This window comes from Exiguobacterium sp. UBA3491 (genome assembly GCF_002377745.1).
Classification (GTDB): Bacteria; Bacillota; Bacilli; order Exiguobacteriales; family Exiguobacteriaceae; genus Exiguobacterium_A.
The window spans coordinates 1-49899 of record NZ_DFQK01000021.1 but is presented as its reverse complement, the minus strand read 5'-3'; the positions used below and the strand labels follow the sequence as shown (position 1 = coordinate 49899).

69 protein-coding genes, 2 tRNA genes and 1 pseudogene are annotated in these 49899 nt (G+C 51.3%); 11 read left to right on the top strand and 61 right to left on the bottom strand.

Annotated elements, in window-relative coordinates; translation table 11 throughout:
• Together B4F99_RS07190 and B4F99_RS07185 are read right to left on the bottom strand one after the other, a co-directional pair.
• Positions 1-915, bottom strand: a 915-nt coding sequence (locus B4F99_RS07190) for a cation:dicarboxylate symporter family transporter (RefSeq protein ID WP_290756300.1), incomplete at its 3' end; no start/stop codon positions are given.
• A 180-nt stretch (positions 916-1095) separates the two neighbouring features.
• Positions 1096-2154, bottom strand: a complete 1059-nt coding sequence (locus B4F99_RS07185) for an NAD(P)/FAD-dependent oxidoreductase (RefSeq protein ID WP_023469593.1) — start codon at positions 2152-2154, stop codon at positions 1096-1098.
• A gap of 183 nt (positions 2155-2337) precedes the next feature.
• Here B4F99_RS07185 and B4F99_RS07180 point away from each other — a divergent pair, with 183 nt between their 5' ends.
• The 6 genes and pseudogenes from B4F99_RS07180 (at position 2338) to B4F99_RS07155 (ending at position 6885) form a co-directional block, all read left to right on the top strand.
• The gene (locus B4F99_RS07180; RefSeq protein WP_214852023.1) at positions 2338-3129 is read left to right on the top strand and encodes an ABC transporter ATP-binding protein; all 792 of its coding nucleotides are present in this window, start codon (positions 2338-2340) and stop codon (positions 3127-3129) included.
• Between the two features lie 3 nt (positions 3130-3132).
• A complete protein-coding gene (locus B4F99_RS07175; protein ID WP_035410799.1) occupies positions 3133-4044 on the top strand; it encodes an iron-hydroxamate ABC transporter substrate-binding protein in 912 nt (303 codons plus the stop codon).
• Positions 4045-4122: 78 nt separating this feature from the next.
• Positions 4123-5124, top strand: coding sequence for a FecCD family ABC transporter permease (locus B4F99_RS07170; RefSeq protein WP_290756297.1), 1002 nt, complete (start codon positions 4123-4125; stop codon positions 5122-5124).
• A complete protein-coding gene (locus B4F99_RS07165; protein ID WP_290756854.1) occupies positions 5124-6128 on the top strand; it encodes a FecCD family ABC transporter permease in 1005 nt (334 codons plus the stop codon). Before B4F99_RS07170 ends, B4F99_RS07165 begins: the two co-directional genes overlap by 1 nt.
• Before the next feature lie 79 nt (positions 6129-6207).
• Positions 6208-6318 (top strand): annotated as a pseudogene (locus B4F99_RS15470) (hypothetical protein); the annotation flags it as partial.
• Positions 6319-6564: 246 nt separating this feature from the next.
• Positions 6565-6885 carry a helix-turn-helix domain-containing protein gene (locus B4F99_RS07155; RefSeq protein WP_251137774.1) on the top strand — a complete coding sequence of 107 codons (321 nt, stop codon included), beginning with the start codon at positions 6565-6567 and terminating at the stop codon, positions 6883-6885.
• Positions 6886-7203: 318 nt separating this feature from the next.
• Here the strand turns inward: B4F99_RS07155 and B4F99_RS07150 are convergent, their stop codons facing one another.
• The 9 genes from B4F99_RS07150 to B4F99_RS07110 all read right to left on the bottom strand — a co-directional run bounded on the left by B4F99_RS07150 (position 7204) and on the right by B4F99_RS07110 (position 14812).
• A complete protein-coding gene (locus B4F99_RS07150; RefSeq protein ID WP_214852021.1) occupies positions 7204-7671 on the bottom strand; it encodes a hypothetical protein in 468 nt (155 codons plus the stop codon).
• Positions 7638-8147, bottom strand: a complete 510-nt coding sequence (locus B4F99_RS07145) for a hypothetical protein (protein ID WP_214852020.1) — start codon at positions 8145-8147, stop codon at positions 7638-7640. The genes B4F99_RS07150 and B4F99_RS07145 overlap by 34 nt, the downstream gene beginning before the upstream one ends.
• Positions 8148-8160: 13 nt before the next feature.
• Positions 8161-8613: a hypothetical protein gene (locus tag B4F99_RS07140; RefSeq protein WP_214852019.1), complete on the bottom strand. Its 453-nt coding sequence runs from the start codon at positions 8611-8613 to the stop codon at positions 8161-8163.
• 120 nt (positions 8614-8733) lie between these two features.
• Complete coding sequence (locus B4F99_RS07135; protein ID WP_034801002.1) at positions 8734-8892, bottom strand: hypothetical protein; 159 nt, start codon at positions 8890-8892, stop codon at positions 8734-8736.
• Between the two features lie 127 nt (positions 8893-9019).
• A complete protein-coding gene (locus B4F99_RS07130) occupies positions 9020-12766 on the bottom strand; it encodes a S8 family serine peptidase (protein ID WP_290756294.1) in 3747 nt (1248 codons plus the stop codon).
• Positions 12767-12988: 222 nt separating this feature from the next.
• Positions 12989-13064 (bottom strand) — tRNA-Ala (locus B4F99_RS07125).
• A gap of 104 nt (positions 13065-13168) precedes the next feature.
• Positions 13169-13948: a twin-arginine translocase subunit TatC gene (gene tatC, locus B4F99_RS07120; protein ID WP_035410816.1), complete on the bottom strand. Its 780-nt coding sequence runs from the start codon at positions 13946-13948 to the stop codon at positions 13169-13171.
• 7 nt (positions 13949-13955) lie between these two features.
• Entirely contained in the window at positions 13956-14153 is a 198-nt protein-coding gene (locus tag B4F99_RS07115) for a twin-arginine translocase TatA/TatE family subunit (protein WP_029342825.1), read from the bottom strand.
• Positions 14153-14812, bottom strand: a complete 660-nt coding sequence (locus B4F99_RS07110) for a redox-sensing transcriptional repressor Rex (RefSeq protein WP_290756292.1) — start codon at positions 14810-14812, stop codon at positions 14153-14155. Before B4F99_RS07110 ends, B4F99_RS07115 begins: the two co-directional genes overlap by 1 nt.
• A gap of 167 nt (positions 14813-14979) precedes the next feature.
• Between B4F99_RS07110 and B4F99_RS07105 the strand changes: the two genes are divergently transcribed.
• Both B4F99_RS07105 and B4F99_RS07100 read left to right on the top strand, forming a co-directional pair.
• Positions 14980-16881, top strand: coding sequence for an ATP-binding cassette domain-containing protein (locus tag B4F99_RS07105; protein ID WP_035410903.1), 1902 nt, complete (start codon positions 14980-14982; stop codon positions 16879-16881).
• Positions 16881-17303: a hypothetical protein gene (locus tag B4F99_RS07100; protein WP_214852012.1), complete on the top strand. Its 423-nt coding sequence runs from the start codon at positions 16881-16883 to the stop codon at positions 17301-17303. Before B4F99_RS07105 ends, B4F99_RS07100 begins: the two co-directional genes overlap by 1 nt.
• Positions 17304-17448: 145 nt before the next feature.
• Here the strand turns inward: B4F99_RS07100 and B4F99_RS07095 are convergent, their stop codons facing one another.
• Entirely contained in the window at positions 17449-18042 is a 594-nt protein-coding gene (locus B4F99_RS07095) for a flavin reductase family protein (RefSeq protein ID WP_035410823.1), read from the bottom strand.
• A 19-nt stretch (positions 18043-18061) separates the two neighbouring features.
• Positions 18062-18460, bottom strand: a complete 399-nt coding sequence (locus B4F99_RS07090; RefSeq protein WP_035410825.1) for a DoxX family protein — start codon at positions 18458-18460, stop codon at positions 18062-18064.
• A gap of 352 nt (positions 18461-18812) precedes the next feature.
• On the opposite strand from B4F99_RS07090, the gene B4F99_RS07085 reads away from it, so the two are divergent.
• Complete coding sequence (locus B4F99_RS07085; protein ID WP_290756289.1) at positions 18813-19019, top strand: hypothetical protein; 207 nt, start codon at positions 18813-18815, stop codon at positions 19017-19019.
• A 54-nt stretch (positions 19020-19073) separates the two neighbouring features.
• Here B4F99_RS07085 and B4F99_RS07080 read toward each other — a convergent pair whose 3' ends face one another.
• From B4F99_RS07080 to B4F99_RS06925, 32 genes are all read right to left on the bottom strand, one after another.
• Positions 19074-19334, bottom strand: a complete 261-nt coding sequence (locus B4F99_RS07080; protein WP_290756287.1) for a holin — start codon at positions 19332-19334, stop codon at positions 19074-19076.
• Positions 19331-20023, bottom strand: coding sequence for a peptidoglycan recognition protein family protein (locus tag B4F99_RS07075; protein ID WP_290756285.1), 693 nt, complete (start codon positions 20021-20023; stop codon positions 19331-19333). The genes B4F99_RS07080 and B4F99_RS07075 overlap by 4 nt, the downstream gene beginning before the upstream one ends.
• A gap of 12 nt (positions 20024-20035) precedes the next feature.
• Positions 20036-20452 carry a hypothetical protein gene (locus B4F99_RS07070; protein WP_290756283.1) on the bottom strand — a complete coding sequence of 139 codons (417 nt, stop codon included), beginning with the start codon at positions 20450-20452 and terminating at the stop codon, positions 20036-20038.
• A gap of 116 nt (positions 20453-20568) precedes the next feature.
• Positions 20569-22323, bottom strand: coding sequence for an SGNH/GDSL hydrolase family protein (locus tag B4F99_RS07065; protein ID WP_290756281.1), 1755 nt, complete (start codon positions 22321-22323; stop codon positions 20569-20571).
• On the bottom strand, positions 22323-22457 hold the full coding sequence (locus B4F99_RS07060; protein WP_290756279.1) for a CD1375 family protein: 135 nt from the start codon (positions 22455-22457) through the stop codon (positions 22323-22325). The genes B4F99_RS07065 and B4F99_RS07060 overlap by 1 nt, the downstream gene beginning before the upstream one ends.
• Entirely contained in the window at positions 22458-22820 is a 363-nt protein-coding gene (locus B4F99_RS07055) for a hypothetical protein (RefSeq protein WP_290756277.1), read from the bottom strand.
• A 16-nt stretch (positions 22821-22836) separates the two neighbouring features.
• Positions 22837-24585 (bottom strand): hypothetical protein, encoded by a 1749-nt coding sequence (locus tag B4F99_RS07050; protein ID WP_290756275.1) that lies wholly within the window; start codon positions 24583-24585, stop codon positions 22837-22839.
• The gene (locus B4F99_RS07045) at positions 24582-25268 is read right to left on the bottom strand and encodes a putative phage tail protein (protein WP_290756273.1); all 687 of its coding nucleotides are present in this window, start codon (positions 25266-25268) and stop codon (positions 24582-24584) included. Before B4F99_RS07045 ends, B4F99_RS07050 begins: the two co-directional genes overlap by 4 nt.
• A complete protein-coding gene (locus B4F99_RS07040; RefSeq protein WP_290756271.1) occupies positions 25268-26392 on the bottom strand; it encodes a baseplate J/gp47 family protein in 1125 nt (374 codons plus the stop codon). The genes B4F99_RS07045 and B4F99_RS07040 overlap by 1 nt, the downstream gene beginning before the upstream one ends.
• Positions 26376-26870 carry a hypothetical protein gene (locus tag B4F99_RS07035; protein ID WP_290756269.1) on the bottom strand — a complete coding sequence of 165 codons (495 nt, stop codon included), beginning with the start codon at positions 26868-26870 and terminating at the stop codon, positions 26376-26378. Before B4F99_RS07035 ends, B4F99_RS07040 begins: the two co-directional genes overlap by 17 nt.
• An 11-nt stretch (positions 26871-26881) precedes the next feature.
• On the bottom strand, positions 26882-28888 hold the full coding sequence (locus tag B4F99_RS07030) for an XkdQ/YqbQ family protein (protein ID WP_290756267.1): 2007 nt from the start codon (positions 28886-28888) through the stop codon (positions 26882-26884).
• Positions 28885-29130 (bottom strand): hypothetical protein, encoded by a 246-nt coding sequence (locus B4F99_RS07025; protein ID WP_290756265.1) that lies wholly within the window; start codon positions 29128-29130, stop codon positions 28885-28887. Before B4F99_RS07025 ends, B4F99_RS07030 begins: the two co-directional genes overlap by 4 nt.
• A 10-nt stretch (positions 29131-29140) precedes the next feature.
• Positions 29141-29680, bottom strand: a complete 540-nt coding sequence (locus B4F99_RS07020) for a hypothetical protein (RefSeq protein WP_290756263.1) — start codon at positions 29678-29680, stop codon at positions 29141-29143.
• Positions 29677-31560, bottom strand: coding sequence for a hypothetical protein (locus tag B4F99_RS07015; RefSeq protein WP_290756261.1), 1884 nt, complete (start codon positions 31558-31560; stop codon positions 29677-29679). The genes B4F99_RS07020 and B4F99_RS07015 overlap by 4 nt, the downstream gene beginning before the upstream one ends.
• Positions 31561-31776, bottom strand: a complete 216-nt coding sequence (locus tag B4F99_RS07010) for a hypothetical protein (RefSeq protein ID WP_290756259.1) — start codon at positions 31774-31776, stop codon at positions 31561-31563. It abuts the gene before it with no gap.
• The gene (locus B4F99_RS07005) at positions 31776-32213 is read right to left on the bottom strand and encodes a hypothetical protein (RefSeq protein ID WP_290756258.1); all 438 of its coding nucleotides are present in this window, start codon (positions 32211-32213) and stop codon (positions 31776-31778) included. The genes B4F99_RS07010 and B4F99_RS07005 overlap by 1 nt, the downstream gene beginning before the upstream one ends.
• Positions 32214-32268: 55 nt before the next feature.
• A complete protein-coding gene (locus B4F99_RS07000; RefSeq protein WP_290756256.1) occupies positions 32269-32706 on the bottom strand; it encodes a phage tail tube protein in 438 nt (145 codons plus the stop codon).
• Between the two features lie 2 nt (positions 32707-32708).
• Complete coding sequence (locus B4F99_RS06995) at positions 32709-33839, bottom strand: phage tail sheath subtilisin-like domain-containing protein (protein ID WP_290756254.1); 1131 nt, start codon at positions 33837-33839, stop codon at positions 32709-32711.
• A 15-nt stretch (positions 33840-33854) separates the two neighbouring features.
• The gene (locus B4F99_RS06990) at positions 33855-34307 is read right to left on the bottom strand and encodes a hypothetical protein (protein ID WP_290756252.1); all 453 of its coding nucleotides are present in this window, start codon (positions 34305-34307) and stop codon (positions 33855-33857) included.
• Between the two features lie 2 nt (positions 34308-34309).
• Positions 34310-34714 carry an HK97 gp10 family phage protein gene (locus B4F99_RS06985; RefSeq protein WP_290756250.1) on the bottom strand — a complete coding sequence of 135 codons (405 nt, stop codon included), beginning with the start codon at positions 34712-34714 and terminating at the stop codon, positions 34310-34312.
• Positions 34711-35055 carry a DUF3599 family protein gene (locus B4F99_RS06980; protein ID WP_290756248.1) on the bottom strand — a complete coding sequence of 115 codons (345 nt, stop codon included), beginning with the start codon at positions 35053-35055 and terminating at the stop codon, positions 34711-34713. The genes B4F99_RS06985 and B4F99_RS06980 overlap by 4 nt, the downstream gene beginning before the upstream one ends.
• A complete protein-coding gene (locus B4F99_RS06975) occupies positions 35052-35438 on the bottom strand; it encodes a protein YqbG (protein WP_290756246.1) in 387 nt (128 codons plus the stop codon). The genes B4F99_RS06980 and B4F99_RS06975 overlap by 4 nt, the downstream gene beginning before the upstream one ends.
• Complete coding sequence (locus tag B4F99_RS06970) at positions 35438-35554, bottom strand: Rho termination factor N-terminal domain-containing protein (RefSeq protein WP_290756244.1); 117 nt, start codon at positions 35552-35554, stop codon at positions 35438-35440. The genes B4F99_RS06975 and B4F99_RS06970 overlap by 1 nt, the downstream gene beginning before the upstream one ends.
• 61 nt (positions 35555-35615) lie before the next feature.
• Positions 35616-36539, bottom strand: a complete 924-nt coding sequence (locus tag B4F99_RS06965; RefSeq protein WP_290756242.1) for a phage major capsid protein — start codon at positions 36537-36539, stop codon at positions 35616-35618.
• A 17-nt stretch (positions 36540-36556) separates the two neighbouring features.
• Entirely contained in the window at positions 36557-37606 is a 1050-nt protein-coding gene (locus B4F99_RS06960; protein WP_290756240.1) for an XkdF-like putative serine protease domain-containing protein, read from the bottom strand.
• 10 nt (positions 37607-37616) lie between these two features.
• Positions 37617-38492 carry a phage minor head protein gene (locus B4F99_RS06955; protein ID WP_290756238.1) on the bottom strand — a complete coding sequence of 292 codons (876 nt, stop codon included), beginning with the start codon at positions 38490-38492 and terminating at the stop codon, positions 37617-37619.
• A complete protein-coding gene (locus B4F99_RS06950; RefSeq protein WP_290756236.1) occupies positions 38485-39975 on the bottom strand; it encodes a phage portal protein in 1491 nt (496 codons plus the stop codon). The genes B4F99_RS06955 and B4F99_RS06950 overlap by 8 nt, the downstream gene beginning before the upstream one ends.
• An 11-nt stretch (positions 39976-39986) precedes the next feature.
• On the bottom strand, positions 39987-41249 hold the full coding sequence (locus B4F99_RS06945; RefSeq protein WP_290756234.1) for a PBSX family phage terminase large subunit: 1263 nt from the start codon (positions 41247-41249) through the stop codon (positions 39987-39989).
• On the bottom strand, positions 41242-41670 hold the full coding sequence (locus B4F99_RS06940; RefSeq protein WP_290756232.1) for a terminase small subunit: 429 nt from the start codon (positions 41668-41670) through the stop codon (positions 41242-41244). Before B4F99_RS06940 ends, B4F99_RS06945 begins: the two co-directional genes overlap by 8 nt.
• A 78-nt stretch (positions 41671-41748) precedes the next feature.
• A complete protein-coding gene (locus B4F99_RS06935) occupies positions 41749-41937 on the bottom strand; it encodes a hypothetical protein (protein ID WP_058713203.1) in 189 nt (62 codons plus the stop codon).
• 296 nt (positions 41938-42233) lie between these two features.
• Complete coding sequence (locus B4F99_RS06930; RefSeq protein ID WP_290756229.1) at positions 42234-42443, bottom strand: hypothetical protein; 210 nt, start codon at positions 42441-42443, stop codon at positions 42234-42236.
• A 40-nt stretch (positions 42444-42483) separates the two neighbouring features.
• A tRNA-Pro gene (locus B4F99_RS06925) sits at positions 42484-42557 on the bottom strand.
• Positions 42558-42787: 230 nt separating this feature from the next.
• On the opposite strand from B4F99_RS06925, the gene B4F99_RS06920 reads away from it, so the two are divergent.
• Positions 42788-42910 carry a hypothetical protein gene (locus B4F99_RS06920; RefSeq protein ID WP_290756227.1) on the top strand — a complete coding sequence of 41 codons (123 nt, stop codon included), beginning with the start codon at positions 42788-42790 and terminating at the stop codon, positions 42908-42910.
• A 58-nt stretch (positions 42911-42968) separates the two neighbouring features.
• Here the strand turns inward: B4F99_RS06920 and B4F99_RS06915 are convergent, their stop codons facing one another.
• From B4F99_RS06915 to B4F99_RS06880, 8 genes are all read right to left on the bottom strand, one after another.
• The gene (locus B4F99_RS06915; protein ID WP_290756225.1) at positions 42969-43241 is read right to left on the bottom strand and encodes a hypothetical protein; all 273 of its coding nucleotides are present in this window, start codon (positions 43239-43241) and stop codon (positions 42969-42971) included.
• Positions 43238-43435, bottom strand: a complete 198-nt coding sequence (locus B4F99_RS06910) for a hypothetical protein (RefSeq protein WP_290756223.1) — start codon at positions 43433-43435, stop codon at positions 43238-43240. The genes B4F99_RS06915 and B4F99_RS06910 overlap by 4 nt, the downstream gene beginning before the upstream one ends.
• Complete coding sequence (locus B4F99_RS06905; protein WP_290756221.1) at positions 43432-43794, bottom strand: hypothetical protein; 363 nt, start codon at positions 43792-43794, stop codon at positions 43432-43434. The genes B4F99_RS06910 and B4F99_RS06905 overlap by 4 nt, the downstream gene beginning before the upstream one ends.
• Positions 43791-44801: a hypothetical protein gene (locus tag B4F99_RS06900; protein ID WP_290756219.1), complete on the bottom strand. Its 1011-nt coding sequence runs from the start codon at positions 44799-44801 to the stop codon at positions 43791-43793. Before B4F99_RS06900 ends, B4F99_RS06905 begins: the two co-directional genes overlap by 4 nt.
• Positions 44802-44813: 12 nt before the next feature.
• Positions 44814-45104: a hypothetical protein gene (locus B4F99_RS06895; protein ID WP_290756217.1), complete on the bottom strand. Its 291-nt coding sequence runs from the start codon at positions 45102-45104 to the stop codon at positions 44814-44816.
• The gene (locus B4F99_RS06890; RefSeq protein WP_290756215.1) at positions 45104-45340 is read right to left on the bottom strand and encodes a hypothetical protein; all 237 of its coding nucleotides are present in this window, start codon (positions 45338-45340) and stop codon (positions 45104-45106) included. Before B4F99_RS06890 ends, B4F99_RS06895 begins: the two co-directional genes overlap by 1 nt.
• Before the next feature lie 88 nt (positions 45341-45428).
• Complete coding sequence (locus B4F99_RS06885; protein ID WP_290756213.1) at positions 45429-45872, bottom strand: hypothetical protein; 444 nt, start codon at positions 45870-45872, stop codon at positions 45429-45431.
• Positions 45872-46408, bottom strand: a complete 537-nt coding sequence (locus B4F99_RS06880) for a dUTP diphosphatase (protein WP_290756211.1) — start codon at positions 46406-46408, stop codon at positions 45872-45874. The genes B4F99_RS06885 and B4F99_RS06880 overlap by 1 nt, the downstream gene beginning before the upstream one ends.
• A 21-nt stretch (positions 46409-46429) precedes the next feature.
• Here B4F99_RS06880 and B4F99_RS06875 point away from each other — a divergent pair, with 21 nt between their 5' ends.
• Positions 46430-46720 carry a hypothetical protein gene (locus B4F99_RS06875; protein WP_290756209.1) on the top strand — a complete coding sequence of 97 codons (291 nt, stop codon included), beginning with the start codon at positions 46430-46432 and terminating at the stop codon, positions 46718-46720.
• Between the two features lie 119 nt (positions 46721-46839).
• Here B4F99_RS06875 and B4F99_RS06870 read toward each other — a convergent pair whose 3' ends face one another.
• The 8 genes from B4F99_RS06870 to B4F99_RS06835 all read right to left on the bottom strand — a co-directional run bounded on the left by B4F99_RS06870 (position 46840) and on the right by B4F99_RS06835 (position 49862).
• A complete protein-coding gene (locus B4F99_RS06870; protein ID WP_290756207.1) occupies positions 46840-47067 on the bottom strand; it encodes a hypothetical protein in 228 nt (75 codons plus the stop codon).
• 1 nt (position 47068) lies between these two features.
• Complete coding sequence (locus B4F99_RS06865) at positions 47069-47284, bottom strand: hypothetical protein (RefSeq protein WP_290756205.1); 216 nt, start codon at positions 47282-47284, stop codon at positions 47069-47071.
• A 19-nt stretch (positions 47285-47303) separates the two neighbouring features.
• Entirely contained in the window at positions 47304-47816 is a 513-nt protein-coding gene (locus B4F99_RS06860; protein WP_290756203.1) for a Holliday junction resolvase RecU, read from the bottom strand.
• Positions 47771-47977 carry a hypothetical protein gene (locus B4F99_RS06855; protein ID WP_290756201.1) on the bottom strand — a complete coding sequence of 69 codons (207 nt, stop codon included), beginning with the start codon at positions 47975-47977 and terminating at the stop codon, positions 47771-47773. The genes B4F99_RS06860 and B4F99_RS06855 overlap by 46 nt, the downstream gene beginning before the upstream one ends.
• Positions 47953-48249: a hypothetical protein gene (locus B4F99_RS06850; RefSeq protein ID WP_290756198.1), complete on the bottom strand. Its 297-nt coding sequence runs from the start codon at positions 48247-48249 to the stop codon at positions 47953-47955. Before B4F99_RS06850 ends, B4F99_RS06855 begins: the two co-directional genes overlap by 25 nt.
• A 172-nt stretch (positions 48250-48421) precedes the next feature.
• Complete coding sequence (locus B4F99_RS06845; RefSeq protein ID WP_290756197.1) at positions 48422-48745, bottom strand: hypothetical protein; 324 nt, start codon at positions 48743-48745, stop codon at positions 48422-48424.
• Positions 48742-49422: a hypothetical protein gene (locus B4F99_RS06840; RefSeq protein WP_290756195.1), complete on the bottom strand. Its 681-nt coding sequence runs from the start codon at positions 49420-49422 to the stop codon at positions 48742-48744. The genes B4F99_RS06845 and B4F99_RS06840 overlap by 4 nt, the downstream gene beginning before the upstream one ends.
• A complete protein-coding gene (locus B4F99_RS06835; protein WP_290756193.1) occupies positions 49419-49862 on the bottom strand; it encodes a YopX family protein in 444 nt (147 codons plus the stop codon). The genes B4F99_RS06840 and B4F99_RS06835 overlap by 4 nt, the downstream gene beginning before the upstream one ends.
• Between the last annotated feature and the right edge of the window lie 37 nt (positions 49863-49899).

Here is a 49899-nt window from a genome sequence, read left to right as displayed (position 1 = left end):
CGAATAACCCGTCGGTACGACGAAGCTAACAATTGATTTCGGAACACCCATCTTCTCGAGTTTTTCCATGATCCGTGGCAGTACCGTTTCAGACGATGCCGTCGAATACGTCAGCAATAACTCGTCTTTGAAGATACGTGTGAAATCAGAAACGCGAATCCCGACCCATTTCATGATCGCACCGAAGACGATCACCATGAAGAGAAGCGCTGTGACGTATAACGTCGCAATCAGTTTAAACAATGAACCGAGCGATTCAATCCCGAACGTCGAGACCGTGACACCGATCAAGGCGAAGACACCGATCGGCGCGAATTTCATGACGATGTTAACGAGATTGAACATCGCTGCTGCGACGCCTTCAAAGAAACGAACGACCGGTTGACCCTTCTCTCCTGCAAAACCGACACCGAGTCCGAATAAGACCGAGAAGAAAATGATGGCAAGCATATCACCGCGGACCATCGCGTCCAAGATGTTCGTCGGGACGATGTTGACGATTTTGTCGACGAGTCCTGCATCTTGTGTCGTCTCTTCCGTTTCGACATACGTCGAGATGTCCGTTTTATCAAGTGTCGACATGTTAATACCAGCACCCGGTTCAACGAGATTGGCTGCGAACAGCCCCGTGAAAATCGCGATCATCGTTACGATCGTGAAGTAACCGAGTGTCTTGACGCCGAGACGTCCGAGACTTTTCGGACTACCGACCGATGAGACACCGAGAACGATCGTCGTAAAGACGATCGGAACGACGATCATTTTCATCATCCGGATAAAGATATCACCGATTGGCTTAAGCCACTCCGCGACATGGGGATTCCCATAAAATACACCACCGACTGTGATCCCGAGAATCAAGCCGATTAAAATTTGCCAGGCAAGGCCAATTGGCTTACGTTTCGTAGTTGTCATACCCTTCCTCCTTATTACATCCGTCTTACTTGTATCCTACATGTAGTGGAACATAAGTAGAATTTTGTCCTAAATACAGTACGTTGTCAAATCGTTCTGTTATAGCACAAAAATGAAATTCATACAAAAAAACGTCCAAAATCCGCTTGTTTCCAAGCATTTTGGACGTTTAAACATTATTCAAGATTGTTGATTGACGCGTTCCTCAATCAACGCACGATTGCGTTTTTTAAAGACTTCGTTATGTGACGAGACCATCGCCACTTTTGGCGCTTCCGGCTCAATGAAGCGTTTTGCCCGGTTGACGGCATTCGCCGCATCTTGAAAGGCACCTGAGATCAAATGGACCTTCCCGTCGTGTGAAAGAATATCTCCGGCAGCATATAGTCCCGGTACACTCGACTCGCTCGCCGCGTTCCCCGCGATATAGAAGTCATCGACCCGTGCGATATCGAGATCACAGGCGTCAAGCAGTGCCGCGTCCTGCTCGTAGCCGTGATTGATGATGACTTCATCAATTGGAATCTCAACGATTTCCTCTGTTTGACAGTCGATCAATTCGACCGATGCGATCCGTTGATGATCAGGACTTGCGATCAGCTTGTGAATCGTCGTATTAAGGAGACAGACAGCAGAACTTTTGACGAGCTGGTCGACTTGCGCCTCGTGCCCCGAGAAACAATCCCGGCGATACGTGACGTAGACTTTTTTTGCGACCGGTTCGAGCTCGTTCGCCCAGTCGATCGCCGAGTTTCCACCACCTGAGACGATGACGGTCTTTCCTTTAAAGCGTTCAATCGATTTGACCGTATAGTTCAAGTTCGACACTTCAAAGCGTTCTGCACCTTCGACTTTTAATTTTTGTGGATTGAGGATGCCGCCGCCTACCGCGACGATGACCGTCTTCGAATAATGGATCCGACCCGATTCTGCTTCTAAGACGAAGTTGCCGAAGACGTCTTTTGCGATCGAGATGATCTTTTCATTCAATTGAACGGTCGGTTGAAATGTCAGTCCTTGTTCGACGAGTTGAGCCATGAGTTTTTCACCAGTGATCGGTGGCTGTCCGCCGACGTCCCAGATCATCTTTTCCGGATAAACGTGCAATTTTCCTCCGAGTTCTGCTTGATACTCGATCAATTTCGTCTTCATGCCCCGAAGACCACTATAGAACGTCGAATATAACCCTGCAGGTCCTCCGCCGATGATCGTTACGTCGAACAACTCCTGTTCCCTCATCTCACTCACTCCTCGTCTTTGATTACGATTGATTATCATTCTCACTCCCTCATGATAACGTGAACATCTCTTGAACACAAGAAAAAATGTTGACAGCGTTTTTATAGGACTGGTATGGTTAATGAGACGATAGTGATAATCATTATCATTGAAACGGAGAGAACAACGAAGGAGTCGTCGCGTATGGTACGTCTAGCAACAGAAGAAATCAATATCGGCTACGGTGATCGTCCCATCGTCAAAGATTTGTCCGTCCAAATTCCCGATCGTCAAATCACAACGATCATTGGGGCGAACGGATGCGGCAAATCAACTTTGCTGAAAGCGATGACACGGATCATTCCCCATCAATCGGGACGTGCGTTGCTCGATGGTCTTGATATCGCGAAGGAAAGCACGAAGCTGCTTGCTCGGAAGATGGCTATCCTGCCACAAACTCCGGAAAGTGCAAGTGGTCTGACGGTCGCAGAGCTCGTCTCATACGGTCGTTTTCCTTATCAAAAAGGATTCGGACGCTTGACGAAACACGACTATGAAATCATCGATTGGGCACTCGAAGCAACGGACACGATGGCGTTCAAACATCGTCCAGTCGATGCGCTGTCCGGTGGTCAACGTCAACGGGTCTGGATTGCGATGGCACTCGCTCAAGAGACAGATATCATCTTTCTCGATGAACCGACGACTTATCTTGATCTCGCCCACCAACTCGAGGTGCTCGAACTGCTCGAATATCTCAACCGGACCGAAGGACGGACGATCGTCATGGTCCTGCATGACTTGAATCAAGCGGCACGCTTCGCCGACTATATCATCGCCATGAAAAACGGCGAAGTCGTCAAAGCCGGAACGTGTGAGGAAGTCATCGCAAAAGATGTCTTACAAGAAGTATTCCATATCGATGCTGAAATCGGACGCGATCCGCGGACGAACAAGCCGATGTGTATCACCTACAACTTAATCAAGGGAGATTAAATCATGAAGAAACTACTTGTACCGGTTCTACTCATTCTCACGCTCGTCATCGCAGCGTGTGGCAATACAGAGAAAAAAGACGACGCAGCATCTGGTTCGAAAAACGAAACGATCACATATAAATCAGAAAATGGAAACATTAAAGTTCCAGCTCATCCAAAACGAGTCGTGGTCCTCGCTGGTTTTGCCGGCAACGTCATGGCACTCGGCGTTCCTGTCGTTGGTGTTGATTCGTGGTCAAAAGCGAATCCGAAGTTCGATAAACTAAAAGATGTCACGGAAGTTTCGGAAGAGAACGTTGAAAAAATCATCGAACTCGATCCTGACTTGATCATCGGCTACTCGACAACGAAAAACCTCGACAAAATCAAAAAAATCGCTCCGACGGTCACGTACACATACGGAAAAGTCGACTACTTGACGCAACATATCGAAATCGGTAAATTGCTCAACAAAGAACAGGAAGCACGCGATTGGGTCAAAGACTTCAAAACACGTGCCGCTGCTGCCGGTAAAGACATCAAAGCAAAAATCGGTGAAGATGCTACTGTTTCTGTCATCGAAAGTTTCGATAAACAACTCTACGTCTTCGGCAACAACTGGGGTCGTGGAACAGAGATTCTCTATCAAGAAATGAAATTAAAAATGCCGGATAAAGTCACGAAGATGGCATTAAAAGATGGTTACTATGCGTTGTCACCAGAAGTCCTCCCTGAATATGCAGGCGACTACCTCGTCTTCAGCAAGAGCGCAGAAGCGGACAACTCATTCACGAAAACGGATACGTTTAAAAACATTCCAGCCGTCAAAAACGATCATGTCTTCGAAGTCGATTCGAAGGAATTCTACTTCAATGATCCTCTCACACTCGAACGTCAACTCGAGTTCTTCAAGAAAAGTTTCCTTGGTGCATAATAAATAAGGGAGGGAACCTGCGGGATCCCTTCCTTTTTTTGCGGCTCACTCCCTGAATCAGAAATGGAGGCGACATTCATGTCAGCTGGTCGAATTCCGTTCGGCATAAAAATCACACTCGGTCTTGTCCTCTTTTTCGGGATGTTCTGGATCGCGATGACGTTCGGCGCTGCCGATACGACGATCCGCGAAGTCTGGAACGCCTTGACGTTCGGACCGTTGAATGAAAAAGCAAAAATTGTCCAGGAAATCCGCCTGCCACGGGAATTAGCAGCAATCCTCGTCGGAGCGGCACTCGGTGTCTCTGGTGCCATCATGCAGGCGATGACACGCAATCCCCTCGCCGATCCTGGTCTACTTGGTCTGACGGCGGGTGCGAACGCAGCACTTGCACTCGTCATCGTCCTGTTTCCGAAAATTGAGTACTTCGGTATCATGATTGCGTGTTTCGTCGGTGCAGCACTTGGGGCAGCACTTGTCTTTGGAATCGGTGCTTCGAAAAAAGGTGGTTTTTCGCCACTCCGGATTGTCCTTGCCGGTTCCGCGATCTCAGCCTTTCTGTATGCGATTGCGGAAGGCATCGGCATCTACTTCAAGATCGCTCAAGATGTCTCACAATGGACGTCCGGTGGACTCGTCGGGTCGACATGGGGACAACTGCAAGTCATCACTCCGGTCATCGTGATCGGGATTGTGATTGCCTTCATCTTCTCACGACAATTGACGATTCTCAGTCTATCGGAAGAAGTCGCGCTCGGACTCGGGCAAAACATCCAGCGGATCAAAGCAGTACTTTATGTTGTCGTCATTCTGCTTGCAGGTGCTGCTGTTGCACTCGTCGGTAACATGGCGTTCATCGGGCTGATGATTCCACATATCGTCCGCGCGATCGTCGGAACGGACTATCGGTTCATTCTGCCGATGACCGCGATCTTTGGTGCGACGTTCATGTTACTTGCCGATACGATCGGTCGGACACTATACGCACCGTATGAGACGCCGGTCATCGCGATCGTCTCAATGCTCGGGCTACCATTCTTCCTCTTGATCGTTCGGAAAGGAGGGCGTGCTTTCTCATGATGGAATCTCGTTTACGTCGCCGCCAGCAACTGACGTTTTGGACGTTACTGGCACTATTGATCGCAACACTCGTCGTCAGCATCGGTCTCGGACCTGCTTCCCTATCCTATGATCGTTTGTTGCCGACGTTACTTGGAAACGGCTCATTCAAAGAGGAGTTCGTCCTCTATTCGCTCCGCTTACCACGACTGCTCATCACCGTCATGGCAGGAATGGCACTCGCTTTATCCGGTTCGATCCTCCAAGGGATCACGCGCAATGAACTCGCTGATCCTGGTATCATCGGCATCAATACCGGAGCTGGTGTCGCCGTCGCCTTGTTTTTCCTGTATTTCCCGGTCGATGTCGGATCGTTCATTTACTTGTTACCGATTGCCGCCTTCCTCGGTGCGCTCGTGACCGCGACGGCGATTTATCTATTCTCATACGACCGTGTGCAAGGACTGCAACCGATTCGCTTGATTTTGACTGGTGTTGGCTTCTCGATGGCGCTCTCCGGAATCATGGTCATCCTGATTTCGTCGACGCGTCGTGAAAAGGTCGACTTCATCGCTAAGTGGCTCGCTGGTAACATCTGGGGGACGGACTGGATCTTCGTCTACTCACTCTTACCGTGGTTACTCGTCTTGATTCCACTGACGTTCTATAAGGCGAATAAGCTCAATCTGCTTGCCTTGAATGAACCGGTCGCAATCGGCGTCGGTGTCGCGATTGAAAAAGAACGGATCCAACTCTTGTTGACAGCCGTCGCACTCGCCGCTGCTGCCGTCTCCGTCACGGGTGGGATTTCCTTCATCGGTCTGATGGCGCCACATATCGCCCGCGCGCTCGTTGGACCACGGCATCAGTTCTTCTTGCCGATTGCCCTCTTGCTCGGCGGATGGTTGCTTGCGTTCGCTGATACGATCGGACGCAACATTGCGGGACCGGACGGCGTGCCAGCTGGGATCGTCGTCGCCTTGATCGGAGCACCTTATTTTATCTATCTCTTGTTGAAGAAATAATCAAAAATCTGATATGCTCCCCAAAAAGTAGACAGTTGAAATAACAAAAACTGTCTACTTTTTGAAGGGAGCTTTTTCTATGACTAAATCTAAGTTTTCGTCAGATGAAAAACTACGAATTATTAAGATGTGTGAAGACCGAATCGACTCGATCAAATCGATTGCCTCGCTCTTCGAGCTTTCAGTCACCACCTTAAATAGATGGAGGACAAAATATCGTACGGGCGGCTCCATGGCACTTCGTAATCGAACAGAGTGGACGCGTTATCCGGAAGAACTGAAGATGAAGGCTATACGTGCAGTACTCGACCAAAAGGAATCGCTTATTAGCGCTACGGCACGGTTTGATATCTCGGATAGAAGCCTACTTGCGAAGTGGATAGAGGGGTATACTAGTCATAGTACTCAAGGGAAACCATTGAAGGAGCGATCCACTATGACTAAAGGTAGAACCACTACATTCGAAGAGCGTGTCCAGGCAGTCATGGACTGTATACAGAACAGAAAAGACTATCAAAGCATCATGAAGACCCATCGGGTCTCGTACCAACAAATTTATAGCTGGGTAAGAAAGTTCGAGAAGGACGGAATCGACGCACTGATGGACCGTCGCGGACGTCAGAAGCCAGTAGAAGAATTGACGGATACAGACCGTTTGGCGTTGGATCTGAAACGACTCGAGAAAGAAAATGAGCGTCTACGCATGGAGAACGATTTCTTAAAAAAGTTAGAGGAGATCGAGAGGAGGTCACGTTAAGTCAAATTCGTCTTCAAGATAAATATGAAGCCATTCAATCATCGGTAGAGCAATTTGGTTACCCGATCATCGCCCTGTGTCACCTCGCTGGAGGCTCGCGCGCTGCCTACTACAAGTGGTTACGCCGGATTGGTATACCACAGACTCGTGAGACGGAGAACATGAAAATCATCGAAGAGATGAACGAGATCAACAACGATTAAACGGCTTGGCTCCATTAGAATACAGAGCGCAAGCCGTTTAAAGGATTTTTATTATTTGTCCTGTCTACTTGACAGGGAGCAGTTCACTTTCGCTGATTGATGCGGATTTTTTGCTTTACCGTTTCCACCACGCACGTTCGATTTCCCCCATCGAGACGTAGGCTGGATCGATTTGTTTGGCTAACCGATTCAGTCGAGTGATACCAAGACTAAACCCACCAATCCAAAAGAGGAAGACGACGAATAAATAACCAGGAGCACTTGGAATCGACAGCATGACGACGGCGATCAGCCATGCCACGACATACCCGATGATTGTCAGACGAGCGACCTTTTGAACGGTTTGTTGATACATAGTTGGTGTTAAATATGACTTCATGAGCCGTAGACGGACAATTTCTCGAGAGACTGCTGTCGCGCAAAGACAAAAGAGCATGATCTGAAGAAAGACGGATGTAATTGTCGGCATAAACCAAGCAGGTACCGCAAAAATCAATCCAGGGACCAAAAAGAAATAGGCGACGGAACGCACAGGACGTACCAATAGGTTCAGACGTGCTTGTCGCTCGAATAGGTGTTCCATTGTGATGTTCCTTTCTGTCTGACGAAGCGGGCAACTTCAACGTCACTGATATAATCTGGATCACGCTTTCCATCACGTCGGATGATCCATTCACTGATGAAATAGAGTGGTGTTAAAATCGCAAATATCGCAACAAACATCTGCCAAAATGGTCTATCGATCGTCTGAATGATGACGATCGTCAATACGGCATACAGCAGGACGTGACTGCCGGTACGAAGTAAAAATTGCCGACGAACCTGTGCGTTTGAGAGATAGCCGTCTAAAATTTTTCGTTTTTTTAGTTGGTAGCGAAAATCGGATCCGAGAAAAACGGCTGGAATCGTCAAAATCAAAATCGGGAGATCCGTCCACTCAATCAAAACACCGACTGTTATGAATAGAAACACGTTCCAATACCAGCGTGTGCCGAGCCATTCGACATCCCGATACGCGAGGGCAAGTTTTTGTAGGCGTTCTTCACGAGCCGTTTGCATAGTACCTTCTCCTTTAGCGAGCTTGATGAATTTCTTTTTCCGTCACATATGTTGGATCGATCTTTCGTGAGACGAACTCTAACGTTTTTCGGCAGATCCAGTAGAACGGAATGACGACGATGACGAGACCGATCAAGAAAGATGTATTCGGGCGATCGACTGCCCAAACGATCAGACCAGCGAGTGCTCCGTATTGTAAGATCCCGATCAACACATGCACGTGATAAAGCCGTCTTGCAGAAGTCTCTGATGTATATTCCGCAACAAGCGCGAACCGCTTGCGTTGTACGAACATGTCGTAGCCAAAATACAATAACGGGACGATCATCGCGTAGATTGGTTTCTCGAGTGTGTTACTGAGCGCTAAGAATGCCGCAAGCATGACCCACATGCCGGTCTGTGTCTTTTGGTGCATCTCTTCGTATAACGTCGCTAATGCTTTCGTTTGTGTATGTACGTGTTCCATGATCTCCCACCTCTTTATACTGTCATATACTTACATTTTACTGCATCGGTTTCATATCTAGTATGATTTTTTGAAAAAAAGATGTCTTGTCGCTTCGGACAAGACATCTTTCATTAGAGACTATGCACTGACCTGGATGATCAGATAGATGACACTATAGGCAACGATCGCGAGCGGTATCAATGCGACACCGATCAGCCAGCCGTTTTTGTCACGGATACCGAGATATAAGACGAGACACCCCACGATGAAGGCGATTAATGTCGTAAACGGATTCATGGTTGTTCCCCCTCTAATTGTTTCTGCTCTTAAATTTCCCGCTCTACTCGTCTCATAAACCCTTCATGGCGCTTCGATACACAACGAAAAGCCAGACGGATTTCCGCCTGGCTTGTTCATTGTTACCTTATTTTTTCGTGATGACGACTGTTTTCGTAACGACGTGTCCACCCAGATCCTTCAGTTTCAAGTTGTACGTGTTTTTTCCTTTTTTGAGCGTCACTTTTTTCGTGATCGTCTTTTTGAAGGCTTTCATGACGTACGGTTCTTTGAACGTCCGGCGGTATTCCGCGCTACCATTGAAGTCGAAGCGTAATTCGCTGTAGTTATCGCGAAGTACGATCTTCATCTCAGCTGTTTTTGTTTTACTTGAGACGGTTTTTGGTGCTGTGACACGAATCGTTGGTAATTCTGTGTCGATGATGACTTGACGGTTGAACGCCACACGATTCCCTTTTCCATCGTACGCTTCGACCTTGAATGACTTGACGCCATCCGTCGTGTACGTCACGTCATGGCTGAACGCATAGTTTTGTTGGGCTGCATCGAAACGCAGTTTAACAGTTTTTCCGTTGATCTTGAACGATTTGATACCTGACTCATCAGAGACATGACCCGCGATGTTGATGACTTTTGATGTTGCAAGACCAAGAGCGACCGGTGTATCGATTTGAACATTTGGTACGGCTTTATCAACGCCTGTCGTGTTGACGTCTTTTTTCACACTGTTTCCAGCATAGTCTTTGACGACGAAGGCAATCTTCGCGCGCTCCGGCAGATCCGTCAACGTGTACGCTTTTTCTGTTGCGGCAAGTGGTTGCTTTAAGACACTCTTGCCATTGACGAGGATATCGTATGACGCAACTCCTGTTCCTTGGTCGCCTGCTGTCCATGAAAGCGTTGATTTCGCAGTATTCCATTTCACAGTCGCTGCTGGTTTTTTCGTATCGACATAGACTGGGAAGAGATTCGTCTGCCATTTTGCGTTCGGATAATCGATCACCGATTTGACTTTGTAGTAGTAAAGACCATCTTTGACCGGTTTCCCGTTGATCGTTCCGTCCCAAGCAGCGCTTGTGACTGGTGTGTAGCCGTCCTCTGAACCGCTGTCATAGTAGTTCTTGACGACGTCCGTTTGCATATCGAGCTTCTGAAGTGTTGTTTTATTCCGGTCAAGAATCGAATACTCGACTTTTTTCGCATTTCGAAGGAATGAGATGATCGGGAAAGCTTCATCTGCGCTACCGTCGTTGTTCGGTGAGAACGAGACTTTGTTCGCGACAACTTTTCCAGCGGCATTCGTACCAAGGAATTCGAAATCGTCCTTCACTTCAGTCGCTAGACCTGTCAATCCGTAGAACGTGTTGTTTTTATCGTACAATGGTGCATCTAAAATCGGAGCTTGATCCCATTTTCCTTTGAATCCAACATAAGGAACTGTCAGTTCTGGATTTTTGCTCTTCGTATCGATCAGACGGACGAATCCTTCGACGAAGTAGCCGTTTTTAAAGACTTGTTCAAGCGGAAGCTCGTTCGCCCAGTCAGTCGTGTTCTTCAAATCGACTGACACGCTGACTTTCGTTGAGCTCTTCGGATTAATCGAGACTGAACTCGCTTTCTTCGAGCCGACTGCAAATGAGATCGGGTATGTGCCTATGTTGGCATCTACCGTACCAATCGTTCCTTTTTTGAAGATTCCATTTGCTTCAAGGAAGTTCGATCCTTGTGCACCGAGATCTGATTGAACCGTTCCCGCTAGCTTATACGTTACTTTTTCATTGCTGTAGTTTTTTAAATCAAGCGTGAATGTGAACTTCTCGCCGACTTCCTTCAAGGATGCCTTGCCTTCACCTGACTTTGTCTCTGTGATGACGACTGGTGTCTTCATCGCAGCACGAAGATCCATCAGTCCAGCTCCCTCACGACGTGGGGAGTAGAAGTTGCCTGTTTTCAGTTCTGCGTTGTATTTTCCTTGATCGAGTTGCGGACGCGATGTATTCATCAAGATGTTTTTGGCGAGTTTAACGCGTGTTGCACCAGTGACTTTGAAGTCCTTCGCAATCCGTTGCATGACGAGTGCTGTTCCACCAGCGACGTGTGATGCTGCCATCGATGTACCGCTCATGACGCCATACTCGTTATCATTAAGCGTCGAATAGATTTTCCCACCTGGTGCCGTGATTTCTGGCTTGAAGTCAAGGCTTGGCGTGACACCCCATGACGTGAAGTCAGACATTTGTCCTGCGACCGGGTTATCGGTTGAGACCGCTTTTCCGTCAAATGTCACTGCGATTGCCTTGCCTTCTTTTGCTTTTGCTTCGAGATCATTCCCGTCCGCGATGCTAAGCGTGACGAGTGGAATCGTCGGATTGTTGAGCGCCATGCTGACGTAATCCCCGTGATCGACTCGACCGCGGACGATGACACCTGCTGCCCCTTGCTTCTCAGCTTCTGCTTGGATCATACCGTAGTTGAAACCACCGTTACGCACGACGAAGACGACTTTCCCTTTGACGTCTTTACCTTCATAGTTCGAAGCTTGACCGTCACCGACATACACGACATCCTTCTTCTCTTTATCGAAGACGGCAATCGGATTCGGCGAATCTTGTTTTTGGTATGCCAAATAACCGGCATCCTGACCGTCGATCGTCAGCGCCATGCCTTCAAGCGTCAATTTCGTATTTTCGAGTGACGCGACTTGGAGCGCCTGGCTCGTCAATCCTGGTGCACCAACGACACCGATATCCGGGTTTGCTGTATATGGATTACCCGCACCATGACCTGCAAACGCCGAGTTACCAGCAGAGATCGCACACAAGATACCGTTGTTCATCGCGTTGACGATTGCGCGTTGTTCTGGAGCATCTGAATTGACGAACGATGCCGTCGAACCGAGACTCATGTTGATGACATCGGCTCCGAGTGCAATCGCATCATCGATCGCTTTAATGTAGATATCGCTGAATGTCGATGGCATTCCTGGATCGTTTCCGAAGACTTTCATCGCGAGGAGCTGTGTTTCCGGCGCGACCCCTTTGATACCACCGTTTGCTTCATCGCCGTTTGCTCCGACCGTACCTGCGACGTGCATCCCGTGCATCGATGCCCCCGCACCTAAGTCACGGATTTCGCTGTCGTGATCGGCATAGTTATAGCCGTACGGTACTTTTTCCGTGAAATACTTTCCTTTTAAACCTTTTGTTTCTTTCGCACTATCGACCTTCGAAGAGGTTAAATCCACCTTTGTCTCTGGACTCAAGACCATGTCTTTGTGCGATGGATCAATCCCCGTATCGATGACCGCGACGACGGTTCCTTCCCCTTTAAAGCCATAGTCCTGCCACGTTTCCTTCGCATTGACCATGTCCTTGCTGTACAGCATGTCTGGCTTGGCACCTTTATCGACGGTTGGGCGCGCATATTCGTGCGCGATATGTACACTTTTGACTCCTTCGAGTTGTTTGATATCTTCGATGTCACCGAACTTCACTTCACCACTGAATCCATTGATGACGGTTGTGAAGCTTTCTTTATATGTAACAGGAATCGCCTTTTTAGCGATAGCTGACTTGACTGATTTTTGGACGCTGACGAGTCGATCCTTGATCGATTCCTTTTCGGCATTGCTCAATGTGCTATACCGCTTGTTTTGAGATTGGGCGATTTGAATCGCCGGTTTTTGTTCCATCTCGATGACGACTCGGACTTTATCCGATTGTTTGTAGTTCTTTTCTTGTCCCGATTTCTTCAGTGAGAGCGCCTGCGGTTTTTGACCCGTCGCTTTGTCTTGCGAGGACAGTGCACCTTGCGCACTGACTAGATTGGAAGACGTCATTAAGACGGCTGCCATAAGTGCAATCTTCTTCTTCATGCGTTCGTTTCCCCTTTTCTGTAAAACCATAGTAGTAATACTAATAAAACAGTTTAACGAAAATTCTGTATTTTTAGTTTAATGAAGTTAATGGAAATAAACAATTTATATTTGTCTATTTTTTTAATTTTTTTCTTTTTGGTGACATTTTATATTTGGAAGGAATTTAACTGGGAACATAAAAAAACTCCTCGAGCACTCGAGGAGTTGAACGTATGAACTTGGTGGAGACTATCGGGATCGAACCGACGACCTTTTGGCTGCCAGCCAAACGCTCTCCCAGCTGAGCTAAGCCCCCATGAATTATCTTTAGTATACGCATCGCTAACTGCTTTATCAATATAAACATAACGCTTTCATAAAAAAGAATTCCTCCCGAAATGGCTGGAAGGAATTCACGATTCATTTATTCAATTCACGCATCAAATCCGCCTGTCGTTCAAGCTCTGCCTGTTGCTCGAGGATCAAGACCTTTTTATACGTCCGCGCGGAAATCAAGATACTGATTTCATAGAGAACGAACAACGGCACTGAGATCATCAAGTGTGACGTCACGTCCGGCGGTGCGATCAATGCCGCAACGACGAACAGCGCGAAATACGCATATTTTCGATTCTTTCGCATGAAATATGGCGTCACAAGACCAAGGCGTGTCAGGAACATCGTCACGACCGGCAATTGGAAGAGAAGACCAAACGGCATCGTCAACCGGATCAAGAAACTGAAGTAGTTTTCGACCCCGATGACTTGCTCGATCCCCAATTCTTTCCCGAGATCCGTTGAGACTTCGAGCAAGAAGGGAAGCAACCAGAAATACGAGAAGGCTACACCAGCCAAAAATAGAAAGAAGATGACTGGAATATACGTCAGTGTTGCTTTTTGTTCCTTTTCATAAAGCCCTGGTCGGACGAATGCCCACAGTTGATACATCCAGAACGGTGACGCTAAAATCAGCGCGATGATGAACGCAAGATTCAAATACAACATTAAAGGATCGGCGACGTTGAAGGCATTTAATCCGATACCGAGCTCTTTTAAGTCCGCTTGCAGAAAACGGACGAGCGGTCGAACGAGCGGAAATGCGACAGCGAACAGGACGACGACGATGAGGAGCGACCAGACAATCCGCTTACGCAGTTCGTCTAGGTGCGACGTCATGCTTTGTTCTTGATCAACCGTCATGATTCAATCACTTCTCTTTCGGTTCGTCCTTTTTATCGTCGTCCATGATGCCGTTCGTGGCATTCTTGAACTCTTTCAATGTTTGACCGGCAGCACGACCGAATTCCGGCAACTTCTTCGGTCCGAAGATGATCAACGCGACGACAGCAATTAATCCGATACTCGCAGGTCCGATACCTAACGTGAGCGGGATAAGGTTTTCCATTATGATTTCACTCCTTCAGCTGATTGCGAATAATGCTTCATGAAATAAACTAACGACTGCAACTCGATCGATAAATCGATGTGATGAACCCGAACGCTCGCTGGCACGTTCAACCGTGCAGGCGTAAAGTTCAGAATGCCTGTCACACCATACTCGACTAACTCATCCGCTACTGACTGTGCGAACTGGGATGGAACCGTCAAGATGGCGACATCGACCTGATTCGCTTCGATTTGTTCTTTCATGTCCGAAACATGATAGATTGGAACGTCATGCGTCGTTGTTCCGACCTTCTCTTCGTCCGCATCAAACGCAACGACTATCCGAGTACTATTATTCTTTAAAAAGTTATAATTTGCAAACGCTGTTCCGAGATGACCGACCCCAATCAAGGCAACATTCGTCACCTCATCTTGATTCAAGGTTTTCCGGAAAAACGTTAAGAGATGTTGAACGTTATATCCATACCCCTTCTTCCCTAGTGCCCCAAAGTAGGAAAAATCGCGACGAATCGTTGCTGAATCAACCTTCACCGCCTCGCTTAACTCAGCAGAAGAGACGCGGAGCTTGCCTGAATTGTATAAACTTTGGATGAAGCGATAATATAGCGGCAACCGTTTTGCTGTCGCTTGTGGAATTTTTGTGTCTGATCCATTCATCCTGCAGTTCCCCCTTCGGCCACATCCATCGTGGCACCCAAATCTTTGCAAAAAGCTTTCTACTCTCCTTGATTGTAAACCACTTCACATAGAGTCACAAATAATATATTCCGCAGGACCTCGCGCTTTTGTTCGTGATAGACTAAAGGGTGGAAGGATGGATGGAAATGATACTCTTACAAGTCAACCAACTCTCGAAATCATTCGGCGTCGAGCCGATTTTAGAAAATATCAAATTGGAAGTACAAGAGCGCGACCGAATTGCGCTCGTCGGTCGAAATGGTGCCGGTAAATCAACCTTGCTCAAAATCATCGCTGGTGAACTCAGTCATGACTCGGGCGATATCATGAAAGGTAAAGATGTCAAAATCGGCTATCTCGCGCAAGACAGTGGTCTCGAATCGAATGAGACGATCTGGAACGAGATGCTGACCGTCTTTGAACATCTGCAAGAACAAGAACGGACACTGCGCCGGATGGAAATCGAGATGGGCATGGAGCACATCTTGAACGACCCGGTCGCTTACGATCGACTTCTGAAGACGTACGATCAAGCACAACATGACTTCTCAGAAGCAGGTGGTTATCAGTTCGAAGCGAATATTCGCTCCGTCCTGCACGGCATGCGCTTTTATCCAGACGATTACTCACGCCGGATCCAGACATTGTCCGGAGGTCAACGGACACGGCTCGCCTTAGCGAAGATGCTCCTGCAAGCACCAGAGCTTCTCATTCTCGATGAACCGACGAACCATCTGGATATCGATACGCTCGCTTGGCTTGAAAGTTACCTCGGTGGTTATCGTGGTGCCGTTCTGATCGTCTCGCACGATCGGTACTTCCTCGATCAAGTCGTCAATGTCGTCTATGAGCTCTCTCGTAATGTCTGTCGTAAGTTCACTGGGAACTATACGAAGTACCTCGAGCAAAAAGCGGCATTGTACGATCAAGAAATGAAACAGTTCGAACAGCAGCAAGAAGAAATCGCGAAGATGCAGGATTTCATTCAACGAAACATCGCTCGGGCGACAACGACAAAGCGTGCTCAAAGCGTTCGAAAACGGCTCGAGAAGGTCGACCGGCTCGACCGACCAGATGGAGATGAACGCAGTACGGTCCTCTCCTTCCCAATCGAAAAACAGAGCGGGAATGACGTTCTTCAAGTCAATCAATTGGCAATCGGTTACGAAGAAGCTGTCTCAAAAGACATCACGTTCCGCTTGCAACGCGGCGAATCACTGGCACTCGTCGGACCGAACGGAATCGGGAAGTCGACGCTCTTAAAAGTCCTCGTCGGTCGTTTACGTCCTCTCTTCGGTGATTTCCGTTTTGGCACCGGCGTCTCGATCGGGTATTACGATCAAGAGCAAGCAGAACTCAATGACCGGAATCGTGTCATCGATGAGATTTGGAACGAATGGCCACTGATGCGCGAACAAGAAGTCCGTTCTGTGCTCGGACAATTCCTGTTCAGCGGCGACGATGTCTTCAAGATTGTCCATGAATTGTCCGGTGGCGAACGCGGACGTCTCGCGCTCGCAAAACTGAAACTCCGGAAGACTAACGTCCTCATCCTTGACGAGCCAACGAACCACTTGGATCTGGATTCGAAGATGGTCCTTGAGAACGCTCTCGTCGACTATGAAGGTACGCTACTCTTCGTTTCCCATGACCGGTACTTCATCGATCGGATCGCGACACGCGTCATCGAGATGAGTGAAGCTGGTGTGACAGAATACCTCGGCGATTATTCGTACTACACAGAGAAGAAGGCTGAACAAGAAGAAATCGCTCGCCTTGAAGCCGAAGAGGCAAAAGCGGCAAAAGTCACGGCATCGAAGACGATCGACAAAGAAGCACAGAAAGAAGAAAAAAAACGCCGTCAGCAAATCGAACAACTCGAACAAGATATTGAACGGCTCGAACAGCGTTCAGCGGAAATCGAACAGTTGCTTTGCGAACCGGAAGTTTTTAATGATATTCCAAAAGCGACAGCGTTATCTGCGGAACGAGACCAGATCGATGTCGATCTACTTGAATTGATGGAACGATGGGAGAACCAACACTGATGCGAACGAAAAGCTTTTTCATCAACCTGATTCAAGGACTGTTATCCGGTATTCTTTATTTCGTTCCGATGTATGCGGACTACGTGTCCGCCTTCATCCGCCCGGATGCCTTTAATGCTGCTCTTCCTTTGTTCCTTCTGATTTCTTGCATGATCGGACTTGTCATCCAGACATGGAGCGGTCTTCTCGTCAGTCTACTCTCTGGACTATGTTGTACGCTTCTAACGACACAACTGTTCGTCGAACTCAATGATCCATTGATCATATCCTATTATGGTAGCGTCACTCCCTTGACTGCCTTTTTGATCAGTTGTGTCGGGGTTTGGGCGCTGGCAATCATTTTTTATTTGCTCGATGGTTATCAGTATAGTAAACGTCACGGACTCGAAGGTTCTTCAAACGAAATCGATCCACAACCTTGAAGTCCGATCGATGAACTAGATACGCGATATGAAAAAAGGAGTGGAGATTCCGGTAGCTAGACCGGTCTCACCACTCCTTTTTATTTAAATCGAAACGTTCGTCGTCAACATGGATCGTACACTGAATCAAGCATTCACACTTCTATCATTTTGTCGGTCGAGCAATCGTAAACGTCTTCCCGATCGTCGCATAATCATTTCCTGCTAAGCGAGCGACAGCCTTCAATCCTGCCGCATCGATCCGGAACGACTCGACGAGTTCATCCGCGACGTGATAGCGCAGTACTTCCCCGATCAAAAGATCGGCACCTTCTAGCTCGACATGTTGTGTTAAGCGCATCTCGAACCGGATTTTCGCTTCCGCGATTCCGGGCACGTCGATTGCATCGCTATCGACGAGCGTTAAATCCGTCCGTTCGAGTTCACTTTCACCGTAAGCGAGTGGCGCAGCCGTCTCATTGACAGCGTCGACGATTTCTTCGCTGACGATATGGATGACATAGCTTTGTTTTGCTAGGATATTACGTGCCGTATCCTTTTGTCCCTGATCCGTCCGTTGTACGGCAATCACCAGTTGTGGCGGACTACTTGATGCGACCGTAAAGAAGGAAAAGGGGGCGGCGTTGACCGTCCCGTCTTCCCCTAGCGTCGTCACGAAGGCAATCGGACGCGGAATGATGCTTCCGATCAGTAATTTATAATTGTCTTTTGCGCTAAGCGTTGATGCCTCGAACTTCATGAATGACCCACCTTTTTCCTCACCCGATGAGTGCAGCGAGTGAATAGTCTCCAGCACCGATCATCGCCACTCCAAGGGCGATAACGATCAATGCCATGTTGTATTCGTACCCGTTCTGCGTCACCCAGTAACCATTCGCACCGTGTACTTTAACGATCGCGACAAGCATCGAACCGATGATGAGGATTGCAGCGATCCAGAGGAATACCCCGCCTGCAAACAATAATCCACCGATTAATTCAGCAAGACCCGCTGTAATCGCGAGTGCTTTTCCTGGCTTCATGCCAATTGATTCGAACCAACCGCCTGTTCCAGCGATGCCGTGTCCACCAAACCAACCAAATAATTTTTGTGTACCGTGTGCAGCAAATGTTAAACCGATGATTAAACGAATGATTAAAAGTCCTGTATCCATCATTTCTCTCTTCTCCTTTTACCTAATGTTTTTAAGTTACTTTAAGTAACTTGATAAACAGACTATATCTTAACACTTACTAAAAGTAAATAGATTTGTTTTAGTTCTTTTTGTTACATTAAGAAATACAGCGGGTGGTTTCCCTACTGGTATGCACTTGAAAAGACGTCCTTCCAATGCCCGTTCACGGCATGGAATCGACCCCGTTTCAAAACAAACTGTGCAGATGTCTGTGCAGATCGCAAAACCTGCACACCTTCTATAGAAGAAACTGCACGCGGATTCGTTTGCTTCATACCCACGCGGGGTATAAATAAGCATTGACCGCCGGACTGTTTCACACAAGGAGGAGCACATGAAAGTTTTGCTCGTGAACAAGACGCAGATCGCGCTGGCTGGAGAGGCACCTGAGATCCTCGCCGCGATCGAACGCCTGACGCAAGGCTTGCAGGTCGACATCGTCCGCCAGACGGAGACGTTGATGGAACTCGACGTCAGCGAGAGCCAGGCGAAGCGGGAACGCGTCACGGAACAACTGAAGATGCGACTGGGAGTGTCCTAACGGGCGCTCTTTTTGCGCATGAAAAAAAGCCCACCCGTGAGGGTAGGCGTTGGATTATGCTTTAGTTGTGCCGTCACGTTTGCTTGTCAGCTCGTATAAGCCGGACGCGGACAAGCCGGACAGTGCGCCTGCCCAGAGACGGAGATAGAGATCGATGTCGCTGATTGGCGCAGCAAGAAAGCCGATGGCGAGACCGACGACGATGCCAAGTAAGGGCAAGAAGTTCTTCTTCAGGTTGAATGCCTGCTTGAAGACTTCGATGACGCCCATCGTGACCGGTGCGATCACGGTTGCGAGAATCAATACGTTCATCATACGCGTTCCACCTCGATTTTCTTTTTGTCACCCTTGAGTGCCTTCTCGACTTGCTCGAGGACGTTCTTGTCTGACGCATACGCCCCGACTTGTTTCCCGTCGATCTTCACGCGGTACATGTCGTCCGCTTTCGGCTTCTCTGGTGCAGGCTTCGGCTTCGGTGTAGCTTCTGCCTTTGCTGGCTCCTTGTCGCCCTTCTTGAGCTCGTTGTAGCGCTTCTTGATTGCCGCCTTGAACGCGTCCCCGCGCTTCTCGTCCAAGATACGGTGCGGGCAGTTCTTGCCGGACCATTCCTTGTGGAACCGGACGTCATTTTCGCCGAGTCCGAGCTGAATCAACGCTTGTGCCGTATACTCGATGGCGTTCGCCTCCGCTGCCTTGTAACGTGCCCCGCCACTCTTCGAGTAGCAGATTTCGATGCCGATGGACGCGCGGTTGCCTTGCCCTTGTCCGTCGCCTGCGTGCCAGGCGTTCCGGTTGAACGGGATTGCTTCGACGACTTCCTTGTCATCAATCGCGACATGGAATGAAACAGGATTGTTGTTCGACTTCATGTAATTTACTTCGTTCTCTGCCGCCGCATCGTTCCACGTGTTGTGGATCGTGATGTATTTCGGCTTCAGGGCGTATGGTGCCTTGAGGGAATACTTCGATGCGGGTAACCAGCTCTGTACGATTTTATAAGCCATAGTGTAGCCTCCTTATTTATAGAAGATGCCGAGTATCGTTGCGATACCGCCGAGTGTCGGGACGATGATGAGTGACCATTTGCCGAACGCTGCCCAAACCCGCTCACTGCGCTTGTCCTTCACCTCGACGGTCAATTTTTGTTGGTCGTGTTGCCGATTCCGTTCATTCTCGAACGCGGTGGCGAACTGGGCGATTGCCGTTTCCTGCGATTTAAAAAGCCCACGCGTCATTTCCTGCGAATCTCGGATGACCGAGCGTGTCTCGCGGGAGACGTCGTGGAGCGTGGATTTGATTTCAAGCTGTGATCGTTCGACGGCACTGAGCTTGTCGTTGATCGATGTAATGTCGATGCGCATCTTTTCGTCCGATTGTTCGAGCAACGCAATACGTTCCCCGTGGTTCTGCACGGTCTGGATGATGGAATCCATGTTGTCGGCTCCTTCCAAGCGATGACCCCCTACTGTGTTTAATCTGTGTCTGGATGTCGGTTCATGATGAAGGGAGCGATACCGCTCCCGCGGGCAAAAGAAAAACGCCAGAGGCGTTATAAATGTTTTGTAATATCGAAGTCCTCTCCATAAACAGTTGAAACAGTATCGAAAATGGTTAGTCGTTGCTTCGCTCCAGTGGGCGCAATTGCGCTTGGATTCGTTGATCCTGTCAACACGATTTTCACTTTGTGTTTCCCGTAAGCTAGTCCATATTTGCGTAACTGATAAATGTTGTCGTCGAGTGTCGTGTACAAGTCAATCGTGTTCGTCTTTAATCCATCCACGTACAAATCGATGATGCCAGCGGCGTTGGAGTTGAAGATGTCTACACTAAAACCATTCCCCTCGATTTCGAACTCCATTGAATCATTCGCCGTGTTCGTGTAATGACTGAATACGTTGTAATACGTCGCTGTGCTCCATGTCCCCGTCTTCACTAGTGTCTTTTGTTGTTTATGCCCGACGGAATAAAACACCATGCCGACGATGTAAGCCGTTCCTGATGTACACTTGACACGCACCGTCCGGTTTTGAAAGTCGTCAGCTCCCATTGTAGATAGATTGACATGTCGATATTCTGCACGGTTTGACCCTGCGCTGATGTTAATGGTTTCAAAAACAGCCGTTCCGTCTTGCGATGAAAGTTCCACCGTTGCGTTTGTCGCATTGTAAAAAATCAAACCGGCGCCCCGGAATTGCGTACTCGTATAATCGGCATATTGTCCGACATCAAGTTTTGTCATCTTTGTCGTTACGTCATCATACCGCCCGTTGATCGGGGACTTGATATTGTTCGTTTGGTTGGCGTTCGCCCCCGTACCCGTCGTATTCGTCGGAATAAACTGTACGAATGGTGCTGATGGGAACACGATGCCACTTACCTCACCTGTGATGGTCGGTGTCTTAACCCGACGATCGGAGATAAAACTAGAAGGATATTTTCCTTTTTCGTAATGGTCTTTATTAATTTCCAACGTGTCTGAAATCGCTTTTGCATAGAGCTTGTGACCTTCTGCCGCCGAGTGGACAGTATCAGCTAATAACGTTGTGATTGAGACACCAGAAGCGACTGCCGCTTTGAAATAGGCTTGTGTGTCGGCGACGGCACTCGAATACGATTTTGCTAGTTTTTTGTAGTTGTCCCCGAATCCGAAGTTCGGGTTATCCGACCGTGGATTAGAAGTTAGTAACATGATTTCTGTTCCAGCAAGACGCAACTGGCGAATCAAGATTTCTAGGAAAGCGTCGGAATGTTCGCCACCGTTCGTACCGTATGAAATGATCATTAAATCATATTTTCGTTGAATGATGGGCGGTAGGTATAGAGCGTCACCATCGATGTTTTGGTTGTTATATAAGCCAGAGCGAAGCACTTTCTTTTCTGGTGCAATGTATGCCATCCCATAATGCGATGTCTGACCACCGACTGCATAGTTATCAATTTCTGCAATCGTGGGCGTATTTGCATCCCCGAAGACATCTCCAAGATAAAATCCTTGCGCTCGATAAGTGCTATCAAACAAGAGATGCGTCCAAGCGATTCCTGTTCCTGCTGGTTCCGCCAAACTATCACCCATGATGCCGATTTTCGGTTTTTTTAAGGTATTCATAAATTTACTGATCGTTTTCGGCAAGGTGTAATCCTGAGTCGTTTTAATGTTTAAAACAGTTGTGTTCAACAGTTGTTGAGCAACATCAAAAGTCTTTAATACGTCATCTACCGATTGAGATAAAGCATTAAAATCACGTGGTACTTTTGCACTCGTCGTTCCTGTGATTAACGGTAAATTATAATTACTCGTCCCCATCACGCCGCCTCCAATCGTTCCGCTACATACGGACGTAGTTTTTCCGGTACGCTCTCAAGCGTCCGCATGTTGGCGTGAATCAGCTTCACATACGCATCAATCAATTTCACTTCGAAGGCGTTCAACTCTTCCATTCACACCACTCCGTTCATTTCGTATAGCGTTACGAGCATGTCGAGCAGCATCAGGTTCTCATCCTTAAGCGCCTTGATTTGCTCGTCGCGTAATTCCTTCGCCGTCTTCGGCTTCGGTTTGTTCTCTTCTGCGAGCCCGTAGGCGAACAGCTCGTCGAAGTTCTCTTGCACGTACCCGAGCAGATTGTCGCGGTCGACGAGACGGATCTCGACCTCGTCCCACTCGTAATACGTCCATTCAAGATGTTCCTCGTCATCCGCCTTCAGGCAGACGTTCTGGCGGAGACGCACGAACGCCTCGCCCGTATCGCTAATGAACCGAATCCAAACCGGTTCCGGTGCTGTCATGGCTCTGACTTTCATCTACACACTTCCTTTCTTAGTAGGCGAGACGCGCGCTGACCCGTGGGTATTTCCCGACGCTGTACCAAGTCGTCGCCGTGTTCATACGGAAGATGCCTGCCGCGTAGTCTTCCGAGCTATCGCCGCCCGTATGGACGTTCGAACTACCGGCATAGGTCGCCCAGTCGTATAGTCCGGAATTGGATGTCCCTTCGAGTGTCTTCGGTAAGAATCCGGCGGATCCGTCCGCAAAGATGTCCGAGATCTGTCCCGTGACGTCACTGCCGTCGAACGTCGTCTGAATCGTCGTCGTGTAGCCTTGCCCGGTGTTGTTGAACGCGCGATTGCCGATGAGGTAGGCGTTGCCTGTCGTGATGAAGATGCCGTCGACATAGCGGCTCATGGCGCCGAATACGTCCTCGATGCCGCGATAACTGACGACCGTATCCGCCCGGACATTGCGGTCTGCCACCGTCTTCCCGTACGTGTTATTGCCGTAGATGGCCGTCGCACCGACCGTCAAGATATTACTTTCGCTGTAGGAGTTCCGGGTATCCCCGACGCCGATCGCCGACTGTGAGTTGAAGTTCGCGAACTCGACCAGGTACAGCAACTGAATCGCGCTGACGAGGTGGAAGTCTTCGATGCCCCATCCTGGACCATGGGATTGCGCCATCTCCCGGAACGTCCCGATGTCGGTGTAGTTCGCCGCGACTACATTGGAATAACTGAACAGCTTACTTCCGACCGTCGAGCCGAGGAACGCGCCGACGTATCGTTTTTCGACTTCCTCTGCTTTCCCTGTGCCCCGATCGCGGTAAAAGGCGGGGTGAATCGTGAATCCGGCTGCCGGACCGTTCGCGATCCAGAACTCATAACCGTCCGCCGTTTGCGTTTTCTTGAACCAGAATTTTGGAATCTCGACCATGACGTTCCCTTTCGTCCCGTCGTGGGCGAACGTCGGATCGCCTTGATAAGACGTCACCGTGCCGTTCGTCGCGAGGTTACAGCGGCGCATGCCAGCCCATGGGAAGACGCTTGAAAAGTCACTCGTCTTGATCCCCTCGTTCGTCGAGACGTTGCGCCCCATGGCATCGCCTAAGCGTGTCACTTGCCCGGTCGTCTTGTTCCACGAGAGACCGAACGAGAGGACGGCTTGCGGGGTCGCCTTGACACGGTTCGCCGTATTGTCGTTCGTGTTGCCGGACGTATCCATCGGGAACACTTGATAGAAGTACTCGGCACCGTTCGTCAACCCGTTATCGAGGTACCCGTTCGACTTATACTGGTTCTTGACCGTCGAGGTGACGATCGTCGTCCCATCATTCGGACTCGTCGGGTAGCTGTAGAGCTTGCGGACGACACGTGTCGCATACCAGTCACCATCCGTTGGGTCCGTCCATTTAAGGGTGACGGCACCGCTCGAAGTATCAGCAGCGAGTCCCGTAACGTTGCCGGGTGGTGTCCGGTCAATGCTCGATTGGACGTTACGCCACTTCTCGATTAAGGCGTCGTACTTCAGCGTGTCGTTGTCTTGCAGATTCGAAATCAGGACTTCCTTATCCCCGATCTTGTAGGCAGGGAGTTGGGCGGGTAAGACTTTTCCTTTGTCATCCAAGCCTGCATAACCCAGCGCTTTGTTCTTGTTCGTCTTCTGCTCCGTCTTCCCGAGTTGCTCCGTCAGGATGACGTCCATTTCCTCTGCCAGTCGGTTATGGTCACCCGCGACGTCGGCGGGCATCGTGTCGTCGAGCTTCGTGAATTTATAGTTGGACGTTTGGCTCATGTCTTGTCCTCCTTACGCGTGAGTTGTTCGTAGGTCAGCCCAGTTGCTTCTAGGGCGTCATACGTCGTGTAGCGTGCCTCTGCTTCGTCGTACGTGTCGTAGTCGAGCTTACGGACGAGCAGTTGCTTATAGGTGAGATGCGTGTTTTTGAGTTCCGCGTAATCGTCGAAGTAGTTCTTGACGATGTGGTACGTCGTGAACTTGAACTTGTAGACGATGGCGTAGTAGGCCGGGATATCACGAGCGAGTGCTTGTTGGACGTCCTCGATCCGTTCCGGAATCCCGTAGGTGTCGCGGAACTCGACCGTATAGACGAACGCGTCGTAATCGATCGTGATGTCGACGAGACCGCCTGTGAACACGCTCGCTTGCTTCTCGAGGTCTTCGATGGTCAATGCCTTCCCGCCGCGCATCTTCGCCCGCAAGCGCGACCGTCGTGCGTCTAAGGAACGAGCAATGCCATCTCGTAGTCCATAGAAGTCTTCCTTGAGCGACAAGCCCCAGTCCGTCGCCGTCTCGATCAACAGCTCCGAATAGAGGTAGCGGTCAATCGTTTCCTGCTGCTGACTGAGGGCGTAGGCGCCTGCGAGAAAGATGCTGTTCATGTCGAGGTGTTCGCGCCAGTAGTCGGCGCTCATGTCGAGGAACTCCTGTTGCATCTCCCGAGCCAGTGGTGTGATCATCATGTCAGCTCCACCGTCCCGAGTGTCGCGATCTCCTTGACGCCTGGCGTGATGTTCGCCGTTCCGCCATTGACGAGCAGGTTCTCGACGTCGACCATGCCCGGTTGGTCAATCAACAGGTTGAACAGTTGCGCATAGCGGATGACCTCCCCGCTGAACGCGAGGGCGGCTAAGTAGTCTTGCAGTGCCTGTTCGAACGCGACCACGACGTCATTGAAGACAGCGCCCGTCTCAAGCGTGATGTCGGCACTGATCGAGATCGGGAGCGGGTTCGGCGCAAGGACAATGTTATTCGCGATGAGGGCGCCCTTCGCGCTGACCTTTGCCTGCGCTTCTGCGACCTGCTCAAACGTCGGCATGCCTTCTTTCGAGGCGACGAGTACCGTGACGCTACCTGGTGATGGATCTGCCCGGAAAACCTTCGCCCGTGTGATCCCGACCGCTTCAAGCGCCCAGGCTTCGTAATCGTCGAGATTGCCAGCACCCGATAAGTTCCGCGCGACGAGACGCATGCGGACTTTCAAGTCATCGTCGGACTCTTGGTCCACGCCTTGCGTCGATGCTTCTTCGTTCGTCACCGTGACGATGTCGCGGAAGTCGCCGTCGACCGTATTGATCGCTCCGCGCACCGGGTTATACAAAATCCCGACCTCACTCGCCGTTGCTGTCGTCATGACTTCGCCGGGAATCAAGTAGTCGGGATCGGGTTGTTCTTCCGGCGGGACGATTACCGCATCCGCATCGAGTACGTACTGGAGTCCGCTTTCCGTATATAAAAACGTCCCTTGTGGCACCGCCACCGCATAGTTCGCAGTCAGCCTCACGGGGACGATTGCTTTGACACCAGGCTTACGCCCTTCGGTCAAGACATCCTTCGCATGTTCATCGAGATACGCGCCGTAGGACAGTTGCGGAATGGCGGCGCGGATGCCATAGCCGATGTCGTTCGAAAGTGCCGCTGCTGTCGTTGCCGCAGGACGGGTCGCATCCCAAATCGGTTCCCCGACCTCAACGCTTGCTTGGGCGTCGTTCTCTTTGACGACCTGTAGCATCTCATCGTGGATGTCGTCGGCTGCCCGCATCGGGGTGACGAGCGATAAATCAATATCAAATTCCGTAGCCATCTATACTCACCTCTTCCGTCGTTCCGTTATTCGGCGTGATGTAAAAGCTGAACGATACTTTGTCGCCGTCGAGGGTGACGTTGCCGACCGTGATCGATTCGACGTCCGGTAGTTCCGCGACCGCGATCTCACAATACGCTTGAATCTCGTTCTCGATGTCCTCGACGGACGGGAACGCCTTGTTGACGAGCGTGTAGAGATACGAGCCGTAGAAGTCGGTCTCGATGTCGTCGAGCGTCGTGATCTTCGGATAGACCTCGACCTGTCCGCGCGCCGTCACCATGTATTTCGCTGTGCGGTGGACCGTCGCCATGTCACCGTCGACTTTGCCCCCGAAGCGTCCCGTCCGCCAATCCATCGCCCATGTCGCGGTACGGATCTCACTGCCGATTTCCTGATTCGCGACGACGTTGTTCTCGTTGTCCTCGTCATCGATGCCGAGTAAGAGTTCGTCGAATACATCATAGGTTTCTGCCATGTCACACCTCCTTAGAAATCAAAGAATTTTTCAGGGTCTAGCTTGTTCGTCAAGCCTTGTACCCAGACGGGGTCGCACACTTCGAAATGCAAGTGCGGAGCCGTCGACCATCCGGTCGTACCAACAACGCCGATTTGCTCCCCGACCTTCACATATGACCCTGCTTTATGCGGGGACATCGTATTCATGTGCGCATAGACGAACTGCTTTTCGCCTCCTGCTAAGTTGCCTTGTGCAATGACACACCAGCCGTAACTATCGGAATAGTAATTCCGCATGACGAGTAGGTTCGTTACCGCTTTGAGTGGCGTTCCGATCGGCGCAAGTAAATCGATTCCAGAGTGCGTTGATTTCCCTCCGGAGTACCACGTGACCGACTTGAATCGATAAGCACCCACCGTATACTTACCTTTATCGATTGGGAGGACAGCTCCTTTGACCCCGACCGGTTTCTCATCCCCGAATTCGCTATTCGCAGGTGGTGCGTATTCCGGTTCCGGAGTCTCGTCGTATTTCGACAGGGTCAGAGTCATCTTGTGTCCGTACTGGTCGAGCGTATGGCGGTGGTCCTTGACGTACCAAGCGCCTTTTGCTGTCGCAATCGTCGTATCGAAATCAACCTTGCGGCCAGCAATTCCAGCGACATGCCCCATCATCGAGACAGTGACGCTTCGTTCTTCTCGCAACAGTGTTTTTTGGATTTTATCAATCTCGGCATTCATTTCTTCTTTAGACGCAAACTTTCCGGACAATTCTTTGACGATGACACCGATCTTAGATCCGAGTCGGATGTTGTCGACACTCGGGAACATCGTCTTGCTTTCGCTTTTCTTTGCTTTGCCACCAGACGGAATCTTGTCTGGATCCGTGATAAGGGAATCAGGATCGCCGCCGAATCCTGCATACAGTGTTTCCGCAAGCTTCTTATACGCGAGTGCTTCTGCCGTCTGAAGGTAGCCGAACCAAAAGTGCGCCATCTCTCCGACACTCATCTTGACGCCTCTGTTTTTGGCAGCATTACCTTTTTCATTCAAAAAGATGTCCGCCGCCTTTTTCGTGTTGTATTCTGCTGTACGAAGCCGGTTCGCATCGACAGGCGTGTCGACCGCTCCTGGAATGATTTGAAACAATCCGATGGCTTGCCCGTAACGGGTAGGTGGACCGATTGCCAGTTCATTTCCGCCAGACTCGATCGTCATGATGACTTTTAGAAATAACGGATCGATGCCTTTTTCTTTTCCGACTTTCACCATCAAGTCGTTCCATTTATCCGTTCCGGCGATGGAACTACCTAAACCTTCTCGACTTCCGACCGTATCTGGTCCTTTGTAATCCGCAACCGTTCGCATCGTACTGGACGTGTCTGACGTACCTGTCGCTTTTGCGCCCGATTCAATCTCTGCCGTGTAGTTGATGGCTGTATAGGCATTCTGTGCATCCGTTGTCGTACGCACCTCACTCGCTGTCTCACGGGTGATGACGACGCCTTGTGCCGCACCTCGTTCCCGCAGTTCGAGCTTGCCGGCGTTCGAACGGATATAGTACCGCTTTTTCGTCGCCGCCCGTTCCATGCCCATGACCGTCTGAAGGATGCTCTGACGCGTCTCTCCGACGAACTCCAGACCAAAGTACACTTTCTTCGTTTTCGCGACGTAGCCGACCTTCTGCCCGAGTTCCTCGACCATCCGTTTGAACAGCTTCTCAAGCGTGATTTCTTGCGAGACGACGGTCGCTTCACTCCGGTAGAGGTAGTAGGCGTTATCATGACACGTCAGGGAGACGCTACTGTCGCCGTTGCGTTCGCACTTGAAGACGCGTCCCTCGAACAACAACTTGCTCGAATCGGTATAGACGCGGATCCGTTCGCCTGTGTCGTACGGGACGCCTGCTGAAGCGCTGATGACGAGCGTCGCTGTCTGGTAGAACTTATCGACGCCACCCGCGATATCGCACGAGACGACGTACGGGGTGATCGTGTAGCGTTTCTTGTTCTTGCGATGATAGTAATAGACGCTCATGACAGCCGCACCACCACGTAATAGCGGTTGAGCGTGCGGTCATGCTGCATCAGTACCCGTTCGCCTTCCTTGACCTTCTTGACGATGTCCGCGTTCCAGCGGGCACCCTTGATGCTTTCACTCGAACCGTCCGGCTTCACCTGAAGCGGACTAAGCCCCGTCACCGTGCCTTCGAGCAACCGCACGGGCGGTTTCGGCATCCGCTGTATCAACTGTTCTATGATATCCTCGACCCAACCCATTCGATCCCTCCTACTTCACTGTTTTCGTCTTGACCTTCGGCTTGCGTTCCTGATGAATCTGCATCGTGTAGACGATGTCGTGCGTCCCTGCCTCGTAGCCCCACTCGAAGTTCCGGATGTTGCCCCAGATGGCGCGTTTCATCGCCGGAATCTTGACGAGCAGGCGGCTTTCGTTCTCCTGCCGGTCCTCGAACCATTTCGCGAGTGTGACCGGGTTCTCGTACCCTGTCTGCGAGAACTCGTACTTGTGCCCTGGGAAGAACGACTGGATGGGGAACGAGATTGAGCTGAGTGCGCCTGTACGGGTATGCGTCCGGCGGTCGATCGTGCCGATGTCCTCATAGTTACGGGAACGCGAAAACGGCAACGACTCGGGAAGAATGGGAATCTTCTTCGTCATCACCTTGTTGACTTTGACCTTCTTGTTTTTGTAGACATAGACGGTGACGTACTTGCCGTTTACCTTCTTCTTCTCCGCGACCTTGACACGTTTCGTCTGCGTACCGGTATAGTGGAACTCGAAATAGATATCAATCGTACTTTTACTCATTGTTTCGCCCCCATCAAGACAAATTCGCGCGCGATCTGTTGCCCGATCTTGTTGATGTCCGCTTCTTCGCGGATCGTGACGCCACCATTCAAATTGACTGTGAGCGATGGCTGGCTGTTCGTGACGTTCTGGACGTTAGAAGCGGGCGCGGTCGGTGCCGGAGGAAGGTACGGGTCACGACTCGCTTGGACAACCGGGATATTCGGTGTCATGAGTCCTGTCGCGTACTGAACATCCTCTTGCTTTGCTAGGACACGTTCTCCGCTTGACAGCATCTTCGAATAATCGCGGCTTTCCGTACGCGTCAGGACGCGTTCGCCTTCATGGAGGTTCGCACGATAATTATCATGTGGGACATACGAGAGACCAAGGGCGTGTGAACCCTCGAACCAGTGCTTGTCACCCTTCTTCATGCGTTCTGACGGCATACCTTCTATCAGGTAACCTAACAGACCTCGTCCACCTTTTGCGCCTTCAGGAAGCCACCAGGCACCATCATCAATTTGCTTCTGCATGCCGCCTTTTTGACCGATGCCGGTCGCCTTTCCGAACTTATCACCGAGCTTATCGATTTGTTCCATGCCTTCGCGGATCGAATCGATTTTCTTCGCGATACCGGACAGCGTCTTGCCAAATGCATCGAATGCATCACCTGGCTTCTTGAGGTCGGTTCCCGTCAGAATCTCAACGAAGGATTTAAAGGTCTTCCCGCTGGATTTCAAGACATCTTTAAGACCATCGAACGTCTCAGTCGACCACTCCGTGATATCTTTCCACGTGATTTCGACCCCGTCCCCGAGACCAAAGACATCTTGAAGTGCCCCACGGAATTTACCGCTCATCGCACTCGTGAACTTGTTCAGCCCCTTCTCGTCCTCGAACAAAGTATTGACCTTCTGGAATGCTGGCTTGAGTTCCTTCACCATGCCATTCCCCATCGAAGCGAACGACGTTCTGACATTCTTTTCGAGTCGAGCGAGTTGTGCGGGTGCTGACTTCCGGATTTTCTCGACGAACTTGTCATCGATGCCGATCCCGTCCAATGTCTTGTTGACCGCTTGGAGATTCGTCTGCCAGTCCGCATTCGCATCGAAGCCGTTCTCCCGAAGTGCCTTCTTCCCGACATTGAATCGTTCCGCAATCGACGTGATGTCACCGGACATCGCTTCCTTCAGCGAGAAGGACGCCCCACGGAAGCCTTCTTCCGTATTCAAGGCAGCAAGTCGTTCTGTAATACCAAGCATTTCTTTCAATTGCCCAGTGTCCTTCGTGTTCTGCATGAAGGCGAACGTTCCGCCCATGATGTCCTCATTCGAGTAGGTCGATGCCATCCCGAACTTCCGTGACATCTTATAGATCTCGCTCCCTTTCTCTGGAGAGCCAGACAACGCATCGATTTGCAATTTTGTCGATTCGACGTCCATCGCAGGTTTGATGATGTTGTCCCAGACGCCTTTCGCACCCATCGCAAGGAGTGCCGTTGTCGCGATGCCTGCCGCTGCCGTGATGCTACCGAGCGTACCGACGATGCCGCCTAATCCTTCCGAGAGACGCCCGACCATACCGCGCCCTTCCGCGCCCATGCGGTTGAATCCAGCACCCATACGAGATAGAAAACTACCCGAACGATTTATCTCATTGTTCGTGTCCCGAATCGTCTCTTTCGTCTTGAGGAACCGCCCGTTGGCATCACGCAATCGTCCGTTCGCATCACGGTAAGCACCTTCTAATCGCTTGGCTTCTTTGACAGCTTCATCCGTCTCCTTCGTTAGCTCGCTCAAACTACGGGAGGTGCCGCGCGCATTTCGTTCTATCTCACTCAGACGCGCAGACGCCATGTCCTTTGCGTCGAAGACGACGGTATATCGTTTTTCTGCCATTTACATCACCCTCCCGATTCCATGTTTGAGTCGTTCATGTTCTTCCTGTAGCTGGAGTTCGACGGAGTTGTAGGCGTAACGCTTCTGCCCGTCCGTCCAGTTGTAGACTTCATGCGGAGGGATGCCGTGCAGTCGGAAGATGTGGTGGACGAAGAAGTCTTCCGTGACCGCTTCGCCCCCCCTTCGTGTCATTCCGTCCGGACGCAACCCTCGCATTAGTTTTTTAGTTCATCGTCTTCCTTCTTGACTTTCTCTTTCGGGATGAACCCGAGACACTCCATCACAGCCTCTTGGATTGCCTGTTCTTCTGCGAACGTGATGACCTGCTTCACGGCTGTAATCGCATCGAACGTCGTTTCGAGCCCGAGCGCTTCGTATAAATCCCCGTTGAAGACAATTTCTTCGTTGTGGTCATGTAGACTACGCGCGACGACGAGGGCATCGAGTCGTTCACTGAAGACTTTATCCGATACTTTCACTTCTTCACCTTTGCGCATGATCGGACGGGCTGCTTCTTCACGAATGTCTTTGTATTGCTCTTTCGAGAGCTTGACGTAGAACGGCGTATCCGCGAGACCTTTCAATTCGACCTCAATCTTCGTCTCTTCCTCTGAGCGTTTCAGTAGCTTTGCGATCAATGCTTGGTTTGCCATATGTGTTGCCTCCTCTGAGTTTTGGGTTAAGTAAAAAAAGAGGGGTTGCCCCCTCTTACTTCCGGTTATCGCCGTTCTTGATCTTCGCGGCAGTCGCAACGAACGTGTATTCCTTCTTGACCGTCTCGCCGACTTGCCAGTTCGCCAAGTCTCCGGACTGGAGCTTGATGTTCTGGATGCTGTACGAGAAACGTTCGCCCGATTCCCCGTCTTGGAGTTCTGCGAGGATATCGAGACGGTTTTGACCACGATAGTTCGATCCGCTTAGAAGCGTCTTTTGCAGGTATTGCGTATATTCGAAGGCACTGATCGTACCTGTGATTTTCGTGCCTTTGTGCTTGTACTGGACGACCTTCTTGCGCGGCAAGCGGATCTCGTCGTATTCGTGCTCGATCTTGACGTTCAAGCGTTCGATGTACGTGACGGCTGTCCCGCCGCCCCAGTAGACCATCATGCCTGTGCCGGACATCGTTTTATCGCCGGTTAGTGCCATGCTCACGCACCTCCTGTAGCTGCTGTATTGGTGTTATCTACGACCGGGACGTTCCCGACTTGGAAGTCGATGTAGAACCTTTCCGCTGCGTCGATGAAGTAGCCTTGAATCAATAAGAAGATTTGATCGCCGACCGACGGATAGTCCGGGTGGACCGTGACCGCTGTGCCTGGTGAGAGGACGCCCTCGTCTGCGAGTGTGTCGATGAACGTATCGAGTGCTGCCGTCAAGACTTCCTGACCCGGTAGGTCGTTGTTGATCTTGCCGATGAACTCGCTCTCGATCGCTTCGTTGATCGATGTCTGCAAGACCGCCGCGTTGTAGGCGATCCGGAGCTTGCCGTTCGCGTGGTGCGGTTTGCTTGGGTTCGTGCCTTCGACGACCTTGCTCGACGTGATGGCCGCTTCGAGGACGACTTCCTGTCCGTTGTGGATCGGCACCGCGATGCCCGCTTGATACAAGTCTTCACGATCTGCTTTCTTCAAGCGACGCTCGACGTCCGCGAGGAAGCCGATGATCTTGCGTGTAAGGGAGCCTTGCGCCATCCCTTTCGCCCCTTGCGCCCCAGCGAGCCATGTTGCGAGTTCGCCTGGTGAGACGCTGTTGCCTTCGAAGTCGACGCCGCCCATGCCGACATACATGATGTCGCCGTGTTTGCCGGTCGCGTATGCGCCTTTGATCGCTGTGTTGTCAGCGAGACCAAGTGGACCGCCGAGGACTGCGACGAAGTTCTTGCCGTCGAGTTCGTTGCGGATGCGCCACGACTTGATGTCTTCCGCGTCTCCTGCTGCTAAATCACGACCGAGCGTGAAGACGTCGAAGTAGTATGGATCGAGTTGTGCGAGTCCACTTTCGAGGGCTTCCGCATCGTCTAAGACGTAGGCGACGACTTGACGTGCCCCACCTTCGAAGCACCGCTTCGCAAACTTGTAGTTCGAAACACCGAGGGCGACAAGCGCTTCTCCGACGTTGTTGAGCGTGACGACTTTGCCCTTGCTCGCTGACAAGCCATTCGTGACCATGCCGATGACGCCGCGCTGTCCAGGACGGATGGCGGCTTCCTGCATCTTCTCGATGACCATGTACAGACCCGGTAAGACTTGATCCGGACCGTTTTTGTCCCAATATGCCATGTACGTGCTCCTTTCCTATTCCAAAAAAGTAGCGATCCGATTGACCACCGGACCGCGTGAAATGATATGTTCGGTTTCTTCCTGCCACGACACCGTCAAGGTGACCGCCCCTACCGCATCGACCGGGTTCTCGATCGCGCGGATGTTCGCGTCCTGTAGCTCGAACTTGCCGATGATGGCGTTGTTCGCAGCATACAACGGGATGTGGTTCCGTCGTTGCTCTAAGGCGAGCAGGACCTTCTCGGCGTCTGCGAGTGCCGTCGTCCGCTTCGGGGCGAAGAACGTCACTGTTGCCATAACGAGGCGTCGTGAGATGCCTGTCGCATGCGGGAGAGCGCGCGAGATGGGTGGAGACAAGAACAGGCAACGCTCGGTGAACGTCGCCGGGACTTGGTCCGTATAGAATTTCGTGATGCCCGATTCCGCGCGGCAGAAGGCGAGGAACGAGCTTTGTTTTTGAATCGCCATGCTCAGCCTCCTAACCGACGCTTGACGAGCGCGTCAATCTTCTTTTGAATCCCGACGGACATGTATTGTTCGGAAATCGCAACCGCCATGTCGAAGAAGTGCGTCGGCTCGACGAACGACTTGCGTCCGACCGTCCAGTGTCCCTCATTGACGTAAATCGCATACGGATTTCCGGTTCCGGCTTCCACCTCATAGCCACCCTTGCGCTTCTCGAAGATGTTGAAGCTATTACCCAGCGAAAAGCTATTCAACATGTCGCGGGTGTCGACGAGTTGTTGCCGGACGATTTCCTTTCGGGTCTCCGCTAAGAGTTCCGCCCCGACCGCTTCCATGATGAGCGGGATTTCTTTGTCGAAGTCACCGCGAATCCGGTCCATATCCCGTGCGAAGTCGTCAAAGCCATTCATAGCGGCGCCTCCCGTTTGAGCGGACACTCGATATGGTGTTGCTTGACCTTGTACGGCTTCCCAGCGATGTAGACCGACCCATCGATCACGACCTTGTCCCCTTCCAGGAGGTCAGCCGTAATCTTGAAATGCGCGAGGTCGTCCGAAGACGAGACCCGCATGCTGTCGGTCTGAATGAGCGTCCCGCGTCCTCTGACGAGGTAACAGGGCACGTTCACGCTGTCCGGTGTGCTCGGATACGAAAAAGCGTCCTCTGACGGGAGACCGTAGCCCCCGCCGGAAGACGTCTTGTCGAGATGATAGATGTTGGCGCGGTCGGAGAGTAACTTGTCGTAACTCATAGAATCCGCATCCGCACTTTCGGTGTTTCGGTGACGACTACTTTGACGAACGGGTCGAGCAAGGACGTGATCTCCGGTTTCCCGCGCAGTCCGGCATCGTCCGCCATCTGGTAGCTGTAGTCGCCGATCTTCTCGCTCTTGTACCCCTTGACCGCACTCTCGTCCAGTGCAGACAGGGCGTAGTACTCGGCGAGTTTCTTTGCTGCTAACTTGACGCGCATCGGGACCGTCGGATATTGCGACGGTGGGAACTCATGCCCGACGTAAGAGAAGATATCCGCCTCGGCTTGGATGATGTCATCCTGTAGCTGGGCGTCACTTCGTGCCTTGACCGCATCGAAGCTGGTATAACTCTTCAGTTCTTGGACGGTGATGACGGGCATCAGACCCCTCCTTCCTGCGTCGCGAGGATGGCGTCGACGAGTTGCGCCTTCGTCATGCTCGAACGTCCGGAGATGTTCATGTCGGTTGCAATCGCATAGACCTCATCCCGTGTCATTGCCTCTAGCTGTTCACGACTGTAAACAGGCTCCTCACTCATGAGAGCGAAAGGAGCCGGGTCAGGGTGTGACGTCAGCGTCGATGTAAACGAGCGCTTTCGGTGTGCGGATAACGAAGTCAACGCTCGAGAGGACGAAGTGGTACGTTGCTTGCTTCGCCATCGCTTCAGGACCTTCGCCAGTACGTGAGTACTGTACGTCGAAACCAGTGACGACCGTCAAGTTTTCGAGTGGCGTGAAGAGAACTGTATCTTCGACAATGTGGTCCACGACTTCGATATCGTAACCGTGGATCTTCGCAAGACGTCCTTCGACGAGGACGACGTCAGCAAGTGCTGTTTCGCGTGCGATGACTTCCGCTTGGAGTGCAGCGTGTGTCAGACGACCCATGATCCAGACGAAACGACCAGCACGAAGTTGTTCCGCTGCGACTTTCGTCGGTACTGCTTGGAGGTCCGCGAGTTTGACCGCTCCTGTGACGTCGTGTTTGATCGTGTCTGCATTCGTACGAGCGAGCTTGAGGAATCCGTCATCTAACTTGATGAAAGCGTCTGTCGAAGACTTGTCACCGTTGAATGCGAGGTCTTGTAGGTCTGCACCGAACTGTTGTTGGATCATCGAAGCGATGATGTCCTCAACGTTCTGACCACGTGAGCGTGCTGTGTAGTAGACGTTGTCGTTCTCGAACCACGCGTCTGTGTAGACAGGAACGAGCGAGAACGGTACTGAACGTTCTTCTGCGTGATCCGTGCCGTCTGGTGTCGTAAGGATGCCTTTATGCTCTTTCAAGCGGCGTTTCTTGACGCCAAGCATCTCGATCGCACCGTTTGCCGATTTAGCAGCGTAGTAGTTCAATTTTTTCAACGTATCGCCTGAAGCGACGACGTCTTGCATGAACGCACGTCCGTCATCCGCTGGGAGTGTGACGTTGTTCGACTTTTTGATATTGTCCATCTGTTTTTGGAGCATTTCAGTAGTGTTCAATGGGTTCATCCTCTCTCTTATCCAAAGTGACTTGCGTATGAAGCTTTATCTGGTACTTCTGCCTTCTCGACGGCTTCGTGTGAAGCTGGGAGCGGTCGGACAGATAGCTGTTTTTTCAACTCTTCGATTTCAGCAGCTTGTGCTTTTTCAAGCTCTGTCTGCTCGACTTCTCCACCTTGCTCTTCACCCTTATCCTCAGCGCCTGATCCGTCTCCTTGTTTCTGAGACTCACCTTCGCCTTTGAGTAGGGCTTCAACCGATTTGAGAAGGTTCGCGTTGTTCTCCGCGAGTAACTTTTCGATTTGTTCCTGTGTCATGTCTGTCACCTCCTCTCCCTGTGATTTCGTAACGCCATCCCCCAGTGCATTGACGTACTCACCGAGGTCGTCGTACGCGGCTTTGATGCGGCTGATATCCGGTTTCCACGACCATCGTTCGCTGTCCACGACATCACTGAATCGCCAAGCTGCGGTATTCACGTCATTGAGCGGTCGTGCGCCTTCAATGTCGTCCTTGATCTCGCCCTTCGAGACACGACGAATGAGGGACTTCATCAGATGCAGGAGTCCCTTCTCGCTGTCTTCCGTTGGTGCCGAGCGTTCGATGAGTTCCGCCATCCCCGCGAGTGAGAAGCCGGTGAACTCACCCTTCTGGATGCTGGTCCACATCTCGTCCTCGACCTTGACCGCCATGACCCACGATCCTTTGGTCACGTGCTGTCCGCCGATCTCGAAGTCAGCGGGTGCGATATACGATTCAATGACCTTGCCAACCTCTGACGTGAAGTCATGCTGTTTGTCGATTTGCTGATACTCTTTCATGAAGATATGTGCCGCTTTCTCGATTTCAGCGGCTGTCATGAAGTCACCGTGTGCATCCTCGACGTCCGGCTCATACACGATGCCGTAGACGATTTGCTGTGCCTCGTCTTCCTTGACGATGTACTCGACTTGCTTCGAGACATTAGGTGCCGCCTCACTCTTGGTCAACAAAAAAGACCGCTTGTTAGCAGCCTTGTCGACGATGGAGACGTGAGATGGAATCAGGTTTGTAATTTCACGTGGCATAGGAGCCCTCCTATTCAAATTGTGCGATGACACCCTGACGGATCGCGTTCTTCTCTTCAGCCGATAAGCCGAGGATGTTCGGATCTACGACGGGCGTCGTCGTGCAGTGACAGTTGATGCGTTGTTTCGCGGATAGGGACGTGTCGCGTGGATAGCGTGCCAGCTCCCCCTCGACGTCGAAGAAGTCGTTGAGCCCCTTCTGCGTGCCGCTCAGTGCGACATGCGACGGACGGGGCTTGTTCTTGCGCCCTCCGCTGTGTAACCACTCGACGCCTGTGACAGCCGGTGATTGCCGATACGCTTCATCATCCCCGACACTGGCAGCCGTGAGGGTTTCCGTGATGGCAACCCGTCTGGCTCGTGCCCGGTCGAAGTCCGGTTCATCCTTGAGCGCTTGAATGACGTCATGGACGCTTCCGCGTTGCTCTAGGGTGCTGGCGATGACTTGCGTCACCTTGTTCGCCGTGTTCTGGTCGAGCACACGCCCTAGCTCGTCGCTGTAGGCTTGCATGAAGCGGATGCGGCTCGGACTCATCGCTTGGAAGACGACGTCCTTATCGATGCGTGCCATCGTCGTAGCGGCGATGTGAGACGCGACCTCTTGCAGGTGCGGCATCAAGGCGAGCGAGACAGCAGGTGCCATCGTCGTGCTCGCTAGAACGCCCGGCAGTCCCATGCTGAACGCGAACCCCATCGTCTGACCGACTTCCTCGTAGAAGAGGTTGATAGCGGTGATGTAATCCTTCCGATGCTCCCGCAGGAGCTTCGCCAAGACCGCTTCGAGTCCATTGATCCGTTCAATCAGGTATTCGACCTCCGGGAAGTCCTTCAACAGACCGCGCAGTTCATCGTCGTCCGCCTTCGTGATGAAGGAGATGTCACACATCGCCCTCACCCTTCCAACTGCCCATGACGTCGCGGACGTCGTCTAACGCCTCTGTGACGTCTTTGAGCACGTTCTTGATGACGCCGCCCTCTGCCTTGGCTAAGGCTTCTCCCGTCGCTTGTGCGAGCTCCTGTGTAGGAGAGGCGACACTGTCGCCCGAAGGGAGGTCGTACTTCTCGTCTTTCAGCGGTTCAAGTTCCTTGCCGAGCAATGGACCGATGACCGCCCGCTTCTCGTTGACAGAAAGCGATGCCCCTGCCTTGTCGAGTGTTGAGATGATCAATGCGCCATCCGTGAGCTCTGGTGCCCCGAGTGCGACCTTGACATGCTTGAAGCCGTAGGATGGGAGCAATAAGCGGTTGAACAGCATCTCGATTTCGACGCGTTCCGGTTGGAAGACCTGTTCCTCTGCGATTCGGCGTGCTTCTTCGACCGTGGCGCGGTTGTAGTCGCTTGATAAGCCGACGTAGACCGGAGGCAAGCGGAAGACGGACAACAGCTTGTCCCGTGCCTTGTCGTCGTACTCGAGGAACAAGGCGTCCTTCTGGAGCATGTCGGTCATCGATTTGAGTTCGACCTTCGGTGCTTGCTTGCTTTCACCCGTCGGATCGTCGTCGATTCCATCCAGTTCAATGACGAGAATCTTGTGCTGGGCGTTCTCGTTGCCGACATCATTCGCATATTGGCTTAATTGCTGTTCACTCGCCTCTGATAGTTGACCGTTCGAGACGATGACTGCCGCAGGGAGATGACGCCCTTGCGTGAAGTAGCGGTAATTAAGCTCCTCTGCCTTGCGCGCCCCTGCGAGAGAGGGAACATGCCCAATCCAGCGCGGTACACCGTAATCCGCGTCTCCGAGCTTCCAGTGCACGATCTCCGTTGCCGTTCCCGGCTGTCCTTCGGGTAAGTAGTCACCCGTCAGGCGGTCCATCGGTCGCGGATCGTTGAATTGCTTGAAGAATTGCTTCTGACCACGTCGGAACCGTCGGAATGCGCGTTGTGCGGTCTTCTTGACGCCCATGCGTTCAATCGTCACCTCGACGGGAGCACCTGGCTTGCTGACTTCCATGTCATCCGGATTGACGCGGACCAGTTCGATGACTTCGCCCTTGTTGTCCCGTAACACTTCGATGAACGCCTCTCCGATGGTCTCGCGATCGTTGACGAGCTGCTTGAAGATCTTCGTCAGCGGTTCATCGAACCCCATCCAGTCAAGCGTCTCCTGCAGCCTGTTCCATTCCGCTTCCTTCGCGGTATCGTTCGACGTTTCTTCGACGTATTCAGGCAAGAAGCCGTACCCGGCGATGTTGTGGGCGTAGGCATCAATCGCTTGCCGCAAAATGGTCGATTGTTCCACCATCAAGCGGAGCGACTTCCGGTCATACGGTGCGCTCACCCATACCCCGTTCTCTGGCTCCGTGAGGAGTGACTTGACGACGGGTAAGGTCACGCTATCCGCGCTCTTGATCAAATGTGCTTTCATCTATCCACCTCCTAGAAACTCAATTTTCTTCCCTCACGCCGCTTCTTCGGCTTGACGTGGAGATACTCGACGGCATACCGCAGGGCATCCATCAAGTGGTTGTAATCGTCAATCGGCTTGTTGATGGACTCGCCACTCAAGCGGTCCTTGTCCCAGACATAGTTGTTGATTTCGATGATGAAGTTCGTACAGCGTGGATGAATGATGATTTCGTACTCCTGCAAGCGGGTGATCCCGTGCATGACGCTATCCTTGCCCTTGCGTGCCCCTGTGACGCGGGTGATGCCCGAGCGACGTAATTCCTCAATCGTTTTCGGCTCCGCGCTGTCTGCGACGATATGGCGTTTGTGGACCTGCTTGTACTTGAGCATCGAGGCAATCTCGCTGTTGAGCATGCCCGTCTGGTAGTGCTCGTCACAGACGTATAGCTTCTTGTTCTCCTCATCCACCTGGATGTCGATGAACGCGGTCGGATCGGTCGCAAACCCGAAGTCGAGTCCAACATAGTTCGGCAGGTCATCCCGTCGGTTGAATTCCTCGACGCGGAATCGTTCGAATACCAGTCCGTCCGCAATCCCCCACTCCCCGTCGCAAACAATCTTCGCCCGGCGTGGGTTCGTGTGGTACAAATCCTCGTACCGCGCTCTATCCACTTCATCAAGCCATTCATTGACGCGGAACGTCGTCGTCGTGCTGAACGTGTTGCTTCGTCGTGTCGCTTCATCGAAGAACACCTTCTTGAGCCAGTGCCGCTCACTCCACGGGTTGAACGTGATCGTGACCTGTTTGAAGAAGTCGTCCGACTCATGGCTCCCCCGAATCGATTCGACGACCGTCGAGAACTTGTGCTCCGTCTCGATCTCGAACGCTTCCTCGAACCATGCCCAACAGAGCATGCCGTGTTCGACGGTGATCGATGTGATCTTGAGCGGGTCGTCCAGTCCGCGGAACAGAATCTTTTGCCCCGTCGGCTTGTACGTCAGTTCCGGCAGGGACTCGTTCGTCTTCCACAGGTGTTTGACACCTAGCCGCGCGATCGCCCATTTCAAGTCGGTATACGTCGATTGCTTGAGCGTGTTCGAGAAGCGGCGCACGACGAGTAGGTTCGCCCACGGGTGCTTCATGATCCGTTCGACGAAGTTGATGGCAGCGGTCTTCGATTTCTTCGACCCCCGTGATCCTTTGACGACGCGGTAGAACGATTTATCATGCCAGAAGCGGTTGTACCCGCCTCCGATTAAGTCTTTGATGCTGACGACTGGACCCTCAATCATCCTCGGGCACATCCTCGACGAACGTCGGTGTCTTGACCTCTAGCTCCGTGACGTCCGTGAACAAGCGGTATCGTTTCCCGAGCAGTTCAGCGGCTTTCGTCCGTTCCGATACCGTCGGCGTCTCTTTCGACACAATCTGGAAGCCTTGACCCTGCCCGACGAGGACGGTGCCCTTCTCTTCACCGCGCAGGACGCCCGTGAGGTACTCTAGGACTTCGTCTTGCGAGGCGATGAGGGCGGTGGTCTTACTTTCCATCCGTTTGTCTATATAGGAGCGAATTTTAGGTTTTTGTAGGTTCTCTGCTCCAATTGCTCCCGCTGCGTTCTCGCTGTATCCGGCTCTTATTGCCGCTTGTGTCGCGTTCAAATCAATCAAATACTCATCACAAAACAATTGTTGCTTTGGTGTTAGCCTCTCCACTTCCTCACCCCCTCTCTCTTATGCTCTGCATCCAACCGACGGCATCCGCTCGATGCAAGGCACAAAAAAAGACGCCGGTTAGGGCGCCTCATGTTCTCCTGCTAATCCTAGTTTCGTTAAGTATGCGGTCATCGCTTCGTCTACCGCTTTCACCTTCTCAACGTCTAAATCTGTGCAGTAAGCGATATAGTCGAACATCTCTTCCTCGTTCACGATCGGCATGCCATTTGGTGCGTAATCCACTTTGAATGTAAATCGTTCTGCCATCTTCGTTCCTCCTTGTATTTACCTCACTCCGGGCGGTTCGCCCCTGTCTAACGTCAACCGGTACAACATGTGACTCTCGTTCTTCGTACGCCCATCGCAATCCTCAATGCAGATAATCGCTGTCTCGCTGAACAGCGTCTTGATCACACCACTACGGTTCGGCAAGGATTTATACGTCGTCTTCACGCGGTCATGCAGTTTCAGTTTCGACAAGTGCCTTCTCTCCCTTCGTGTACTCCAAGCAACGGGCGGTACCCACTGGTTGCAGGACACGAAAAAAGCACCCCGAAGGATGCTTACGATTGTTCTTCTGCTTCATCTAACGCAATCATATGCTCTGATAAGTCCTTAGCAGTCATAAAGACTTCATCTGCTGGATCTAGTATTTCGATGACGTATCCATATTCGTAATCTACGGTGACGACAGCAAAGTCTAGCGCCGCTTCCCTCGTGTCAAACTTCCGTTCCATTCTTTCATAGTAACGAGAATACTTCACGGTCCACATGTTATTCCCTCCCTCGTGTCTGACGTTCTCGATTATTCGATCTCCCCTGTAGGATTTGAACCTACGACCTCTTGGTCCCAAACCAAGCGCTCTACCAAGCTGAGCTAAAGGGAGGTAATAAAACCGCCTGAAACCGCAACAGACGGTTTCTATTTCCCTTACGCTAGGAAAGGTTGCTCGGACAAACTCACGCAATCCATATAACTGCGCCAACAGTACTACTACATACATTGCTCTGGCTTATCCTGCAAACAACGCACGACCACTCCGCCCTAATACGACGACTCGGAAGTCTTTGCTATGTGTGTGGCTGCGTCATGCGCTGTTCGCAAGGGATAAACGTCGTGTCACGCAAGGAGTGGATGATCCGTCGCTTATCCGTTGGTGTGACGTCCTACATGAAAGGATGGACATGTAAACTATCACAGTACAAGCATATCGCAGAAAACGGCGCCATTACTCTCTAAATCCTTCATTTTTCCTTCACCTAAAAAGACGCCCCGAAGGACGCCAGTTGTCGTTGTATTAGAATTTATCTACACTTGTAAAATGTTTCTCAAACTCCTCGGCACTTATTGTATGTTCCTCTTTCGTTAAAACGACTTGAAACTTCAATTCAGCCTGGTCTCGTCTAATTGCTGTAATACAAACGGCATTGTATTTCTGGAAATCCTTAAATTCACCTGTCATTTGATACACTGAACCGATTTTAATAGCCATATTTCCCTCCATGATTTTTTGCTCTTTTCGTACAGGTGACTGTACCTCCCGCACTCTCCAACCATTTTTATATATCATTCCGCTTCCTCCTTCCAATCCGTCTCCAACATCCAGTAAGACAAAAACGAGACTGTTTCATCGATTTCGGTATATTCCATCACAATACCGTGGTCACTAGCCTTTAATTTATAGACTTCATCCCAGCGACCAACTCCATAAAACACTTTGTCGCGATCCTTATAAATCTCTTCAATGGCTTCTGTGTATCTCATTCCGCTTCCTCCATCCCTAAGAACCCGTGTCGTTTCATGGCATTTTGCACCTTGCGTATCGAGCACCCGAAGTCTTTCGCGATCCGTTCGTACGTCCATCCCCAGTTGTAGCGAAGGTGATAGAGATAGAAGAATGGAATCTCATCCCGGTTCCCTGTGTTCGGTTTACTAGAAGTCCCGCTGATTGCTTCCCGCCATGCCTGGTATAGCCCGTGGTGCTTCATGTAACGGACGATCGTCGCTTTCCCGACGTGCAGGGTCTGCGCGATTTGCTCGACGTGTACGCCCTTCCGACGCATCTGGATCGCTTCCGTGCATTCGGCATGAGTCAAGGTCATGCTGCGCTTCCGTGTACTCATTCGTTCCATTCCCCGAAATCAACCGAGCATCCGCATCCCCCGATGTCGAATAGGTCAATCTGTGTGTCCTCGGACTCGACGTCGCTATTCAACTGGCGCAAGGGATAGGGTTTGCTGTCGCCATCAGCAGTCTTCTTCATGAATGAATAGGTTGTGAACGCCGGATGTTCCGACATCGTCGAATCGATGGAAGCTGCTGGTGGGATATACATCTTCGGTTTATCGGCTCGTCCGTAGAAATAATCCCGATACGCGTCATCGATTTCATCGTACCGATACTGACGCTCTTCCTCGTCGATCTCACCGGCTGGAATCTTCTTGATGAAGCGGTAGGCGTCGACACAGACTTTCAAATGATGTTCTTGTTCCATCAGCTTCTTGAACTCGTCCGGCATCTTCTCTTTTAGGTTGCGGTGATGCCCCTGTCCTGCCTTCACACAGCGTCCGTTGCAGTTGTTATGGGTAAACCCTAGGTCATACAAGACCGGCTGGCGCAGGTCGTATTTCTTGAGCGTCGCCGCATTGTCGATTAGCTCATCGATCATCGGGAAGACGACCTCGAACGGTTGCCAGTTCTTCTTGATGGGTCCTGCTCGGTGTTCCTCATCCCATCCGATACCGAAATACAGCGTCGCGTCGGTCACGAAATCTTCTTGCTTGAGGTATTCACGGTTGCGCCACTTCACGATCGGCGGCTCGATGCCTTTCTTCAAGAAATCACGTGATACTTTCATCTTCAGGAGCTTCGAACAGTCTCCGATGCGGCTGTTGTAGACGAGCTTCTTCTCGAACATCAGCTCGATCGGGTTGAGTCCGTTCGCATGTGTCAACATCGGCAGTTGCATTCGGTCGGCTGCCTGATAGATGAAGCGGTATAGGTCGTCGTTCTCCCACATCGTGTCCGTGAAGTAGAGCAAGATGTTGTCGTCCGGGTAGTTCGTCTTCACCCAGTCAGCGACGGAGAAGGAAGACTTCCCGCCACTGAAGAAGATGATATGGTTTTTCATCGGTCTTCCCTCCTAAAATAACTTCTCCTGGTAATCCCCTTGCGCGATCTCCCGTTCGAGGTTGCGCTTGATTGCCGCGAAACGTGCCTCCTGTGCCTCGTCCCACTTGCCGTGTACCTCGACATCTCCTGGCACCACCCAGACGCGTGAGTGGCTGATGACGCGCCCTCGTTGCGGGTATTCGCTGTGCTTGTAGTGCTTGACCCACGACGTGAAGTGAAGCGCCTCCCCCGCGACGTCGAGCTGTCCGAAATGCCGTCCCTGATCGTTCGTATAGGTCGCGGCGTAGATCCCGTCCTGCATCATTGGTTGTCCCAATTGTCGATTTCAACTGCGAATCCTCGTTCTTGAAGAATTTGCGTTGTTCCTTCGTGACAAGAACCGTAAAAAGAATGAGTTGAGAGATAGAGACGATCTTCTGCATCTGTTTTGCTTTTCACCCAACCACACCCCATATCCAAGTCAATCTTTAGATAGTGAGTGTCTGACTTGCACTGGTCGAGTTCTTCCCATGATTTAATCAATGTTCTATTGTTCATCTCGTCATCTCCCTTTTGCTACCGACATTGATGTCGGCACCTGATTAAATTTACTTTTTATCCAAAACCACCGAGAGGCGCATGCCCCTCAGTAGCCGTCCCCGAAATGGTCGTGCACGATCCCGAGGAGCTTGTGCTTGATGCCGTAGTACGTGTTCGTGCTGTAGATTTGCATCATCGACATGACCAGCTCGTCCTTGCGGTAGTACCGCGGGTCGTACAGCAGTTCCCACAGCTCGCGTTGCTGGTCGTCGATCAGCGTGTCGTGGATGCGGCTCAGGATGACGTAGCGTTGCTCAAGCAGGCTCACCTCGTCCATCGCCAGCGTATAGCGCTCGACCTTGCTGCTCGGTGCCTGGTGCGTCTGGACCTCGCTCGGGTTGTACCCCGGCGTCAACTTCGTCGCGGACATCTCTGCCATCGCCCGCTTGCTCTCGATGCGGCTCGGGAGCGTGAAGTATTCCTTCAGATACTTGGCGGCGACCTTCCGCTGTGCCTTCGTCAGGCGTGTCTCGAACAGGCGCTCCTGCATCAGTATCCCTCCGCGATTCGAACGTAATTCGTCGAATTTTTCTGCTCGTACATGTTCAGGATGTCCTCTTCCGTGTAGCCGAGTTGCTCAAGGATCAGTGACCACGCGGCGAGCATCTTCGACGTGTCGCTTGCCTGCAAGAGGTTGATGTAGAGGTAATCAAACGTCTCGTTCTGCATCTCGAACGTCTGGCGGTCGAACTGGGCGCGGTCGTACTCGATGGCACGGTGCGACTTCTTCGGGTAATCCGTCATCAGGAGCGAGCAGTAGAAGTGCAACCAATCGACTGCCTCCTCGAGCGTCTTCGTCGGATCCATGCGTTTGTTGCTCCAGTATTTGAACGTCTTCGTCTCATTGATCATCTCGCCGGCTTCGACGAGCAGTGCGACGTAACGCTTGCTGTGCAGGTCGTGGGCGAACTCGTCTGCCGTGATGCCGCGTGACGCGCAGATGCTCTCATCGAGCGTGACTTGTTTCTGGCAGATCGCTTCGAGTGTGTCAAGCGAGAGGATGAGTGGGCGTGGTTCGTGTGTCATATGTGGTAGCTCCTTCTATGTGTGGGATATGTGTTGCTTGAAGCGGATCGTCTCGACCCGTTTGAACCAATCGCTCACCGTATGCTCGCTGACGCCCCATTCCTGGGCGAGGCGTCGTTTGCGTTGCATGCGGTCGCGTCTGTCCGGCTCGCTGTTGAACCGGTCGTAGAGGGCTTCCAGTTCCTCGTCAGAGGGGCGGAGTTTCCACCGCCCGTAATGCACAATCTCGAAGAAATGGACCCACGTGTCGATCGTCGTCTTGGTGACGCCGTAATGAGCGGCGAGTTCCTTGCGTGTCAAGCCGACGTCTAGCATCAGGTGTCGAAATTCTTGTTCCGTTGGGCGTCGTGACGGGCTAGGCATTGCCTTCTCCTTTCTAGTCGTCTAGTTAAGTGACGGGGCGATGGGATATTAGATCGCTCTATTATTGTTCAGTAATTTTCGTCAATCATCGTTTTAACTACATCCATTTGTTGATGTGAAATAAGAGTCTGCCGTTGACCATAATCTAAGTTGTGCCAAGCAGTATGAATTTCACCACTGGAATGATTGAAAGAAACCATGATGTTATCCAATTCTTCATTGTTAGCCATTTCAAGTAACTCGTGCAGAAGATTATGGACAGTATCCGCTTTACCGAGTTGTACAACTTTCGCCACTTTAATCACGCTCCCACATGAAGGGATGTTCGTCGATACACTGAATCGTATCGATTTCTTGACCGCCAAATCCAAGCTTACATACGTCGTCACTCGCATCATCTTCCGATTCTGCTAAGACGCCACGTATTATATGCTCCGTTGCATCCATGAAGATGATGTGGAAATCATAGTAATTCAGGTCTCTTTCGTCGTATTCAAATTCCTTATTCTCCATCGTTCTCACCCCTTAAAGTTTATTGTTGTATCGCGTCCAGCCAATCCACCGCGCATCCGTTCGTCGCCGCGATCTCCGTCCCATATGCCTCGAACGTCGCGAGCGGAATCGATGCCCGGTTGCTGTATTTCGTCCAACCGTCCCACGCTTCGATGAGAGGCTTCGGAGGCAGGAGGTACATCTTCCCCGTCTTGCTGAATCGGACGAGCAGGAAGGCTAACGTATCGAGCTTCTCGTAGGCTCGGAACAGTTCGACTTGGTTCGGCTTGATTTGTTTGAGCGGGAAGCTGACTTCTGCCGTCTGCTTGGCTTCGAAGAATACCCCGCGCCCGCCTTTGAGTGATCCGAAGTAATCTAATCCGTTCGATTTCGCGTAGACCGACTTGTTGAATCCGCTTTTCTTGTTGCCGAACGTCTTGACCGTTGGCTCTGCCTTCATGATCATCGCCTTGTCTTGCAAGAAATAGACTTGATTCGCCTGCTCGATCATCGTTTCGAATTGCTTACCTGCTTGCTGTGCGGTTTTCCCCATTCTGTCCAGCCTGCCTTTCGTAATGCGTCGTATTCGTGTGCGTAGAAGTTGCCATATTGCCACGCGCGTTCCGTGCACCCATCCCCGTGTTTCTCGAGCTTATACAGCGTCACGCCTCGTAAGAGATGCGTCCGCTTCACACCCGGTGCAGTCCGCGCCATCCGCGTACCTCCTGCTCCTCCCCGGCGTAGCGTCGTGTCTGCGTCTCCCTTGCCTCGAGCGTCGTCGCGAACGGCGTCCAGCCCGTCATGCGATAGTAGTTGAGCGCGTCGCGGTAGCTGAGTTCCCGGTGCGTGCCCTTATTGATGTTGTAGACGTCGTACTTGCCGCTGAGCGACAGTTGCAGGTCGCCCCGGATGAGCACGATCCGCCCATCGTATTTGTACAGATAATCCGTCAACTGCTTGAACTGCTTGATTTTCGTCATCTTCATCTATGTCAGCCCCCTGTGTATTCGAATATGAGCGAGTAAAGCGTCGTCTTTGGCAATTCCTGATCATATATCGCGATGAGTTTCCAGCCGCGTCCAGTGAAGTCCTTGAGGATGGCGTCGCGTCGGGTTTCGCCTGTCGCCCGTCGGAAAGTCCGTTCCCCGATCGGCGGCGTCAGCTTGGAGCTAGGTTTCGGTTTGCGACGCATTCGAGGCGAAGATGTAGCCGCTTGTTCTCGCTTTGCAGCCGCTTGTTCTCGACGAGCAGTTCCTCGTACGTCATCAACTTTTTTGGCATCGTCGGTGCCTCCAGGAGCGGGTCCTTGATGCCGATGCCCTCAATCTGGATCTCGACGACGCCCTCTTGTTCGAGCAAACCGTACACTTCCGAGACGGTCATGCCGAGCGCCTTGCTGATATAGGAGAGCGACCGACCATCCGTATAGAGCGTGAGGGCGGTGCGTCGTCTGCGTTTGATCTCGCGAGCGTCCGGGTTCATAGCGTCTGCACCCGTGTGAACGTCACCTTCTCGACCTTCACCAGTTGTCCGTTGCGATCCTCGACGTCGAGCGTGCTCGTGATGACCGCGTTCTGCATCTGACTCGCGATGAAGTGGATCCATTTCGCGTTCTCCTTGCGCTGGGCTTCTTCGAGCAACTCCCATGTACTGACGCCTTCCGTCGTCTCGACCGGCGTTGGTACGGATTCCTGCGCGTCCTTCTTCACTTCTGCGATGGCTTCTGTCATTTCTGGTTCCTCCTTGACGAGTGCTGCGATAGTATAGTTCGATTCGAATCCGTCGGCTTCCGTGGTGACGGCGACTTCTTGTTTGGCTAGATCCACTTCGCTTACTTCGATCGGATTCCCATTAGCGTCGATCAGCTTCAAACGAATCAAACGGTTCTTGATACCTGAGTACGATGTATTTGCCTTCGACTTGATTTGTCCGATCGTTAAACCTTCCTTGAACCATGCGACAACCTCTTCATCTGGTACACTTGGTTGCCGTCCTTTACGTCGCGACGTGCCCTTCTGCGGTTTCGTGCGATCAGTCGGCTGGACACCACCGGAGGAAATGACTTCCTCCACGTGTGCCAACGATAAATTGTCGAGTGTCGCGATCTGTTCAGCGGTCATGCCGCGTTCGTAGCGTTTGAGGATCAGCTCGCGTGTCATGAGCGCACCTCCAGTAGTTCAGGGTTCTCGTAGATGTTGCCGATGACTTTGATTCCATCAAACATTCGTAATGAAGCAGTAACCATGTAATCAGGAACAATTCTTTTTCCTAATTCATTTGCATCCCATTCAGAAATTGCATCTGCATAGAAGCCGTAGCAAGGTGACGGTGCGTATTCAAAACCACTTCCGTCTTGCTCATACTCACCGAACTTCACAACTGCTGTGAAAACATAACGATTCCATCGCAACTCAACAACATCGCTTTCGTATACGGCTTTTCCGTCTTTATCTTCGCACCCTGCATATTGCATCCAACGCCCTTCGTGATTACTTTCAAAATAGTGATTCACGAGCACTTGTCCTTCGCCATCAGCCCATATACCAGGCGAATAATCCATGTCTCCCAAATACCATTTGCGGAAGTTAATCGCTCGCACCTTCTCTCCTCCTTAAAAGTTCAGTTGTGACAGTCGG

Bases quoted from the DNA above. Each gene is read 5' to 3' on its own strand.
- B4F99_RS06850 (WP_290756198.1), bottom strand. From the start codon at position 48,249: ATGAAGATGACGAAAATCAAGCAGTTCAAGCAGTTGACGGATTATCTG.
- B4F99_RS07090 (WP_035410825.1), bottom strand. From the start codon at position 18,460: ATGATGGATACAGGACTTTTAATCATTCGTTTAATCATCGGTTTAACA.
- tatC (WP_035410816.1), bottom strand. From the start codon at position 13,948: ATGACGGTTGATCAAGAACAAAGCATGACGTCGCACCTAGACGAACTG.
- B4F99_RS07045 (WP_290756273.1), bottom strand. From the start codon at position 25,268: ATGATCACACCACTGGCTCGGGAGATGCAACAGGAGTTCCTCGACATG.
- B4F99_RS07075 (WP_290756285.1), bottom strand. From the start codon at position 20,023: ATGGCTTATAAAATCGTACAGAGCTGGTTACCCGCATCGAAGTATTCC.
- B4F99_RS06860 (WP_290756203.1), bottom strand. From the start codon at position 47,816: ATGGGGAAAACCGCACAGCAAGCAGGTAAGCAATTCGAAACGATGATC.
- B4F99_RS06935 (WP_058713203.1), bottom strand. From the start codon at position 41,937: ATGGCAGAACGATTTACATTCAAAGTGGATTACGCACCAAATGGCATG.
- B4F99_RS06895 (WP_290756217.1), bottom strand. From the start codon at position 45,104: ATGCAGGACGGGATCTACGCCGCGACCTATACGAACGATCAGGGACGG.
- B4F99_RS07145 (WP_214852020.1), bottom strand. From the start codon at position 8,147: ATGCAAACGGCTCGTGAAGAACGCCTACAAAAACTTGCCCTCGCGTAT.
- B4F99_RS06915 (WP_290756225.1), bottom strand. From the start codon at position 43,241: ATGATATATAAAAATGGTTGGAGAGTGCGGGAGGTACAGTCACCTGTA.
- B4F99_RS07050 (WP_290756275.1), bottom strand. From the start codon at position 24,585: ATGAGCCAAACGTCCAACTATAAATTCACGAAGCTCGACGACACGATG.
- B4F99_RS07065 (WP_290756281.1), bottom strand. From the start codon at position 22,323: ATGGGGACGAGTAATTATAATTTACCGTTAATCACAGGAACGACGAGT.
- B4F99_RS06995 (WP_290756254.1), bottom strand. From the start codon at position 33,839: ATGGCATATTGGGACAAAAACGGTCCGGATCAAGTCTTACCGGGTCTG.
- B4F99_RS07130 (WP_290756294.1), bottom strand. From the start codon at position 12,766: ATGAAGAAGAAGATTGCACTTATGGCAGCCGTCTTAATGACGTCTTCC.
- B4F99_RS06960 (WP_290756240.1), bottom strand. From the start codon at position 37,606: ATGCCACGTGAAATTACAAACCTGATTCCATCTCACGTCTCCATCGTC.
- B4F99_RS07175 (WP_035410799.1), top strand. From the start codon at position 3,133: ATGAAGAAACTACTTGTACCGGTTCTACTCATTCTCACGCTCGTCATC.
- B4F99_RS07185 (WP_023469593.1), bottom strand. From the start codon at position 2,154: ATGAGGGAACAGGAGTTGTTCGACGTAACGATCATCGGCGGAGGACCT.
- B4F99_RS06890 (WP_290756215.1), bottom strand. From the start codon at position 45,340: ATGAACAATAGAACATTGATTAAATCATGGGAAGAACTCGACCAGTGC.
- B4F99_RS06985 (WP_290756250.1), bottom strand. From the start codon at position 34,714: ATGAATGGCTTTGACGACTTCGCACGGGATATGGACCGGATTCGCGGT.
- B4F99_RS07005 (WP_290756258.1), bottom strand. From the start codon at position 32,213: ATGGCAAACCAAGCATTGATCGCAAAGCTACTGAAACGCTCAGAGGAA.
- B4F99_RS07000 (WP_290756256.1), bottom strand. From the start codon at position 32,706: ATGGCACTAACCGGCGATAAAACGATGTCCGGCACAGGCATGATGGTC.
- B4F99_RS07030 (WP_290756267.1), bottom strand. From the start codon at position 28,888: ATGAGCGTCTATTACTATCATCGCAAGAACAAGAAACGCTACACGATC.
- B4F99_RS06885 (WP_290756213.1), bottom strand. From the start codon at position 45,872: ATGCAGGAGCGCCTGTTCGAGACACGCCTGACGAAGGCACAGCGGAAG.
- B4F99_RS07170 (WP_290756297.1), top strand. From the start codon at position 4,123: ATGTCAGCTGGTCGAATTCCGTTCGGCATAAAAATCACACTCGGTCTT.
- B4F99_RS06905 (WP_290756221.1), bottom strand. From the start codon at position 43,794: ATGAGTACACGGAAGCGCAGCATGACCTTGACTCATGCCGAATGCACG.
- B4F99_RS07110 (WP_290756292.1), bottom strand. From the start codon at position 14,812: ATGAATGGATCAGACACAAAAATTCCACAAGCGACAGCAAAACGGTTG.
- B4F99_RS07040 (WP_290756271.1), bottom strand. From the start codon at position 26,392: ATGGCTACGGAATTTGATATTGATTTATCGCTCGTCACCCCGATGCGG.
- B4F99_RS06865 (WP_290756205.1), bottom strand. From the start codon at position 47,284: ATGGAGAATAAGGAATTTGAATACGACGAAAGAGACCTGAATTACTAT.
- B4F99_RS07105 (WP_035410903.1), top strand. From the start codon at position 14,980: ATGATACTCTTACAAGTCAACCAACTCTCGAAATCATTCGGCGTCGAG.
- B4F99_RS07115 (WP_029342825.1), bottom strand. From the start codon at position 14,153: ATGGAAAACCTTATCCCGCTCACGTTAGGTATCGGACCTGCGAGTATC.
- B4F99_RS06880 (WP_290756211.1), bottom strand. From the start codon at position 46,408: ATGACACACGAACCACGCCCACTCATCCTCTCGCTTGACACACTCGAA.
- B4F99_RS07095 (WP_035410823.1), bottom strand. From the start codon at position 18,042: ATGAAGTTCGAGGCATCAACGCTTAGCGCAAAAGACAATTATAAATTA.
- B4F99_RS07180 (WP_214852023.1), top strand. From the start codon at position 2,338: ATGGTACGTCTAGCAACAGAAGAAATCAATATCGGCTACGGTGATCGT.
- B4F99_RS06970 (WP_290756244.1), bottom strand. From the start codon at position 35,554: ATGACACGGGATGAGGTCTATGCGATTGCAACCGACATGAACATCTCC.
- B4F99_RS07060 (WP_290756279.1), bottom strand. From the start codon at position 22,457: ATGGAAGAGTTGAACGCCTTCGAAGTGAAATTGATTGATGCGTATGTG.
- B4F99_RS06900 (WP_290756219.1), bottom strand. From the start codon at position 44,801: ATGAAAAACCATATCATCTTCTTCAGTGGCGGGAAGTCTTCCTTCTCC.
- B4F99_RS07080 (WP_290756287.1), bottom strand. From the start codon at position 19,334: ATGATGAACGTATTGATTCTCGCAACCGTGATCGCACCGGTCACGATG.
- B4F99_RS07085 (WP_290756289.1), top strand. From the start codon at position 18,813: ATGAAAGTTTTGCTCGTGAACAAGACGCAGATCGCGCTGGCTGGAGAG.
- B4F99_RS06930 (WP_290756229.1), bottom strand. From the start codon at position 42,443: ATGTGGACCGTGAAGTATTCTCGTTACTATGAAAGAATGGAACGGAAG.
- B4F99_RS06980 (WP_290756248.1), bottom strand. From the start codon at position 35,055: ATGAGTTACGACAAGTTACTCTCCGACCGCGCCAACATCTATCATCTC.
- B4F99_RS07155 (WP_251137774.1), top strand. From the start codon at position 6,565: ATGACTAAAGGTAGAACCACTACATTCGAAGAGCGTGTCCAGGCAGTC.
- B4F99_RS06855 (WP_290756201.1), bottom strand. From the start codon at position 47,977: ATGGCGCGGACTGCACCGGGTGTGAAGCGGACGCATCTCTTACGAGGC.
- B4F99_RS06955 (WP_290756238.1), bottom strand. From the start codon at position 38,492: ATGTGTGACATCTCCTTCATCACGAAGGCGGACGACGATGAACTGCGC.
- B4F99_RS07035 (WP_290756269.1), bottom strand. From the start codon at position 26,870: ATGGCAGAAACCTATGATGTATTCGACGAACTCTTACTCGGCATCGAT.
- B4F99_RS07150 (WP_214852021.1), bottom strand. From the start codon at position 7,671: ATGGAACACCTATTCGAGCGACAAGCACGTCTGAACCTATTGGTACGT.
- B4F99_RS06910 (WP_290756223.1), bottom strand. From the start codon at position 43,435: ATGAGATACACAGAAGCCATTGAAGAGATTTATAAGGATCGCGACAAA.
- B4F99_RS06950 (WP_290756236.1), bottom strand. From the start codon at position 39,975: ATGAAAGCACATTTGATCAAGAGCGCGGATAGCGTGACCTTACCCGTC.
- B4F99_RS07100 (WP_214852012.1), top strand. From the start codon at position 16,881: ATGCGAACGAAAAGCTTTTTCATCAACCTGATTCAAGGACTGTTATCC.
- B4F99_RS07015 (WP_290756261.1), bottom strand. From the start codon at position 31,560: ATGGCAGAAAAACGATATACCGTCGTCTTCGACGCAAAGGACATGGCG.
- B4F99_RS06845 (WP_290756197.1), bottom strand. From the start codon at position 48,745: ATGAACCCGGACGCTCGCGAGATCAAACGCAGACGACGCACCGCCCTC.
- B4F99_RS07140 (WP_214852019.1), bottom strand. From the start codon at position 8,613: ATGGAACACGTACATACACAAACGAAAGCATTAGCGACGTTATACGAA.
- B4F99_RS07165 (WP_290756854.1), top strand. From the start codon at position 5,124: ATGGAATCTCGTTTACGTCGCCGCCAGCAACTGACGTTTTGGACGTTA.
- B4F99_RS07010 (WP_290756259.1), bottom strand. From the start codon at position 31,776: ATGCGAGGGTTGCGTCCGGACGGAATGACACGAAGGGGGGGCGAAGCG.
- B4F99_RS07070 (WP_290756283.1), bottom strand. From the start codon at position 20,452: ATGGATTCCATCATCCAGACCGTGCAGAACCACGGGGAACGTATTGCG.
- B4F99_RS07055 (WP_290756277.1), bottom strand. From the start codon at position 22,820: ATGAAAGTCAGAGCCATGACAGCACCGGAACCGGTTTGGATTCGGTTC.
- B4F99_RS06945 (WP_290756234.1), bottom strand. From the start codon at position 41,249: ATGATTGAGGGTCCAGTCGTCAGCATCAAAGACTTAATCGGAGGCGGG.
- B4F99_RS07135 (WP_034801002.1), bottom strand. From the start codon at position 8,892: ATGAATCCGTTTACGACATTAATCGCCTTCATCGTGGGGTGTCTCGTC.
- B4F99_RS07025 (WP_290756265.1), bottom strand. From the start codon at position 29,130: ATGGGTTGGGTCGAGGATATCATAGAACAGTTGATACAGCGGATGCCG.
- B4F99_RS06840 (WP_290756195.1), bottom strand. From the start codon at position 49,422: ATGACACGCGAGCTGATCCTCAAACGCTACGAACGCGGCATGACCGCT.
- B4F99_RS06990 (WP_290756252.1), bottom strand. From the start codon at position 34,307: ATGGCGATTCAAAAACAAAGCTCGTTCCTCGCCTTCTGCCGCGCGGAA.
- B4F99_RS06975 (WP_290756246.1), bottom strand. From the start codon at position 35,438: ATGCCCGTCATCACCGTCCAAGAACTGAAGAGTTATACCAGCTTCGAT.
- B4F99_RS07020 (WP_290756263.1), bottom strand. From the start codon at position 29,680: ATGAGTAAAAGTACGATTGATATCTATTTCGAGTTCCACTATACCGGT.